61 protein-coding genes, 4 pseudogenes and 1 other annotated feature (1 of these 66 running past the window's edge) are annotated in these 57,671 nt (G+C 42.5%); of the genes and pseudogenes, 38 read left to right on the top strand and 27 right to left on the bottom strand.

Annotated elements, in window-relative coordinates; translation table 11 throughout:
* The 3 genes and pseudogenes from T487_RS16480 to T487_RS0111665 all read right to left on the bottom strand — a co-directional run.
* Positions 1-555: IS30 family transposase (locus T487_RS16480; protein ID WP_162178256.1), on the bottom strand; the 555-nt coding region annotated here is incomplete at its 3' end.
* Positions 449-1,252: pseudogene (locus tag T487_RS16715) on the bottom strand (VirB4-like conjugal transfer ATPase, CD1110 family); the annotation flags it as partial. The pseudogene T487_RS16715 and the gene T487_RS16480, both read right to left, overlap by 107 nt.
* A complete protein-coding gene (locus tag T487_RS0111665; protein WP_031577316.1) occupies positions 1,194-1,604 on the bottom strand; it encodes a PrgI family protein in 411 nt (136 codons plus the stop codon). The gene T487_RS0111665 and the pseudogene T487_RS16715, both read right to left, overlap by 59 nt.
* A gap of 190 nt (positions 1,605-1,794) precedes the next feature.
* On the opposite strand from T487_RS0111665, the gene T487_RS0111670 reads away from it, so the two are divergent.
* A complete protein-coding gene (locus tag T487_RS0111670) occupies positions 1,795-2,106 on the top strand; it encodes a hypothetical protein (RefSeq protein WP_031577317.1) in 312 nt (103 codons plus the stop codon).
* Between the two features lie 120 nt (positions 2,107-2,226).
* Here the strand turns inward: T487_RS0111670 and T487_RS16820 are convergent.
* Positions 2,227-2,355, bottom strand: a pseudogene (locus T487_RS16820) (VirB6/TrbL-like conjugal transfer protein, CD1112 family); the annotation flags it as partial.
* A gap of 257 nt (positions 2,356-2,612) precedes the next feature.
* Positions 2,613-2,860, top strand: a binding site (T-box leader).
* A gap of 60 nt (positions 2,861-2,920) precedes the next feature.
* Here T487_RS16820 and T487_RS0111680 point away from each other — a divergent pair.
* The 11 genes and pseudogenes from T487_RS0111680 to T487_RS16805 all read left to right on the top strand — a co-directional run bounded on the left by T487_RS0111680 (position 2,921) and on the right by T487_RS16805 (position 11,857).
* Positions 2,921-3,979 (top strand): methionine ABC transporter ATP-binding protein, encoded by a 1,059-nt coding sequence (locus T487_RS0111680; protein ID WP_031577318.1) that lies wholly within the window; start codon positions 2,921-2,923, stop codon positions 3,977-3,979.
* On the top strand, positions 3,948-4,628 hold the full coding sequence (locus T487_RS0111685; protein ID WP_031577319.1) for a methionine ABC transporter permease: 681 nt from the start codon (positions 3,948-3,950) through the stop codon (positions 4,626-4,628). Before T487_RS0111680 ends, T487_RS0111685 begins: the two co-directional genes overlap by 32 nt.
* 45 nt (positions 4,629-4,673) lie before the next feature.
* The gene (locus T487_RS0111690) at positions 4,674-5,492 is read left to right on the top strand and encodes a MetQ/NlpA family ABC transporter substrate-binding protein (RefSeq protein WP_031577320.1); all 819 of its coding nucleotides are present in this window, start codon (positions 4,674-4,676) and stop codon (positions 5,490-5,492) included.
* Between the two features lie 14 nt (positions 5,493-5,506).
* The gene (locus T487_RS0111695) at positions 5,507-6,670 is read left to right on the top strand and encodes an amidohydrolase (RefSeq protein ID WP_031577321.1); all 1,164 of its coding nucleotides are present in this window, start codon (positions 5,507-5,509) and stop codon (positions 6,668-6,670) included.
* Positions 6,671-6,915: 245 nt separating this feature from the next.
* Positions 6,916-8,519, top strand: a pseudogene (locus T487_RS15530) (mannitol dehydrogenase family protein).
* 234 nt (positions 8,520-8,753) lie between these two features.
* Positions 8,754-9,089 (top strand): GntR family transcriptional regulator, encoded by a 336-nt coding sequence (locus T487_RS16640; protein ID WP_207638313.1) that lies wholly within the window; start codon positions 8,754-8,756, stop codon positions 9,087-9,089.
* Entirely contained in the window at positions 9,086-9,469 is a 384-nt protein-coding gene (locus T487_RS15535; RefSeq protein WP_242848059.1) for an FCD domain-containing protein, read from the top strand. Before T487_RS16640 ends, T487_RS15535 begins: the two co-directional genes overlap by 4 nt.
* Positions 9,459-10,163, top strand: coding sequence for a triphosphoribosyl-dephospho-CoA synthase (locus T487_RS0111710; protein ID WP_051651694.1), 705 nt, complete (start codon positions 9,459-9,461; stop codon positions 10,161-10,163). The genes T487_RS15535 and T487_RS0111710 overlap by 11 nt, the downstream gene beginning before the upstream one ends.
* 275 nt (positions 10,164-10,438) lie before the next feature.
* A complete protein-coding gene (locus T487_RS0111715) occupies positions 10,439-11,032 on the top strand; it encodes a type IV toxin-antitoxin system AbiEi family antitoxin domain-containing protein (RefSeq protein WP_031577323.1) in 594 nt (197 codons plus the stop codon).
* A gap of 56 nt (positions 11,033-11,088) precedes the next feature.
* Positions 11,089-11,643, top strand: a complete 555-nt coding sequence (locus T487_RS15540; RefSeq protein WP_051651695.1) for a nucleotidyl transferase AbiEii/AbiGii toxin family protein — start codon at positions 11,089-11,091, stop codon at positions 11,641-11,643.
* Positions 11,579-11,857, top strand: a complete 279-nt coding sequence (locus T487_RS16805; protein WP_423219172.1) for a nucleotidyl transferase AbiEii/AbiGii toxin family protein — start codon at positions 11,579-11,581, stop codon at positions 11,855-11,857. Before T487_RS15540 ends, T487_RS16805 begins: the two co-directional genes overlap by 65 nt.
* Before the next feature lie 115 nt (positions 11,858-11,972).
* On the opposite strand, the gene T487_RS0111725 is transcribed toward T487_RS16805, so the two are convergent.
* The 7 genes and pseudogenes from T487_RS0111725 to T487_RS16290 all read right to left on the bottom strand — a co-directional run.
* Positions 11,973-12,377 carry a DUF3846 domain-containing protein gene (locus tag T487_RS0111725; protein ID WP_031577324.1) on the bottom strand — a complete coding sequence of 135 codons (405 nt, stop codon included), beginning with the start codon at positions 12,375-12,377 and terminating at the stop codon, positions 11,973-11,975.
* A gap of 279 nt (positions 12,378-12,656) precedes the next feature.
* Complete coding sequence (locus tag T487_RS0111730) at positions 12,657-13,283, bottom strand: hypothetical protein (protein WP_031577325.1); 627 nt, start codon at positions 13,281-13,283, stop codon at positions 12,657-12,659.
* A 292-nt stretch (positions 13,284-13,575) separates the two neighbouring features.
* Positions 13,576-14,238 carry a nucleotidyl transferase AbiEii/AbiGii toxin family protein gene (locus T487_RS15545; protein ID WP_162178257.1) on the bottom strand — a complete coding sequence of 221 codons (663 nt, stop codon included), beginning with the start codon at positions 14,236-14,238 and terminating at the stop codon, positions 13,576-13,578.
* Positions 14,228-14,368 (bottom strand): hypothetical protein, encoded by a 141-nt coding sequence (locus tag T487_RS16810; protein WP_143004650.1) that lies wholly within the window; start codon positions 14,366-14,368, stop codon positions 14,228-14,230. Before T487_RS16810 ends, T487_RS15545 begins: the two co-directional genes overlap by 11 nt.
* 172 nt (positions 14,369-14,540) lie before the next feature.
* The gene (locus tag T487_RS0111740) at positions 14,541-15,128 is read right to left on the bottom strand and encodes a helix-turn-helix domain-containing protein (RefSeq protein ID WP_051651697.1); all 588 of its coding nucleotides are present in this window, start codon (positions 15,126-15,128) and stop codon (positions 14,541-14,543) included.
* Positions 15,129-15,270: 142 nt separating this feature from the next.
* Complete coding sequence (locus T487_RS16570) at positions 15,271-15,840, bottom strand: DUF4825 domain-containing protein (RefSeq protein ID WP_051651698.1); 570 nt, start codon at positions 15,838-15,840, stop codon at positions 15,271-15,273.
* Positions 15,841-15,915: 75 nt separating this feature from the next.
* Positions 15,916-15,999 (bottom strand): annotated as a pseudogene (locus T487_RS16290) (IS200/IS605 family transposase); the annotation flags it as partial.
* Between the two features lie 413 nt (positions 16,000-16,412).
* Between T487_RS16290 and T487_RS0111750 the strand changes: the two are divergent.
* The 8 genes from T487_RS0111750 (at position 16,413) to T487_RS0111785 (ending at position 21,456) form a co-directional block, all read left to right on the top strand.
* Entirely contained in the window at positions 16,413-16,745 is a 333-nt protein-coding gene (locus T487_RS0111750) for a hypothetical protein (protein ID WP_031577328.1), read from the top strand.
* Between the two features lie 158 nt (positions 16,746-16,903).
* Positions 16,904-17,530, top strand: coding sequence for a hypothetical protein (locus T487_RS0111755; protein ID WP_155953266.1), 627 nt, complete (start codon positions 16,904-16,906; stop codon positions 17,528-17,530).
* Between the two features lie 213 nt (positions 17,531-17,743).
* Positions 17,744-17,992, top strand: a complete 249-nt coding sequence (locus T487_RS0111760; protein ID WP_031577330.1) for a DUF4282 domain-containing protein — start codon at positions 17,744-17,746, stop codon at positions 17,990-17,992.
* Positions 17,993-18,157: 165 nt separating this feature from the next.
* Positions 18,158-18,358, top strand: a complete 201-nt coding sequence (locus tag T487_RS0111765) for a hypothetical protein (protein WP_207638314.1) — start codon at positions 18,158-18,160, stop codon at positions 18,356-18,358.
* A gap of 38 nt (positions 18,359-18,396) precedes the next feature.
* Positions 18,397-18,678: a hypothetical protein gene (locus T487_RS0111770; protein ID WP_031577332.1), complete on the top strand. Its 282-nt coding sequence runs from the start codon at positions 18,397-18,399 to the stop codon at positions 18,676-18,678.
* A gap of 345 nt (positions 18,679-19,023) precedes the next feature.
* Positions 19,024-19,317, top strand: a complete 294-nt coding sequence (locus T487_RS0111775; protein ID WP_031577333.1) for a hypothetical protein — start codon at positions 19,024-19,026, stop codon at positions 19,315-19,317.
* A 141-nt stretch (positions 19,318-19,458) separates the two neighbouring features.
* Complete coding sequence (locus T487_RS0111780) at positions 19,459-19,842, top strand: hypothetical protein (protein ID WP_031577334.1); 384 nt, start codon at positions 19,459-19,461, stop codon at positions 19,840-19,842.
* Between the two features lie 489 nt (positions 19,843-20,331).
* Positions 20,332-21,456, top strand: a complete 1,125-nt coding sequence (locus T487_RS0111785) for a radical SAM protein (RefSeq protein ID WP_031577336.1) — start codon at positions 20,332-20,334, stop codon at positions 21,454-21,456.
* Positions 21,457-21,591: 135 nt separating this feature from the next.
* Here T487_RS0111785 and T487_RS0111790 read toward each other — a convergent pair whose 3' ends face one another.
* Complete coding sequence (locus T487_RS0111790) at positions 21,592-23,376, bottom strand: sigma-54-dependent Fis family transcriptional regulator (protein WP_031577337.1); 1,785 nt, start codon at positions 23,374-23,376, stop codon at positions 21,592-21,594.
* Positions 23,377-23,617: 241 nt separating this feature from the next.
* Here T487_RS0111790 and T487_RS0111795 point away from each other — a divergent pair, with 241 nt between their 5' ends.
* The 7 genes from T487_RS0111795 (at position 23,618) to T487_RS0111825 (ending at position 31,110) form a co-directional block, all read left to right on the top strand.
* Entirely contained in the window at positions 23,618-24,856 is a 1,239-nt protein-coding gene (locus tag T487_RS0111795) for a four-carbon acid sugar kinase family protein (protein ID WP_031577338.1), read from the top strand.
* 22 nt (positions 24,857-24,878) lie between these two features.
* A complete protein-coding gene (locus T487_RS0111800; protein ID WP_031577339.1) occupies positions 24,879-26,042 on the top strand; it encodes a sialidase family protein in 1,164 nt (387 codons plus the stop codon).
* Between the two features lie 58 nt (positions 26,043-26,100).
* Positions 26,101-27,264, top strand: a complete 1,164-nt coding sequence (locus tag T487_RS0111805) for an iron-containing alcohol dehydrogenase (RefSeq protein WP_031577340.1) — start codon at positions 26,101-26,103, stop codon at positions 27,262-27,264.
* 29 nt (positions 27,265-27,293) lie between these two features.
* The gene (gene dapA / locus T487_RS0111810; RefSeq protein WP_031577341.1) at positions 27,294-28,202 is read left to right on the top strand and encodes a 4-hydroxy-tetrahydrodipicolinate synthase; all 909 of its coding nucleotides are present in this window, start codon (positions 27,294-27,296) and stop codon (positions 28,200-28,202) included.
* 10 nt (positions 28,203-28,212) lie between these two features.
* A complete protein-coding gene (gene pdxA, locus T487_RS0111815) occupies positions 28,213-29,295 on the top strand; it encodes a 4-hydroxythreonine-4-phosphate dehydrogenase PdxA (protein WP_031577342.1) in 1,083 nt (360 codons plus the stop codon).
* An 81-nt stretch (positions 29,296-29,376) separates the two neighbouring features.
* Positions 29,377-30,657, top strand: a complete 1,281-nt coding sequence (locus T487_RS0111820; RefSeq protein ID WP_031577343.1) for an SLC13 family permease — start codon at positions 29,377-29,379, stop codon at positions 30,655-30,657.
* Between the two features lie 105 nt (positions 30,658-30,762).
* Positions 30,763-31,110 carry a VOC family protein gene (locus T487_RS0111825; protein ID WP_031577344.1) on the top strand — a complete coding sequence of 116 codons (348 nt, stop codon included), beginning with the start codon at positions 30,763-30,765 and terminating at the stop codon, positions 31,108-31,110.
* Between the two features lie 87 nt (positions 31,111-31,197).
* Here the strand turns inward: T487_RS0111825 and T487_RS16495 are convergent, their stop codons facing one another.
* Positions 31,198-31,347 (bottom strand): hypothetical protein, encoded by a 150-nt coding sequence (locus T487_RS16495; protein WP_155953267.1) that lies wholly within the window; start codon positions 31,345-31,347, stop codon positions 31,198-31,200.
* 259 nt (positions 31,348-31,606) lie between these two features.
* Between T487_RS16495 and T487_RS0111835 the strand changes: the two genes are divergently transcribed.
* Positions 31,607-33,277, top strand: coding sequence for a GGDEF domain-containing protein (locus T487_RS0111835; RefSeq protein ID WP_031577345.1), 1,671 nt, complete (start codon positions 31,607-31,609; stop codon positions 33,275-33,277).
* Positions 33,278-33,388: 111 nt separating this feature from the next.
* Here the strand turns inward: T487_RS0111835 and T487_RS16050 are convergent, their stop codons facing one another.
* The 3 genes from T487_RS16050 to T487_RS0111850 are packed head-to-tail and all read right to left on the bottom strand — an operon-like array spanning position 33,389 to position 35,093.
* Positions 33,389-34,285, bottom strand: a complete 897-nt coding sequence (locus T487_RS16050; RefSeq protein WP_051651699.1) for a zinc ribbon domain-containing protein — start codon at positions 34,283-34,285, stop codon at positions 33,389-33,391.
* A 27-nt stretch (positions 34,286-34,312) separates the two neighbouring features.
* A complete protein-coding gene (locus tag T487_RS0111845) occupies positions 34,313-34,618 on the bottom strand; it encodes a hypothetical protein (RefSeq protein WP_031577347.1) in 306 nt (101 codons plus the stop codon).
* Entirely contained in the window at positions 34,602-35,093 is a 492-nt protein-coding gene (locus T487_RS0111850; protein WP_031577348.1) for an RNA polymerase sigma factor, read from the bottom strand. The genes T487_RS0111845 and T487_RS0111850 overlap by 17 nt, the downstream gene beginning before the upstream one ends.
* Before the next feature lie 348 nt (positions 35,094-35,441).
* Here T487_RS0111850 and T487_RS0111855 point away from each other — a divergent pair, with 348 nt between their 5' ends.
* On the top strand, positions 35,442-36,596 hold the full coding sequence (locus T487_RS0111855) for a hypothetical protein (protein WP_031577349.1): 1,155 nt from the start codon (positions 35,442-35,444) through the stop codon (positions 36,594-36,596).
* 266 nt (positions 36,597-36,862) lie between these two features.
* On the opposite strand, the gene T487_RS0111860 is transcribed toward T487_RS0111855, so the two are convergent.
* Positions 36,863-37,459 carry a TetR/AcrR family transcriptional regulator gene (locus T487_RS0111860; RefSeq protein WP_031577350.1) on the bottom strand — a complete coding sequence of 199 codons (597 nt, stop codon included), beginning with the start codon at positions 37,457-37,459 and terminating at the stop codon, positions 36,863-36,865.
* A 252-nt stretch (positions 37,460-37,711) separates the two neighbouring features.
* Here T487_RS0111860 and T487_RS0111865 point away from each other — a divergent pair, with 252 nt between their 5' ends.
* Together T487_RS0111865 and T487_RS0111870 are read left to right on the top strand one after the other, a co-directional pair.
* The gene (locus T487_RS0111865; RefSeq protein ID WP_051651700.1) at positions 37,712-39,460 is read left to right on the top strand and encodes an FAD-dependent oxidoreductase; all 1,749 of its coding nucleotides are present in this window, start codon (positions 37,712-37,714) and stop codon (positions 39,458-39,460) included.
* 407 nt (positions 39,461-39,867) lie between these two features.
* Positions 39,868-40,455: a hypothetical protein gene (locus tag T487_RS0111870; RefSeq protein ID WP_031577352.1), complete on the top strand. Its 588-nt coding sequence runs from the start codon at positions 39,868-39,870 to the stop codon at positions 40,453-40,455.
* Between the two features lie 139 nt (positions 40,456-40,594).
* Here the strand turns inward: T487_RS0111870 and T487_RS0111875 are convergent, their stop codons facing one another.
* Both T487_RS0111875 and T487_RS0111880 read right to left on the bottom strand, forming a co-directional pair.
* Positions 40,595-40,864, bottom strand: a complete 270-nt coding sequence (locus T487_RS0111875; protein ID WP_051651701.1) for a type II toxin-antitoxin system RelE/ParE family toxin — start codon at positions 40,862-40,864, stop codon at positions 40,595-40,597.
* Positions 40,865-40,907: 43 nt separating this feature from the next.
* The gene (locus T487_RS0111880; protein WP_031577354.1) at positions 40,908-41,153 is read right to left on the bottom strand and encodes a type II toxin-antitoxin system prevent-host-death family antitoxin; all 246 of its coding nucleotides are present in this window, start codon (positions 41,151-41,153) and stop codon (positions 40,908-40,910) included.
* A 357-nt stretch (positions 41,154-41,510) separates the two neighbouring features.
* Here T487_RS0111880 and T487_RS0111885 point away from each other — a divergent pair, with 357 nt between their 5' ends.
* From T487_RS0111885 to T487_RS0111915, 7 genes are all read left to right on the top strand, one after another.
* Complete coding sequence (locus T487_RS0111885; RefSeq protein WP_031577355.1) at positions 41,511-41,879, top strand: BlaI/MecI/CopY family transcriptional regulator; 369 nt, start codon at positions 41,511-41,513, stop codon at positions 41,877-41,879.
* The gene (locus T487_RS0111890) at positions 41,876-42,883 is read left to right on the top strand and encodes a M56 family metallopeptidase (protein WP_051651702.1); all 1,008 of its coding nucleotides are present in this window, start codon (positions 41,876-41,878) and stop codon (positions 42,881-42,883) included. Before T487_RS0111885 ends, T487_RS0111890 begins: the two co-directional genes overlap by 4 nt.
* Before the next feature lie 98 nt (positions 42,884-42,981).
* Entirely contained in the window at positions 42,982-45,102 is a 2,121-nt protein-coding gene (locus T487_RS0111895; protein WP_031577357.1) for a DUF1430 domain-containing protein, read from the top strand.
* A gap of 3 nt (positions 45,103-45,105) precedes the next feature.
* The gene (locus T487_RS0111900; RefSeq protein WP_031577358.1) at positions 45,106-45,744 is read left to right on the top strand and encodes a putative bacteriocin export ABC transporter; all 639 of its coding nucleotides are present in this window, start codon (positions 45,106-45,108) and stop codon (positions 45,742-45,744) included.
* Between the two features lie 257 nt (positions 45,745-46,001).
* On the top strand, positions 46,002-47,099 hold the full coding sequence (gene tnpB / locus T487_RS0111905; protein WP_031577359.1) for an IS200/IS605 family element RNA-guided endonuclease TnpB: 1,098 nt from the start codon (positions 46,002-46,004) through the stop codon (positions 47,097-47,099).
* A gap of 839 nt (positions 47,100-47,938) precedes the next feature.
* On the top strand, positions 47,939-50,020 hold the full coding sequence (locus T487_RS0111910) for a hypothetical protein (RefSeq protein WP_031577360.1): 2,082 nt from the start codon (positions 47,939-47,941) through the stop codon (positions 50,018-50,020).
* 2 nt (positions 50,021-50,022) lie between these two features.
* The gene (locus tag T487_RS0111915; RefSeq protein WP_031577361.1) at positions 50,023-50,667 is read left to right on the top strand and encodes an ATP-binding cassette domain-containing protein; all 645 of its coding nucleotides are present in this window, start codon (positions 50,023-50,025) and stop codon (positions 50,665-50,667) included.
* 81 nt (positions 50,668-50,748) lie between these two features.
* Here T487_RS0111915 and T487_RS0111920 read toward each other — a convergent pair whose 3' ends face one another.
* From T487_RS0111920 to T487_RS0111955, 8 genes are all read right to left on the bottom strand, one after another.
* Positions 50,749-51,126, bottom strand: a complete 378-nt coding sequence (locus T487_RS0111920) for a hypothetical protein (protein WP_031577362.1) — start codon at positions 51,124-51,126, stop codon at positions 50,749-50,751.
* Positions 51,113-51,673, bottom strand: a complete 561-nt coding sequence (locus T487_RS0111925; protein WP_051651703.1) for a hypothetical protein — start codon at positions 51,671-51,673, stop codon at positions 51,113-51,115. The genes T487_RS0111920 and T487_RS0111925 overlap by 14 nt, the downstream gene beginning before the upstream one ends.
* A gap of 178 nt (positions 51,674-51,851) precedes the next feature.
* Positions 51,852-52,157 (bottom strand): hypothetical protein, encoded by a 306-nt coding sequence (locus tag T487_RS0111930; RefSeq protein WP_031577364.1) that lies wholly within the window; start codon positions 52,155-52,157, stop codon positions 51,852-51,854.
* Positions 52,158-52,574: 417 nt separating this feature from the next.
* Positions 52,575-52,775 carry a hypothetical protein gene (locus tag T487_RS0111935; protein WP_031577365.1) on the bottom strand — a complete coding sequence of 67 codons (201 nt, stop codon included), beginning with the start codon at positions 52,773-52,775 and terminating at the stop codon, positions 52,575-52,577.
* Between the two features lie 253 nt (positions 52,776-53,028).
* A complete protein-coding gene (locus T487_RS0111940) occupies positions 53,029-53,658 on the bottom strand; it encodes a hypothetical protein (protein ID WP_143004651.1) in 630 nt (209 codons plus the stop codon).
* A 74-nt stretch (positions 53,659-53,732) separates the two neighbouring features.
* On the bottom strand, positions 53,733-54,512 hold the full coding sequence (locus T487_RS16055; RefSeq protein ID WP_051651704.1) for a hypothetical protein: 780 nt from the start codon (positions 54,510-54,512) through the stop codon (positions 53,733-53,735).
* 52 nt (positions 54,513-54,564) lie between these two features.
* Positions 54,565-57,588, bottom strand: coding sequence for a type I restriction endonuclease subunit R (locus T487_RS0111950; RefSeq protein WP_031577368.1), 3,024 nt, complete (start codon positions 57,586-57,588; stop codon positions 54,565-54,567).
* Positions 57,585-57,671, bottom strand: the end of a protein-coding gene (locus T487_RS0111955; RefSeq protein WP_031577369.1) for a hypothetical protein. Its footprint extends 1,092 nt past the window's final position; only the last 87 of its 1,179 coding nucleotides appear in the window; its start codon lies off the right edge, out of view — the gene reads right to left on this strand; the stop codon is at positions 57,585-57,587. The genes T487_RS0111950 and T487_RS0111955 overlap by 4 nt, the downstream gene beginning before the upstream one ends.

Genomic DNA, 57,671 nt, shown 5'->3' on the forward strand with positions numbered 1-57,671 from the left:
TTCAGGGGTAACGGACTGAGGATCGATACCTTTAGGAATGAACCGTCTGATCATGCCGTTATTCTGCTCATTAGCGCCTCTCTCCCAGGAAGAGAAGGGATGGGCATAATAAACTTCGGTAGCGGTATGTTCAAGACAGGAAGTAAGATCTGCAAACTCTGAACCATTATCGGAAGTGATGCTCTGGAAAATAGTGTCAAAGGAGGTTCCGTATTCCTTCTGCAAGGCACGGATCGCCTGGCTCACGCAGGCGGCTGTCTTGCTTTCTATGAGACGGATGATGGAGTGTCTAGAGACTCTTTCTATCATAGTAAGAAGAACCTTTTCCTTCGTTTTTTTAAGCAGCACACAGTCGATTTCCCAGTGTCCAAAGACAGATCTGTTATTGATCTCTTCAGGACGTTCATCGATGCTCTTTCCGAGGATACGCTTGTTTGTTCTGGTGTGTGTATTCCGCCAGCATGCGATCGTTGAGCTCGGGGGCGAGGATCTGCAGGAAGGAAACAGAGCAATTCTTTTTGCCCATCCGAAAGTTCCTGCTCTCGGAAAAATCAAAGGATGCGGGTGCGATGTAGTCTTTGGTGGAAAGGCCCGATAGGGGCAGCCAGTCCCAGTCAAAGAGAAAGCGCTCCTGCCCGTCCAGGTGGTAAATACTGTGCAGGAGCTTCAGGCGGTCTTTGCCGCTCAAAGGATCTGCTGCGACGCCAAGACGCTTGAAGCTGTTCAGAAGATCATTCTCGATGCGCTCCAGCCGGGGCTTGGCTGTGCGAAGATTCTCTGCTTCGATGCCGAAGGTGATGAACTTGGTCTTGGACAGGCCGTTGTTGCCCTTGGCCAGCTGACCCCGGAGCATATTGGCATACTCTTCGCGAATGTCATCAAAGTCATCGTTCTGGTTCGGGATCAGGATGGACTGCTCGAATTCCTCGATGCTGGCACTCAGATTCAGAAAAGAGAACTGAAAGCGGATGGAGCTGTCAAAGTAGTTGAGAAAATCGCACCACCCGTCAAAGATGGCCGTCTTGTCCTCGTTCTGAGCCAGCTGATAGTTGATGTCCTGAAACTGGATAGTCTTGGTATATAAGGCATCCGTTGCCTGGCAGATGCCGTCGGGATGCATGCGCAGGTAAGGGATCGTCTGCTGGGCCGTGGCCGGAACCTTGCTGTCACGCTTGGCTCTGGCGATGGCGCTTTCAATGCGATTTCTTTCCTCGCGGCTGAGTTTTCGTTGGATGGTTTTCTGGGTGGACAATCGCTTTTACCTCCTTGTCCAGATTGGTTTGCCGCTCTACGGCGGCATAGAAGTTGTCGGTCTGGTAAGGCCGCTTCTTCGGTCGGATGAATCGGCTCTGAATGAGCTGATAAAGGATCTTTTCCAGGGGCTGACCGTTCCGTTCATACATGGCCAGCAGGAAAAAAGGCAGCATGGACAGCACCATGAGCAGCGCAGCCGTGCTGACACTCATGTGGGGTTTGGCAAGAAAAAACAGCGGGACTCCCAGAAGAGCACCGCTGCCAAATGAAATCAGTTGACGCTTGGTGAGGTTGAGCATCACCTTGGTCTTGATCTTGGTCAGATCCTTGGGTACAGGGACATAGGCCACAGGCTTTCCTCCTTTCGCTTAATGGGCATTGAAGATGGATTTGGTGAGTATACACTTCTGTCGAGTGATTTAGATTCGAGAAAAACTGCTCACGATGAGCAATGCGCAAATGATATAATTGATTTGATATCAATGAATTTTTCCGGGATTTTTATGCTGATATTTAAAATATGGTTGGGGGGGTGTGACATTGAGAAAAAAGACTGCATTCATAGTTGGTTTAGCTATCTTGGTTTTAATTTCAGCTTTTTATGTTTCTCGAGAGGGCCGGGTTATTGGTGAGATTACTGGCGCAGAGTGGGATGTCCTCACAATCGGAGAGACTGAATATCGGCAGATCAATGGCCTGGATTTTACAATTGCTGATAAGGGTAAGTATTTAGGCAAGGCAAAGTTCAATGAATCAACCGTTCGTCTCTATTCAGTAAAGGGCGATATAGAGGACAAGTACATCTATGCTTTTTGGGACTGGGAAGGTTTTTTCTACGTTCTCAATGAGTAAATCCCACAAGATTTTGTCCAAGCGTCCAAACGAAACTACACAAGCATTGCGGCCAAAGTACATTGGCCGTTTTTTCGTGTGCGCATTTCCAGATGGGATTATCAGCATTCGTCTTTTTGCTTAATGGGCATTGAAGATGGATTTGGCAAGACTCCCGGTCTTGAACAGGGTGAAACAGAGCAGAACGGTATAGCCCAGGGTTGTCCATACAGCCTTGATGATGTCGGTTTCCGTGGCGATGCTGTTTAGACTAAACTAGTTATATCTATTCTATCAGATATTCAGCAAGCTTTCCGGAATAGTCTTGTCATATTTCGAAGGTTTAAAGAGGGTTGAGGATGGAAAATACAGTTGGGGATTCAAAATATTTTTTGATTCTAAATTCCATTGATTACCAAGGAGTTTAGCCGTTGACCGCGATAAGTTGAAAAGGCTTACAATTCATTTTATTCAAAAAATTAGTCTTGACGGATATTTTGAACCGTGATAAAGTCTTAAAAAATACAACAAAGACGTTGAAGAGAAGAGTATGCCGGTGAATACCGATACAGAGAGTGCCGTGGGGTGAGAGGGCGCATGGGATAGCAGGCGGAAGATGGTCTCGGAGTTTCAGATCTGAGGGGAAACCCTAGGGTTTGACGTGAGCACACGTTACAGTGACAGAGTATCAAGGGGAATCCCGGCGTACTTGGAGAGGTATATCCTGCGAGGGATATATAAATTAGGGTGGTAACACGAAGCTTTCGTCCCTTTTGCATAGAAAAATATGCAAAAGGGAGGGAAGCTTTTTTATTTTACAAAGGAGGACAAAATGATGATCGAACTCATCGGTTTACGTAAAAACTTTGAAGGAAAAGAAGGGAGGGTGGAAGCCGTCCGGGATGTGGAGCTGAAGATTGAAGCCGGAGAAATCTACGGCATCATCGGCTACTCGGGAGCCGGGAAGAGCACCCTCATCCGCTGCATTAATCTCCTGGAAAGACCCACCGCAGGAAAAGTCATCCTCCAGGGAGAAGACCTGACGACACTCCCCGAAAAGGAGCTGCGAAATCGGCGGAAAAAGATTGGGATGATCTTCCAGCATTTCAATCTCCTCAACTCCCGCACCATCTACAGCAATGTAGCCTATCCCCTGAAAGGGTCAGGACTGACAAAATCCCAGGAGCAGGAAAAAGTGAGAAGGCTCCTCAATCTGGTGGGCATCGCTGACAAAGAGAACGCCTATCCCAATCAGCTCTCCGGCGGGCAAAAGCAGCGCGTGGCCATCGCCAGGGCACTCGCCAATGACCCGGAAGTGCTGCTCTGCGACGAAGCCACCTCCGCCCTGGACCCCAAAACCACCAGGTCCATCCTGAAGCTTCTGAAGGAGCTCAATCAGAATCTCGGGCTCACCATCGTCCTCATCACCCATGAAATGACCGTGATCAAGGAAATCTGCGACCGGGTCAGCATCATGGAAGACGGAAGGATCATCGAAAGCGGAAATGTGGCTCAGGTGTTCAGCAGTCCAAAAGCCCAAACCACCAAGGAGTTCATCGACACCGCCCAGAATCGTGACAAGATCTTCGACTTCCTCACGGAAGAAGCCAACATCTTCGACATCCGTCCCGAGGATGTGCTCACCCGGGTGAGCTACACCGGTCATGCGGTGGGGGCAGCCCTCATCTCGGAAGTCTCCCGGCGCTTTAGCCTGGATGCCAGCATCCTCTACGGAAATCTGGAGATCCTCAGCCATGTTCCCGTGGGGGAGCTCCTGGTCCTCTTCCGGGGAACCGCAGCCAACATCGAAAAAGGCATTGACTACTTTACCCAAAACAATCTGCAAGTGGAGGTGATCGACGTTGAATACATTACTCGAAAAGTATCTGCCTAATGTTCTCTTTAACCAGGAAGAGTTTGTCCAGGCCATCTTTGACACCTTGACCATGGTGTCCATCTCCGGCGCTATTTCCCTGGTGCTGGGCACTTTCGTGGGCATCCTTCTGGTGGTAACCCGGGAAGGAAACATCCTGGAGAATAAAGCAGTCCAGAAGATCCTCTCCCAGACCATCAATGTCTTTCGCAGCATTCCCTTTATCATCCTTTTGGCTGCCCTTCTTCCCCTGACCCGGGCCATTGTGGGCACGGGCATCGGGACTAAAGGCGCCATCGTCCCCTTAGTCTTTGGCACCGTCCCCTTTCTCGCCCGCCAGATGGACACGGCCCTCTCCGAAGTCAGTGACGGGGTCATCGAAGCGGCCCAGGCCATGGGCTCCAGTCCCTGGGAAATCATCTTCCGGGTCTATCTCCGGGAAGGACTACCCGGCATCATTCGCGGCATCACCATTACCGCCGTGAGCCTCATCGGCCTTTCCGCCATGGCCGGTTCCATCGGCGGCGGAGGACTGGGCGACTTTGCCATCCGCTACGGTTACCAGCGAAACCATAACGATGTGACCTACGTCACTGTAGCCGTGATCCTCGTCATGGTCACCATTCTCCAGAGCATCGGCTCCTATTTCGTCAAACGCACCACCCACTAACCCTGATCTTTACTAAAAAATAAACCGCATAAAGGAGTACAACCAATGAAAAATATTCAAAAACTCATCGCCGGATTCACCATCGCCATCACCGCCCTCACCTTCACCGCCTGCGGAAGCAAGGCAACTTCCGCAGAAACCACCACCATCAAGCTGGGGGTCACGGGCAGCGAGTCTGAAGTCTGGAAGCATATCCGAGAAGAACTGGCCAAGGAAGGTATCACTCTGGAAGTGGTAAGCTTCTCCGATTATACCCGGCCCAACCAGGCCCTGGCCGAAGGGGAAGTGGATGCCAATGCGTTTCAGCATTATGCGTTCTTCGACAAATTTGTGGCGGAACACAAACTGGATCTCACCGTCATCGGCGAGACCGTCATCGCCCCACTAGGGATTTACTCCAAGAAGATCACCAAGCTGGAAGAGCTGAAGTCCGGGGACTCCGTAGCCATCCCCAATGATGCCACCAACGGCGGCCGAGCCCTGATCCTTCTTCAATCCGCAGGACTTCTCAAAATCGATGAAGCCGCCGGAATTTTGCCCACGCTGAAGGACGTGGTGGAGAATCCCCTGGAACTGGAACTGGTGGAAGTGGATGCCAGCACCACTGCCCGGGTTCAGGAAGACGTGACTGTATCCGTCATCAACAGCGGCTTTGCCGTGGATGCCGGACTCAACCCAGCCAAGGATGCCATTTTCCTGGAGCCCGTGGACGATAAGTCCAAGCCCTACATCAATGTCATTGCTGTCCGCACCGAAGACAAAGACAATAAGGCCCTGAAGCGCATCGTGGAACTCTACCAGACGGAAGCCGTACGAGCCATCATCAACGAGCTCTACAAGGGCTCCCAGGTGACACCTTGGTAGGAAAGGGGAGAAGCATGGAAATTCGACGAGAGGTTCAAGAAACAGAAGACTATGTGGTGGGGCTTCGGCGGCATTTTCACCAGCATCCGGAATCCAGCCTAAAGGAATTCGAAACGGCTAGACGCATTGAAGAGGAGCTGGACAAACTCCTCATCCCCCATGAGCGGGTGGGGGAAACCGGGGTCATCGGCTATCTCAAAGGAAAAGAAGGAAAGGTCCTGGCCATGCGGGCGGATATCGATGCCCTGGAACTCCAGGAGCTCAATACCGCCGAGTATGCTTCTAAATATGAGGGACTTATGCATGCCTGCGGACATGATGCCCATACGGCAGCACTCCTGGGCGCAGCCAAGGTCCTGAAGACTAAAGAATCGGAACTTCCCGGATCGGTGCGGCTGTTCTTCCAGCAGGCGGAGGAAATCGGCCAAGGTGCCCGTCAGTTTGTAGCGGGCGGTCATCTCCAGGATGTGGATGGGGTCTTCGGCCTCCATGTGGCCTCCGGCTTGGATACGGGAAAAGTCACCGTCACGCCGGGACCCATTGCCGCTTCCTGCGACTACTTCAAAGTCACCATCCACGGGAAAAGCGGCCATGTGGGAAAGCCCCACGCCGCGGTGGATGCCCTCTACATTGCTTCACTAAGCGTGGTGTCCCTCCAGAGCATCGTGGCCAGACAGACGGATCCGGTGGATCCCGTGGTGGTGGGCATTGGCGTTCTATCCTCGGGGACCCGCTATAACATCATCGCCCAGGAAGCGGTCCTTGAAGGAACCTTCCGCACCTACAGCCAGGAAACCCGGGAAAAAACCCAGGCATCCATTGAACGGGTCCTGCGGGCCACAGCAGAGTCCCACGGGGCCACCGTGGACATCGAGTTCCAGGATTTTGCAAGCCCGGTCATCAATGATCAGGCTTCGGCAGAGCTTGCGGCATCGGTCTGCAGAAAAATCGTGGGTGAAGACAATGTGGACACCAATGCCCCGAAATCCCTGGGGGCCGATGATTTTGCAGAACTGCAGCGGGTGGTGCCCGGCGTCTATGTTAATGTGGGTACCCGAAATCCCCAGGATGAAAACAGCAGTTTTCCCCATCATCATGGCCACTTTGATATCGACGAAAAGGGACTTCTCATCGCCACGGAGCTCTATGTGGCCTATGCTGAGGCTTTTCTGGTTTAAAGAGCTTTCCTTAAATAAGCCCTGAGCGAAAAATGTGGGGAAAAAAGCGAATGCGATTTTGCTGATTTTCTCCATTTTTTCGGGGAAGCCCCCGATTTTTAGGCCAATGTATTGCAAATATTTCACTTTCATTGGGAATAAGTGCCGTTAATTTTAATCCATGGAATTTCGGTATGAAATGGAATACACTAAAGTCAAGAATCCTGGGAAACAGGATAATCGTGATTTTACATTGAGGTGTAAAAATGAAACTGAACCTACAAAACTTCAAGGCCATGGAAGAAAAGGGTATTAAGGTTCCCCACTTCGACTATGCAGCTGTGGCAGCTAAGACCAAGAAGAATCCTGTTTGGGTGCACTTTGGCGCAGGCAATATTTTCAGAGGCTTCATCGCAAATCTGCAGCATAAACTTCTGGAGGAAGGCAATGCCGACACCGGCATCATCGCCGCAGAAACCTTCGACTTTGATATCATCGAGAAGATTTACGATCCCTATGACAATCTGACCCTTCTCACCAGCCTCTATGCCGATGGATCCATGGTGCCCTCCGTGGTGGCCAGCATCACCGAGGGCGTCAAGGCTGATCTTTCCAAGGAAAAGAAAGCTGCCCGTCTTCGCGAGATCTTCGTGAACCCCAGCCTTCAGATGATCAGCTTCACCATCACCGAAAAGGGATACGCCCTGACCAACGTCAACGGCAAAGTTTTCCCCTTCGTGCAGAAGGACTTCGAGAACGACCCAAGAGCCCCAGCCATGCCGTGAGCGTTGTCACCTCCTTGGTGTATGACCGTTACCTGGCCGGCCAGTTCCCCTTCGCCATTGTGAGCATGGACAACTGCTCCCACAATGGCGAAAAGGTCGAAGTTTCCGTGAAGCGCATCGCCAAGGAATGGATCGAAAGAGGCTTTGTTGAAGCCGGATTCCTCAACTACCTCAGCGACGAGAGCAAGATCTCCTTCCCCTGGAGCATGATCGACAAGATCACCCCCAGACCTTCCGAAGAAGTGAAGGCCAAGCTGGATGAAATCAGCCTGGAAGATATGGCTCCTTTAGTCACCTCCAGAAACACCTTCATTGCTCACTATGTAAATGCAGAAGTTCCCCAGTACCTGGTGGTAGAGGATAAGTTCCCCAACGGACGTCCTGCCCTGGAAAAAGCTGGCGTATACTTCACCACAAGAGATACCGTAAACAATACGGAAACCATGAAAGTCACCACCTGCCTCAACCCCCTCCATACCGCTCTGGCTGTGTATGGCTGCGTTCTGGGTTATGAGAGCATTTCCGCCGAGATGAAGGACACCGAGCTGAAGGCTCTGGTGGAGAAGATCGGCTATACCGAAGGCATGCCCGTGGTTGTGGATCCCAAGATCATCAGCCCCATGAGCTTCATCAAGGAAGTCATCGAAGAAAGACTTCCCAACCCCTTCATCCCGGATACCCCACAGCGTATCGCCACAGATACTAGCCAGAAGGTGGCCATCCGCTTCGGCGAGACCATCAAGTCCTACATGAAGCGCGATGACCTGGATTCCTCCAAGCTCACCTTCATTCCCCTGGCTCTGGCCGGATGGCTCCGCTACCTCCTGGGCGTCAATGACAACCTGGAAGCCTTCAATGTCTCCAGCGATCCCATGATGGAAGAGCTGCAGAAGAAGCTGGCAGGCATCGAAGCTGGAAATCCCGCTTCCTACACCGGACAGCTGAAGGAAGTCCTGGCCAATGAAATCCTCTTTGGTGTGGATCTCAACAAAGCCGGACTGGCCGACAAAGTGGAAAGCATGTTCCTGGAACTCATCGCAGGCAAGGGCGCCGTTCGTGCAACCTTGAAAAAGTACCTGGCGTAAGAGAACCCTCCATACAACACAAAAGATGAAATCGGATGGGGCAGTGATCGTTGATCACTGCCCCATAATCCGCATAAAATTGCGAAACTTCAAGGGATTCAAGGGGAACAGCCATTGTATTTTAGAGGTTTTTATCGCGGAGAATTGGAAACGATACAAGAATCTCCTCTAATAGGTGTACAGAAGAATACTGTATACAGATAATCAAGAATTCTCAATGAAGGAGAGGTACCCATGGAAGACTACATTTCCGAAGTGGTCAAGCTTGCGGATTTGAGCCAGAACAAACCGCTGAACGAAATCGTATTTGAGTGGCTGCGCGACGCCATCATTAAAGGCATCATTCCCGTAGGCGAACGCATCAACGAAACGGTCTATGCGGACAAAATGAACATCAGTCGAACTCCCATCCGGGAAGCCCTGCGCCGGATCCAGGAAGAAGGCCTGGTGGAATACGTCCCCCATTACGGCATCGTGGTGAAGAAAATTACCATCGACGATGCCATGAAATCTACCAGATCCGTAAGGATCTGGATATTCTCGCCACCCTCAATGCCGCCAAGATCATGACCCCTGAACAGTTCGACGAAATGCGGGATCTTCTGGAACGTACGGACAAAGCCGACAACGTAGGCGATGTCAAACTGGTGGTGGAACTCTCCAAGGAATTCAACGACATGATTTACCGCTTTGCCAAGATGCCCCGGCTGGATGTCATCGTGAAAAAGCTTCGCCAATACCTGGTTCGTTTCCGGGATATTTCCCTCACGGAGGATAACCGGCGCCGCAAGGCCCTGGATGAGCATTGGCTCCTCTATAAATATATGAAGAAACAGGACAAGGACATGCTCACCCAGATCACCAGCGAGCATCTCGACTTCTCCGAGAAGTTCATTCTCATGGCCATGGAGAAGCTGGAAGCGGAGCAGCAGAAAGCGGATGAAGAGTAAACAGGAGGCTCTGGTCCGCGCCATGGCGGACCTGGCCACAGAATCCATACTCTTTGAAGTTATTCTCACCCCCAAGCCTGGTCTTGTGGATGCCAAGGATCCCGGTTCCCACCGGGACATGGACATCTTTACCTTTGTCCGCAGCGCCGTGAGCCTTAGCCACGGCTTCCGGGAGTTCTTCCTCGCTGGATTTACGGGGGAGGAGGATCTTCCCGCCCTGTTTGCCCAAATTCGTCCTTTAGGCATGGAGGTGGAAGAGAAGATGTTTGACGCCACGGGAAAGGTGAACACCCATAAGGGGATTATCTTCTCCATGGGGATCATCCTGGCGGCCCTGGGGCGCTATGCCCGCATCCGAGAGGGCGAAGGGCCCTACATCCCGGAAGAAACGGAAGCGGTGCTTCAGCTGGTCACCCAAATGACCCAGGGGCTGGTCTCCAAGGATTTTCAAAGCCTGGCCCACCGGCCACCGGCCACCCATGGCGAACGGCTCTATGTGGACGCAATCGAAGAAACTGAATATCGGCAGATCAATGGCCTGGACTTCACAATTGCTGATAAGGGTAAGTATTTAGGCAAGGCAAAGTACAATGAATCAGCCGTTCGTCTCTATTCAGTAAAGGGTGATACAGAGGACAAGTACATCTATGCCTTTTGGGACTGGGAAGGATTTTTCTACGTTCTCAATGAGTAAATCCCACAAAATTCTTGGCCAGGCGTCCAAATGAAACTACAAAAGCATTGCGGTCAAAGTATCTTGACCGTATTTTCATGTGCGCATTTTCAAATAAGATTATCAGCTTTCCTTTACAAGTACTGATTATGGAAAAGTTCTGTTTCTAATAACTGAACTTAGAGTGTCAGCGAGAAAGTAGTTTTTGATCGTTATGCAGTGTCTTGATAAATTTGTTTACAAATATACTTAAACGGACTGCAATATAAGTATATTTGCAAAAAGGGGTGATGATGATGAATTACCTGGAAAAACTTGAAAAGCTCATTCAGAAGCAACACGGCACAGTTTTAAGTGCTGACCTGGATATATATGAAATTCCTAGAACCTATCTTCAAATGATGGTAGCCGAAGGGAAACTGGAAAGAGTGGATCGTGGTGTTTATGTTTCAATTGATGCCATTGAAGATGAAATGTATGCCATGCAAACGAAATATCCAAAATTGATTTATTCTCATGAGACTGCGCTCTATTTGCATGGTCTTTCTGACAGGACGCCTTTTGAGTATTCAGCCTCTGTTCCAAGTGGTTACAAAGTGGTGGGATCAGTCGCAGATCGATTCAAAATCTACTACATCAAAAAAGAGCTGCACGAACTTGGTTTAGAAACGATGAAGAGTTCACATGGCAATCCAATCAGAGCTTACGATGTCGAGAGAACTGTCTGTGATTTGATCAGAAGCAGAAGTCGGATTGATGTCCAGATTCTAAATGATGCGTTGAAACGATTTGTGAAATTGAAATCTGCGGATCATTCAATTCTCTTGGAATATGCCAGGAAACTGAAAGTTGAAGCAGTACTAAAAAGCTATCTGGAGGTGCTGATATGAGAGGGAAAGCCATGAGCTTAAAAGCGAAAATCTGAAACTTGGCCAGGAAGAAAGATATGTCCGCCCAAGTCGTGCTTCAAAACTACATGTTTGAACGGTTCCTGGAAAGGCTTTCTCAATCAAAGTATCAGGATAAATTCATCCTGAAAGGAGGAATGCTGATTGCGGCACTTGTCGGCATCGATAACAGATCGACAATGGATATGGACGCAACGATTAAGAATTATCCTATCAACGTTGAAGCCCTGACCAAAGCGATCAATGACATCTGCAGCGTTGTCATTGATGATGATGTGTCCTTCTCATTTTCCGGGATCGATGCCATACGGGACGATGATGCGTATGGCGGTTATCGAGTGAGCATTACGGCTGAATATGATACCATCACGACTCCCTTGCAGATTGATATCACAACTGGTGACGCCATCACACCAAAGGAAGTCCTCTATTTGTTCAAAATGATTTTTGAAGAAGGCAGCTTCGGAATTTGGGCTTATAACATTGAAACCGTCTTGGCTGAAAAAATGGAAACTATTCTGAGAAGAGGTGAGCTGTATACGCCCAAGGGATTTTTACGATGTTTATATCTTGGCGAAGACCCAGCGTTTTGAACATTCGTTATTTGTAGACGCCCTGAAATCAACGGCTACACATAGGGAAACGACTCATATCTTTACGAACATCAGCAGTCGACTGGATAAAATCAGTGGAAGCGACACATTGAGATCCAGATGGAGTAAGTACACAAAAGATTATCGGTACGCGGATGGGATCACATATGAGGATGTCATGGAGGCCATTAGGGGATTGGTTCAGACTCTCTGATTAATTTGACGTATTTACAAAAATACGTATCAGTCGAGTGAAGTAAGTATACTTGTAATTGAAAGTCGCCTTCTCAATAACAATCTGTTGAGAAGGCTTCTTCATTTCAAGTTTGCTAAAGCTCAGGTTCCGTGGACTTCTGCTTCGGTTTGGCCATATGCAGCTCGTCCTTGGGCTTGATAGGAATGGCAACGATGCGGCTGCCCATCTTCATAAAGATCTCAGGATCAGCAAATTTCTCGCGGTACTTCTCGGCCAGCTCAGGCGTCAAGGAATCAAAATCCTCTTCGCCAAGTCCGCAGACGATGAAGGTTCCGGCGATGATGTCGTAGTCCTCAAGTTTTCGGTTAAGAGGGAGGCCGATGAGCTTGCCTTCTTCATGACAGACAATGGCAACCGGGTCATCATATGGATAGACGGCTTCGATGTAGCCGCCGACAACCTGCTGTAGAGAGTTCAGGTCACCGGTGATACTGGCCATACGGGGTGCTTTTTCAGGTTCAACAATCAATACGTCCATAGATTTCTTCTCCTTTTCTGTTTTTGAAATTGCACGAAACATTCCTTTTTTCCAATGTTTTGTGCATAATCAGGAATTATGCTATTTAGAGGTCTACTGTCCGTGGTTTTTAACGGTCCGGATGCCATTTAATTAAAAAAAACCACCTTTTCAGGTGGTTTGGAATATCAATCATGTTTCTTATAGCTGTGTTCACTATGTCAGGATAAAAAAGAACTGCCGGCATCGTTACGGCAGTTCATTAAGATGCATTCGCCCTTCCGTCCTACTCATTAATGATTACCTTAGATCAACCTCAGTGATATAGTAATCTTTTCCGTCATACACTCCAGCGCGGATCTTAAGCCCGCCAATGGATGTATCCAGACGCGCCGAGATCCGTTGCGTCATATCATTAAAAATGGTATCAACCTGCAAAGTATCAAGGACAGGCGGATCCCATGATAAATCAACAACATATTGGTTCTGGCTTAGGCGAGTGGTCACGTCACGCTCGAGAAGACCCGGTGAATTGTACTCCTCAAAGATGTTGACTTTGTATTGCAGATCATCAAAGTCTTTACCAAATGCTTCAGATATGACTTTACGAAGATAATCAGTACAGCGGGCAGCCGCATATCGATCGATACGGTCCGCTTCATCCAGAGTCGAAGTGAACACTATTTCAGGCTCACTCTTTGAAGATATCTTGAATGAAAATTCCTTGCGTTTATAACCATAGCTTGAACTTACAATCTCAAAATCTTCATCATATCTTGTTTCATATGCCTTAATGATTGCTCTTTGCTGGCTGAATCGCTCAATGATATTACCTGAAAAAGTCATATAGAAATAGAACACGAAGGCAAGTGCAGTAAGGAGAAGAAATCCTATAACACCAACAAGTCGCTTCGTTCTCTTTTTCATTTTTCAGTTCTCCTTTCTAAATTATTTTTCTCATAGCAACATATTCTTCTGTATTTATAAGTATTATATTACACCCATTAAGGTATAGGTTAATATAGTTACAAATAGACTCATGACAGGCAAGCTGGAGATGTCACAAAGACTAAACGCAGAGCTATTTTGCGGCATTTTGACCGTGTCTCTTAACGGTAAGAATGCCGCTTAGGGTGGTTGCCGGGATGCGATGGCAATGTCATTCTTCACAGCAACTTCGAATGAAGATGCTTCAATATTTGAATTCCTGAGTCAGTAATTATTTTTGTGAGCACTTCCAGAGTGCCATAGGGTGGTTTCGAATACGTTCTACGATTTCGGTTGATTCAAAAAGCAGCTCCGGCTGATATGTCTTATTCCTAAAGGCATCCAGGAATTCCTGTTCGTTGTCCTCAAGCTTTAGAAGCGATTCAAGCCAGGCCTTGACTTGCATCTGAGCAGTCTTAAGATCAAATTTGTCCTTGTTTCGTAATACAGGATAAAGGTCTGTCTTGATACGATTCTGAGTGACTTGATCGATCGTGTTAAATTGGAACTCAAAAGGTGGAGATTCCGCGCCTATCGCGCTGTAAAAAACAACACACTTCCTGAGCAGGGGCTCCTCTGATTCATCAATCAACCCAAATTTCACCAGGTTATAAATGTCATAAAGATCTCGTGGTGCCGTTCGATTGATCAAAGCAACGATTTTACTTGCAAATATTTCGATGGGAGCCACACTAAGAACAGAAACTCCAATTGGTTCCCAGGAAGATTCAAAATGTCTTTGTTCAGTTTCAAGAACATGACAGCGAAGCATATAGTTGATTTCAACCTTAATGTTATCCTTCATGCCTCCTGAATTTGAGTATTCATAAACAAAAGAATCAAGAGCATGATATTGCTTCGATTTGGGACTTAACAAATAGCCGTTAGCTTTCATAAATTTCGATTCGGTCATTGATGATTGATCTTGTCGCCATCATTTCATCCCGAGTGACGTTTTTTGAAAAATCCAGATCAATATCAACAGACAACCTTGGCAAATTGAAAATTGTCAGGTTGATGGCCATTCCGCCCTATAGATCAAGTTTGGGGATGCTCCTAGCATAGCGCAATTTAAATAACTCCTTATCTGATTCCAATGTCCTATTCATGAATTGGTTTTGTCCGTAAACAGCTTCCTGCCAGGTGTGTGCATTTACCTGGCAGGAAACCTCATTCTATTTGAGTGTGTTATAACACCTACTTCTTTTCAACGAGGTCAGCATATAGTGCTTTGGTGAAGTAGTTGTTTCCGATCGTCTGTCCTCGGCCTGTGAAGTGGCGGGCAAGCTCTCTGCTTTCGATAAAGTCCTTAGTGACATTGACCAGGTATTGCTTGCTGCCTTTTTCAACCAGATAGTATGCAGACATGTCATTGATCGAGTCTGCAACATGATAAATACCAGGCTGAATCAGGAAATCCAGAGCCTTTTCGACAGTGCTCAACTTCTTCTTTCTGATCAATGGCATGATTGAATGTGCATCAGGATATTTGGCCTTTACCACAGCATCATACTTTGATTTGAACTTGCCTTCCTTCGGATAGTCCTCCAGATTGATGCTTTCCTTAATGATACCTGATGGGAATGCTTCACTATCATCCAGCAGGGAGTCGATGCTGACACCAAACAGTTTGCTTATATTCTGAAGATTTTCCACATCGGGGATTCCTTTACCCGATTCCCACTTGGTGATGGCCTGTCTGGAGACACACAGCTTTTCTGCCAGTTGCTCCTGGGATAACCCGGCGTTCTTTCTTGCGTCCTTCAGTTTTTGTCCAATATTCATTTTTTTATTCCTCCTCATTTGGTTTATAGGAGAATCATAATCCCTTCCTCCCTTTGCCAAAAGAAATCAGTGCTGACATCACTGCTACGAATCGTGGCATTTGCTGATTTTTTGAATTTTCCCCCATAATCAGAGTATTTCTTCAATCGTTCGTATATTTTTCATAGAGCGATTTCAAATAATCTTCCAGCTTAGATGGATCTGTTCCAAACTCTTTGACATCATGACCAAGTGCTTTTGAAGCTTCCGCTGCTGTTAGTCTATGGGTGCTTTTTCCGTCTGTGATCTCCACATAGTCCAGATTCTTGATTAAGCCCAGTAACTCCGTAGAATATTGAGAGAAGTCGATTATCTCGAATTTATCGTTAACTCTAGAGTAATTGAGTTTCAAACCATAGGGCTTTTCCGATGTTTTAAGTTCAAGGGTATAGTCTCCCGCGAATTCAAGTCCGGTTGCCTGGACCAGCCGACTGACTCCGGAATTGTCACCCACATAATCCAAACGAAGTTTATACAAATTCGCTGCTTCGTTTCTCCACGGGATTGACTCCATGAACATAAGGGGCTCAGTGGACCTCGTCAATTTATAATCCGCCTTCTTGCCATCCACAAGGACATCAAGCTGAACCTTGGCTGTGGTGGAATAGTCTACCTGATAGATATGGTAGTCGGTCACTCCTGGTGTTTCCGCATCTGTGTACTCGATTCTCAACGCCTCTTTAAAGAAATTTTGGTATCCCTCGTTTTTTGTTCTTCGACATACCGCCTTATCGTTTCGCTCGATACGTTTCCTGCGGTATCTAGGGAAGAATACAAAATGATACTTGATTAGCGATACAGTTGTTTGAGCTCTTCTATATATTTGGCTCATAAACACATTGTATCGGTATGAGATTCAAACTGCAATATGTTTTGCCACGCAAGCGCCATTCATCCCACGGCTGAAGCCAGGCAAGCTCGGTATGGGCTTTCTGACGCAATTCCTGTAATAAAAACTACAAAAGTGTAAAATTAAGCTATGATAAGGACCGCCTCACCTCTGGTACAAATGTGCAACGTGGAAAATGGCGGTTTCCGTTTATAAAAAAATAAGAGGGAAGAATCAATGGAAAAGAAAGACAATAAAGCAAAATTTATACTTGGCTTGATCTTTATTCTTATACTCGCATCCTATTGTTTTTAACCTTTTGTTCAAAGAAGGCAGAGCCTGAAGGACCTTCAGACAAGAATAATCCTCCTGCCGAAACCCCCACTGGTTCTAAATCTCCAGAATCTTCAGGATTCATGGAGGTAAATAAACCAGCGCTGCTGGAAGGCATGACCGCCATCAAATGGGAGAACAATGATTGGGTGGACGTGAAAGACCCTGATAAAGACACCAATTGGTATGATTATTCGAAAAAGACAGGAGAAGAAGCAGCGAAATGGGCAAACTCTAGAACTGCAGACGGTTCTTACTGGGTATGGATTCCAAGGTTTGCCTATAAGATCAGTCAGGAAAAAGTGGATATCATTTTTCTGCAGAATAAAACGACTCTAGATAAGAACTCAGAAGAAATATCAAATGATTACATCGTTCACCCAGCTTTTTCAAGTAATGTGGAGCAAGGTGGATAGAATGAGGAGATAACAGGATTCTGGGTCTCCAAGTTTGAAGCGGTAAAGAATGAAAATGGTCTGGTATTTCTTCCTAATGCATATTCCTATTAAACATAACCATTGGAGAAGCGTATACTCTTTCAAAGAGCCTGCCTTACGAAAATGCATTCCTGCACTTGATCAAAAACAGTGAATGGGGGGCAGTGGCATATCTTGCAACGAGCCCATATGGTAGAGATGGGGTGGAAGTATCAGCGAATCTCACCAAGACCACACTTGCAGATGGGACCACCACTTCCGTGACAGCAGGAGGAAATGGAACAGATGGTTTAGCATCCACGCCACAAGATGCGTTAGAAAACAACAAAGATCAAAGCACCACGGGGAATGTCTATGGTGTGTATGATATGGCTGGTGGGTTATGGGAAAGAGTCGCAGCCTATATTCATAACGGAAATGATAACTTGCTCTTAAATGGTAAATCCATGGTAGAAGAGGGTGACCCCAAGAGCAGCAATGCATTCAAAACGGTCTATGCATATAATGCTGCAGAGGATACCAGGGAGGCTAACTATAACGTGAATAAATCCAAAAAAGGCGACGCTATGTTTGAAACCTCCAGTGGAGATGGATACTTGTCATGGTATGGGGATGAGTCCAGCTTCATGTTTGGCAATGCGGTATTTCTTCATCGTGGTGGTACTACTCTAGATAATCCCGGGGTTGGAATCTTCACCTTCAGCAATACACCTGGAATGGCAGGAAATCCTTTGGGATTCCGGAGCACAATTATCGTTAAGTAGCTCAAAATCCTAGGGAACTAGGATAAGAATTATGAGCTATTCCGAAAATAATATAAAAAACAAACAAATGAGTGTAACAAAAACACACCTCTCATCGTTATAGATAATGAGAGGTGTGTTTTTATCTTACATAAGGTAAGAAGACATCAAAGAATATAGAAAGAAGGGATTCTTATGTACGATGAAAGAAGAAATCAAAGCTTTTTGAGCAGAATGCTGAATTTTGACACCATGATCACGCCCACCATCATTAAGATCATCTATGTCATTGTAACAGGTATAGGAATGCTCTTTGGAGTGACGGTCTTTCTGATGGGACTGAGTGGCGGTGGAAGTGGGTTTGAAACTTTAGGCGGACTCCTCATCATCGTAGCATCTCCCTTTGTGAACCGGATCTGGTGTGAGGGGATGATTGTAATCTTTAAGATTCATGAAAATCTCAATAAGATCGCTAACAGATGAATCTGAAACAGGATGATGGAACTCTTCGTTCACATGACCCATCACCTTGCACGGATCCATGCCGATGTTCCAAGAAAAGTGAAGGGCCATTGGATCGGTAGGTTTTTGAAAAGATCAGTAGATAACGAGAGGAAGCATAACATGAAAGAAAAGAAAACACTTCAAATGAAACAGATTTTTTATAGCCTCATCTGGTTCATCATAGGAGGAATGGCTGTTTACACTTCATTGGTAGAAAAAATGTATCAGAGTGGAGTCACCATGATGATTGCTCTTTTCGGAGCGGCTCTTCTTATGATGAGCCTGTCCATTATGAAAGACCTATGCAAAGAAGTCAGTAATGAGAAGAGCATCCATGCAGAATAGTAGTATCCTTCATATAAGACAAAGAAAGGAAGACTTAAATGAACAAAGAAGAAGACATCTTGGCCCGAATTCTAGAAATCATCATGTATTCACTGATGTTGTGGATATTTGTATCAGGGAGCTTAACCAATGATCTGTCACTGTTGCAGCCGCTGTTTTTCTTCCTGACCACCTATCTTTTTGTGGATTATTCAGGAAAACTACGGAAAGCCAAGGTGAATCGCGGGGGGAAGATTCTTTGTGCGCTGCTATTGTTCGCTTTAAGCTTTGGATATTACTTTCTATTTGGGTATTTTCAGTTGACTCTAGTTCATCTATAGAGTACTGGGAAGCCAGACAGGGTAATTGATATAGAGAGGTAGGATACTATTTCTTTGATGTACAGATTCTGTCAGTATTCTGCACTTATAAAATAGATGTTGACCAGGCTATTCCATCATTCTTACCGTCATGGATCCCTATCTTCAGAAGAGCAGTTTATCCATAGCGAAAAGCTATAATGAAACGTATTAGATCAGTGGATAACAAGTATAATTATATAGATAGCATCTACTTATTCTGTTATACTGAATCTAACAGCACAGTAGTGGCGAAAGATATGGAGAGTATTTGAAGGACAGACTGTTATCTAGCATATAATAGAGGAAAAAATAGAGGAGGATGGAATGAAAAAATGGGATGAGATTTTTGAACAGATTTTTGATACGATATTTTACTCCTTGCTTCTATGGATACTTTTCTCGGGAAGCATCACTAATAGGCCGACTCTTTTGGGGTTTCTCTTTTTTTACCTGAACATGGTAGTATTCATGAAATATCAGATGAAATATCTAGGGAAGGAAAAGAAGAAGAACAGTTTTGTGTATTTCTGCAGCTTTATGCTGTTTTTACTGCCAATATTTTATGCTTTAATTTGGGGATACTTTGATATCAATCTGATGCGATTTGAGTCGCTATAAAAGGCAAATAGCTTTTCATATATATACACTCATCGAACTGCAATATCATAATTAAAGATTTTCAAGAAAGAAGGCCAGCATTTAGATAAAACGAAATAACTCTAAATAACAATCATGAAACATGATATATCTGGAGGTAAAATGAAGAAGTATGTAGCCGTACTCCTAACAATTCTCACCCTTCAAATATTGGCTGGATGTGAGAAAGAACAAGAGACACTGGAAAGAATCGTAGAACATATCAACATACTTGAGAAAGAACTACCTAATGAAGATCAGGAGTATCTTGCGAACAATCTGCTTGCTGTAAAAACTGGAGAGCTTCCTTCGAGCCCGACGGGCGTAGCATCATGGTACAACCATGATGGTAAGCTTGATGAATCATATGCATTTACTTTGGATGAGTATTTTTATCTATCCAGAGAGCTGGTGATGAAGCACACTGATGGGAAACTCATTGGACAGTATTATGTAGACGAAAATTTTGATGTGTATTATTTTGGTGGAAGAGATGAAAGCAACTAATCGCTTGATCTTATTTTGAAATAGGGATTCTTTTGAATCCTTATTTTTTTGCTTTATTTTCATCATAGTTCACAAACAGAGGCATTTTCTAAGACCGGAGTTTTTGCTGAAGAACGGCAAGGGCTCTTTTATTATTCAACGGGATTTTCCAAAATACAAGAGAATTCTTAAGGTGACCCTTGGAGCAAATTTTGTGGAGCGAACTTAGATATCGTAAATGAGTTCCCGTAAAAATGCATTAAGAGACAATCCAGCTGCTACATAGAAGTGATTTACAGTCATGCAGAACGATCCGTAGGGATCAACTGCATGACTTTTTCTTTCCTCGATGAAGAACTACGAGAAAGGAATGCACCTTGAAAGGCGATGGGGATCCCCATGAAGAAAAATGAAGATTTTTTTCATGAAACAGGGTATGATAAAGAAATGAAATGTTAGGGGACCATGGAGTGAAGATGAATCTGATCTCTATGAGAAATAGGAGGAACTATGAAAATATCAAAAAAAGATGCACTGCAGTGGTTTGAGTTTTTTGCCATGCTGCCAGAAGAGGAAGAGCTCATGGTCAAGCAGCAGGAGATCGTCTACGCCACCTTTGCGCAGATTGAAGAGGCCATAGACCATCGTAATGAGAAGCTTATGGAAGACATCGGAGGACTGAAAACCCTTGAAAAAAGAACGCTCTATGTGGGGAATGATGAGAAGTTTCCAAGGGGCTGCAAATCCTGCCTTCTGGGCACGGGACTCAATGCCATCCGTAAAACCAACAAGTGCAATATCGAGTGCAAGTTCTGCTACAACTACGGAGAACTGAATCAGATTCCGCCGGTGGGGGAAGGCATGTGGGAAATCGGGGGAACCAAGTTCTACGAAAAAGACATTGATCTTCTACTATCGGTTTACAGAAAGCCTACCGGCGTATCGTATGTGTATTTGGAGCCCTTTATGGAGATCGAGAAATACTACTCCATCATCAGAAGATTCAAGGAGGCAAAAGTGTATCAGCACCTCTACACCAACGGGCTCCTGGCCACGGAAGAGACCTTGAAGGCTTTGGGAGAAGCGGGCCTTGATGAGATCCGGTTTAATCTTGGTGCAGCGAACTGCGCAGACCAGGTCATCAGAAACATCAAGATCGCCAAGAAGTATATCAGGACTGTTGGAATCGAGACGCCCATGACACCAGAGTTCTTCGATGCGTTCACAAAGAAAAAAGAGATGATTCTCGATACAGGACTTGATTTTATCAACTGTGCAGAGCTTCACCTCAATGAGAACAACATCGGGAACTATGAAGGCGAGAATATGTATATTGCAAGACATGGCTATATTTCTCCCATCTGGAGCAGAGAGCTCACGCTGAAATTCATGAAAATGGCGCATGAGGAGAAGTGGGATATTGCTGTTCATGACTGCTCCAATCAGACGAAGTTTGCAAGGAATCTGAATCTCAGCAGCAAGGAAGGAAAGTGGTTTGGGGCCAGCAATTATTCCAGTGAGTTCACCAGAATTCCTTACGAAGCCTTTTTGCCGATCCTTCGGGATGACAGCTTCCAGTTCCTGACAGAAGAAGAGCTGCCCATGGGATATAAGGCGGGAGAACTGTTTTTCTAAAAGAATGTAATATCTTAGAAAAAGCAAGAAAGAGAATAGGAAAAGAATCCCCTTCATCAGGTTTTTTGATGAAGGGGATTCTTTCGTATAGTACATGGATTCCGAGGAGTTTTATCAATCAATACTGGATGATTCTTATTTTTGAAGAAGTCTCCAAAGGGTAGTTCTGCTGATACCAAGGCGTTTTGCAGTTTCGGTATGATTGCCATTATTTTCTTCAAGAACAAGAAGAGCAATCACTTGGCTGATCTCCGCTAACGTAAGGTTGAGATCCAGTGGAGAAGCCGCATTCTCTGTCTGTGTGCTGAAAGTGCCTACATGCCGTTCTCTTTTTAGAACTTGAGAAACCTGATCTTCAGTGATGATCTGATTGGTGACGGTCATGGTAAGCTCATCTAAAACTCTTTTAAACTGCGTATAGTTGTGAGGCCATTCATAGTTTTTCAGGAGAAGCAGTGATTTTTCATCAGCACCTAGAATTTGTCTTGGCAACGTAAGATTCATACGGCTGAGACAAAGATTGAGCAGTGTAGGAATTTCGCTGGACAGCTGCCTCAGTGGCGGCAGATAAAGAGAAAGGCACGATAATTTCTCTCGAAAAAGAGCACCTACTTTTGAGATGTATTCACCGCTTTGACAGACACAAGAAATCATCAGGCGATTTCTTACAAAGACTTCCATTTCTTCCAGAACAGAGATGAGCTGGTACTGCCGTTCAAGAGGCAGTACATCTACATTCTGGATGTAGATGGTATTACCTTCTTCAGATAGTGGAGAATTATGATGCTCCATAAGAAAGGTCCAGCTTTTGTCATTAAGAAGTCCGCAGTTGATGGTGATGAGCGGGCTGTTGCTTAAGGGGCTTTTTGCATAAACCATTGTAGCAACCGCTTCTTTTCCGGTACCGTCCTCTCCGGTAAAAACAACAGGTAATGGGCTCTCAGCGATCTGATCCATTTCCTCGTGAAGTCCGTTGAGGTTGCCAGAAAAGCTGAAAATGCTGCTGTAGTAGGCTTCTTCAGCATCAGTCTTTGTGGAATAACTGATCCCCATTTGACTGGCAGAAACAGGAAGTTTCCGTTCTTCGATGAAAAAAGCGGTATAAGAGAGTGAACCGCTTCTAATGGGACGGATCCTTATGGCGTAGCGCATTCCTTTGAAAGAACGGATGACCCTGCGGTGTTCTGCTTCTGCTTCCTGGAAGAGTTCCTGACGGAGAATTTCAAGAAGCTCCGGTTTAGGATCTTCCAGAGTAGACAGGTACAAGGTGCCTTTTTGATCAAATACCATGGTTTGTCCTACTTGACCTCGAATGAGTTCACGGAAAAAGATATTCTCCTCGCGTAAATGTTTTTGGCTTTCACAAAGAAGAAGAACCTGTTCAAAAGCATTTCGAATGCTCTCAATACCCGAAGTGATGAGGAATGAATTGATTCCAAGTCTTTGAGCGGTTGTATTGACAATCACATCGCAAAGAATGGTGTCGCACTTTTGCTCCTGAAGTTTTTTCAGGAGAGGTTCAACCTGAGAAATAGAATCTACAATATGGACATCGGCGTTACAGCCGATCAGATCACATAGAGGCAGCATCTGATTTCGGATGTCTGCGAAAGAAATCATAGCGATGTCTTTTTCTAATCCGTTTGCCAATTTGATGGCACAGAGAATGTCATACATGGAGATGTCAATCTCTATGACAGGGATAGAGAGCTGCTGGCGCAGCATCCTTGCAGTTGCACCTCGAGACACGACCACATCGTAATCTCCGTGAAAATTATTTTTTGCAATCTGAAGACCTTGCTCCATATCTCCTACAAAAACGGTGAGGTCCAAGTCCGGGTACTCTTTAGCAAGAGCAATCAGCTGGCTTTTCATTCCTTCATAAGGGGCGATGCCTAGTACTCGTATCTGGTTTTTCATAAATACCTCTCAGATGGTTTCATATTTGAACACATTATAGCATCAGAGGAGAAAAACAACAACAATATCCGTAATGTTTCAAAATTAAACGGATATACTGTGATATTTCATTGACGATTGTTTCGATGTTTGTGTATTATGAGTATAAATTCAATTGTTAAACGTTACCAATGGAGTTTGATACAAAAGAAAAATAAATTCTTCAAAATTGTTTCAAAATGAAACAGTGTGAGGTGGGTACATGATAAAGCTATTAATAATTGCAGACGACTTCACCGGTGCACTGGATACAGGAGTACAGTTTGCAGGGCGTGGTGCCAATACTCTTGTGGTCACAGACCTTCAGTATGATTTTCATGATATAGAAGAAAATGTGGATGTCCTCGTCATGGTTACTGAATCCAGACATATAGACCCAGAGGAAGCATACAAAGTTGTCTATGATATTTCGAAAAGAGCGATCCTTGCGGGGATCTCGAATATCTACAAAAAAACAGACTCTGCCCTAAGAGGCAATATAGGCGCTGAACTGAAGGGGCTCATGGATGGTGCGGGGATAAAAACACTCCCCTTTATCCCTGCTTTCCCAGCACTTCAGAGAATTACAAAAGATGGTGTGCATTATATAGAGGGAGTACCAGTGGCAGAGAGTATTTTTGGAAAAGATCCCTTTGAACCGATCCGATACTCTTCTGTTGAGGAGATCATTTCAGGGCAGATAAAGGTTCCTGTGGTGATTCAGAGAAATGGGAAACCGATAGAGAATCAAGAAGGAATTCATGTTTTTGATGCCGAAACAGAGGAAGATCTTCAGAGAATCGGAGAAATTCTGAACATAGACGGTATAAGATTTTCAGCAGGATGTGCAGGTTTTGCAGCAACGCTGGCGGATCTTCTGAATATCAGAGGAACGGCTTTTAAAGGAGAAAGACTGGAAGAGAACCTATTTATCGCCTGTGGAAGTGTCAATCCAGTAACCATCCGACAGATGAGAAAAGCCAAAGCGGAGGGCTTCCCTCAGGTACATCTCACACCGGAACAGAAGCTTGAAAAAGAATGGCTACAAAAAGATACATCTAGAAAAGAGATAGAAGAATGGCTACGAAGAGCAGGTGCTGAGAAAAGATTCATACTGGATGTCAATGATCCAGATGGACAAGAGGATACAAATCGGTACAAAGAAGCCCACGGACTGACCACAGAGGATCTGCGCGTTTCTATTTCGGAGAATTTTGCAGCCATCATGAAAAGACTGCTTGATGATGGTCTTCGGGCTACGGTGCTCTGTACAGGAGGAGACACATTGATGGCTCTCATGCAGGTTCTTGGTATTTATGAACTGATCCCTCTTTATGAACTGTCACCTGGTGTAGTAGCCACGAAATTCCACTATCAGGGAAGAACCTACAATATGATTTCAAAGTCTGGTGGGATTGGCGAGGAAGATCTTCTTTTAAAAATTGCGGAAATGATATTTTAATCTATATAACAGGAGGAATGAAATGAATTATGTTACTTTACCAGGGTTGACCTCTGACGGAAAACTCTACTTCAATGAGGATATGAACACAGTGGAGGCAAAGATTCCAGCAGGAAGTTATCTCACCTGCCATTCTCCAGCCATGCTGGAGCTGCCAAACGGAGATCTTCTGTGCTGCTGGTTTGCAGGAAGCTATGAAGGAGAGCCTGATGTGAGTATTGTCTGCGCACGTCTTCCCAAGGGAGCGGACAGATGGACTGATCCGGTTCTTGTGTCTGGAGATCCAGAAAGAAGCGAGCAGAATCCATCTTTATTCAACGGTCCCGATGGGGCTGTATGGTGTATGTACACCGCTCAGCTTGCAAGAGAAAACGGCAAGGACAATATGCAGTTCACCTCTCAGATCCGTTGTCAGAAGAGCTTTGATGGAGGTCTTACTTGGGAGGCCTATGAGACAGTTTTCCCAAGAGAAGGAAGCTTCTGCAGACAGCCCATCCAAGTGCTTGAAAATGGCAGATGGATTTTTGGCAACTGGCTTTGCACAGATTCAGAAGAAGGACTGGCAGGAGATCCTAGTGTGTTCCAGATTTCAGAAGATGAAGGAAAGTCCTGGAGAATGGTAGAAATGCCAAACAGCCGGGGAAGGGTTCATCCAACGGTGGTGGAGCTTGGTGGTGGACATCTGGCAGCGTTCATGAGAAGCCGGGAGGCAGACTTTATCTACAGAAGCGAGTCCTTTGACTATGGCGACACCTGGTCAGAACCAAAACCAACACCGCTTCCTAACAATAATTCCTCCATCAGTGCCATCAGAACAAAGAGCGGCAGGGTGGCAGTGGCTTATAACCCGACTTCCACACCAGTGCCTGTAAAAGGAAAAGCAGCATGGCCAGGACTGAGAAATCCTGTGGCGGTGGCGCTTTCAGAAGATGGTGGTCTGACTTTCCCTATGATCCGATGGATGGAACGAGGAGAAGGATTCATTGGAGAGGAGAATAAAACAAACAACAGACAGTATGAGTATCCCTACATCATGCAAGGTGCTGATGGAAGAATTCACCTCACCTACGCTGCTTTCACCCGTCAGTGCGTGAAGTATGTCTCCTTCTTTGAGGAAGATGTCATGGGCAAAAAGCGTGAATATATGGGCGTTTATAACCCAACTTCCGGGGAAGGCACCAAGTAAGAAGTTCGTGAAGAAATAAAATCCAAACAAAAGAAATGAAAATGAGGAGTGATGCCAAGTGCTTCAAACATATACCTTGAAAATGCCCCAGGCCGTCTTTGGCGGGGAGAACTCACTAGACCAGATCACAACCGTGCTGAAACAGAGAAATGTGAAACGCGCTGCTATTTTTACGGATAAAGGGATTCTTGCTACAGGTCTTTTTAGTTTGCCGGAGGAAGCTGTAAAAGCGGCAGGTGCGGATTATTACATTCTCTCGGACATTCCTGCGGAGCCATCCTACGAAGCGGTACAAAACATTGTGGATGAATATAAGAAAAGCGGAGCAGACATCATCATCGCCGTAGGCGGCGGAAGTGTTCTAGATGCGGCAAAGCTTGCCAGCGTACTGGTCACAGATGAGTATGGCGTAAAGGAACTTCTGGATAATCCGCTTCTTGCGAAAAAGTGTGTACCGACCATTCTGATTCCAACCACAGCGGGTACTGGAGCTGAAGTGACGCCAAACGCCATCGTGGCAGTTCCGGAGAAGGAGCTGAAAGTAGGTATTGTCAATGATCATATGATTGCAGACTATGTGGTTCTTGATGCAAGAATGGTGAAGAACCTGCCTATGAAGATTGCTGCTGCCACTGGAGTTGATGCTCTAGCTCATGCCATTGAGTGTTATACCAGCAACAAAGCAAATCCTTTCTCGGATACCTTTGCTCTGGAAGCTCTGGATCTGATCTTCCAGCACATTGTTGCTGCTTGCACAGACCCATCTGCCATGGAAGCAAAAAACAAGATGCAGATTGCTGCGTTCTATGCCGGATTTGCCATCACTGCTTCAGGTACTACAGCGGTTCATGCGCTGAGCTACCCCCTGGGCGGAAAGTATCATATTGCCCACGGTGTATCCAATGCCATCCTTTTAGCTCCAGTGATGCGCTTTAATGCACCATACTGTGAAGACAGACTGGCGATAGCCTATGACAGATGCTGTCACGAAGAAAAGAAAGAAGCAATCACTGACAAGGAAAAGGCTGAATGGATCATAAAGAAAATTGAAGACATAGTCAAAGAACTCGAAATCCCTACAAGCCTCAAGGAATTCGGTGTCCCGAAGGAAGACCTGGAGGGTCTTGTGGAAGCAGGGATGCAGGTGACAAGACTACTTGTGAACAATAGAAGACCTGTGACGCCGGAAGATGCTAGAAACCTGTATTTAGAAATTCTGTAACAAAATGCGAAGGATAAAGGAGAAATAAGATGAAACATGTAGATCTCAAAGGAATCATACCACCAATTCTTACCCCAATGAACGAGGATGAAACCATAAACCTTCAGGAGCTGCGCAACCAGATTGAAAGAATGATCGAGGGCGGAGTCCATGGAATTTTCCCTTTCGGTACCAATGGAGAAGGTTATATCCTCAATGAAGAGGAGAAGATCGAAGTCCTGAAGGCGACCATCGAGCAGGTGAACGGAAGAGTTCCGGTCTATGCTGGCACTGGCTGCATTTCAACAAGAGATACCATCCGTATGAGTAAGAAAGCAGAAGAACTGGGCGCGGATGTCCTTTCTATCATCACGCCAAGCTTTGCACTGGCTTCCCAGAAGGAGCTGTATGACCATTATGTGGAAGTGGCAAAGAATGTGGATCTTCCCATCGTTCTTTATAATATTCCAGCTAGAACTGGAAACAAGCTTCTGCCTGAAACAGTGGCAAAACTTGCCAAAGATGTGCCAAACATCATGGGAGCCAAAGATTCCAGCGGAGATTGGGACAATCTTCTTGCCTACATCAATCTCACCAAGGATCTCGACAAGGACTTCCGTGTTCTTTCTGGAAATGACTCTTTGATCCTTCCATGTCTGGAAGCAGGCGGAGCAGGCGGGATTGCAGGATGTGCCAATGTATATCCTCATGTGCTTGCGTCCATCTATGATTACTTCAAGGAAGGAAAGCTGGAGGAAGCAAAGGTATCCCAGGACTCCATCGCTTCTTTCAGAGCGGTATTCAAATATGGAAATCCAAACACCGTGGTGAAAAAAGCAGTAAAGCTTCTTGGCTACCCTGTAGGCGACTGCAGAAGACCTTTCAACTATCTTTGTGAGGAAGGTGTGGATGAACTGAAAAAGGTTCTCGAAGAGAACAAAGAAAAAGGAATGAAATAAGATGGAAAATATGTTAAAGCCTCTGGTTGGGATCACCATGGGAGATCCCTTCGGCAACGGTCCAGAGATTACAGTAAAGGCACTCTCTGATGAGAAGCTTTATGAAAGGTGCAGACCCCTCGTGGTGGGGGATGCATCTTCCATGAAGTATGCGCTGAAAGTTGCAAAGAAAGTAGATGGAGTGGATCTTCACCTGAATGTGGTGGATAAGCCTGAAGAAGGAAAATATACCTTCGGCACCATTGATCTTCTGGATCTTTCCCTGGTGCCTGAGACAGAAATTCCAGATACATCCGATTTGGAAAGTCCAAAACCTTTTAAGATCGGTGCATGTGCCCTTGGGGGAGAAGCAGCCTTCCAATACGTGGTGAAAGTCATCGACCTTGCTATGAAAGGGGAGATTGATGCCACAGTGACCAATGCGCTCAGCAAGGAAGCCATCAATATGGCAGGACATCACTTTGCGGGTCATACAGAAATATACGCCTCCTATACAGGAACAAAGAAATATACCATGATGCTGGCTCATGGAGATCTGAGAGTGGTTCATGTATCCACCCATGTTTCTTTAAGAGAAGCTTGTGACAGAGTGAAAAAAGACAGAGTGCTGGATGTCATAAGAATTGCCAACGAGGGCTGTAAAGCTCTGGGTATCAAAGAACCCAAAATCGGTGTGGCAGGGCTTAATCCACATAGCGGAGAGAACGGCATGTTCGGCTGGGAAGAAGTGGAAGAGATTCATCCGGCCATCGAGGAAGCCATGAAAGAAGGAATCCTCATTCCGGACAAACGATCCACACCTCCAGACACCATTTTTTCCAAAGCAGCTGGCGGCTGGTATGACATTGTTGTGGCCATGTACCATGATCAAGGACATATACCGCTGAAATTGAAAGGCTTTGTCTACAATAGAGAAGAGCAGCGCTGGGAAGCAGTGGAAGGGGTGAACGTCACCTTAGGGCTTCCAATCATCCGAGCCAGTGTAGACCACGGAACAGGAATTGATCTTGCCGGCAGCGGTCGCTCCAGTGAGGTAAGCCTGGTAAACGCCATCGATTATGCAGTTCAGATGGTGCGCTCCAAGAACAAATAGTAAAAGATCAAGTTAGGAACGGTTATTTTAGCAATCATAGAGACTCAAAAATAATACTTAAAAAAGAGAGGAGTTCAAAAAATGACGACCCCAATGATCATTGCCATCATCATCACCGTATTTATGATTTTTCTTATCATGACAGAAAAGCTGCCTTTTGGTGCGCCACCACTCCTAGCCTGTCTTCTCATGGTCCTTTTTGGTATCGTGGATATCAAGACGGCCTTCGGAGGATTCTCCAATCCTACTATTGTCATGCTGGCATCGTTTATGGCCATCATCGTCGCACTGCAGAAAACCAGTTTCATTGAAACCTTCAAGAAGGCTATGTTCAACATGGCTAGTAGAGGCGGCTTCAAAGCATATGTGCTTCTGGTTATTATCGTTATGCTGGGTACAAGTCTGTTCGGAACAGGATCCACAGCCTACTATGTGCTGACACTTGGAATTCTGTCCACCATTCCCTTCAACGAAAAGCTTCCTGGTTCTAAAATCATCATGTCTTCAGGCTTTGCGGCAAACCATCCGCTGATTCCAGTGAATGTTGCCCTGCAGTATGGTATCGTGGTTGCGGTTCTTGAAGCAGCTGGTGCTGCTGTTGGAAAGATCTCCTTGGTTAGGTTTTCCATTGTGAACCTGGTATTGTCCCTGGCGTTTCTTGCCTGGACCATCCTTGCTTACAAGAGACTGCCAAGTCATGCCATCGACACCGTGGAAGAAAAAGAAGATGCACAGAGCGCAAGAGTATCTACTCTTCCCAAGTGGAAGGAAACACTTACCTATTTCGCATTTGCCTTCGCTGTTGTCGGTATGATTCTTCAGAGCAGAATCGGAGATGCCGGTTATGTAATGCCTGGACTGTCCGTAGCGCTTCTTCTTGCCATCAATGTCATGGACTTTAAAGAGATCCGTGATGCCATCTGTTCCCCAATCATCCTGATGTCTGCAGGTGTCATCGGTATCGCAGACGCACTTGGCAGCACTGGACTCACAGCACTTGTGGGAGAGACTGTTGCCAATATGCTGGGATCCAACATCAATCCATTTATACTTGTTTTTGCCTTCTGTATTCTCACCAGTGTTCTTGCCACATTAACTGGCTCCACCTTGGGTACAGTGTATGTATTTGCTCCTCTAGCTATATCCACCTGTATCAGTCTTGGTCTCAATCCTACAGCAGCAGCTGCTGCCATCGTCATTTCCGGATGGAATGGACATTTCCTGCCCATTGACGGAATGCCGGCGATGATTATGGGACTTGGAAAATACAAGCTCATTGATTTCTGGAAGTTTACCGTACCTATGTATTTCATCAGACTTCTTGCATTGACAGCTGGTGCGCTTCTGATGTTCCCAATGTAATAGATACGGAACATCCACTTTGATCGTATGTTGTGTCCCTATAGAAGAGAAGAGGGTTCATTCGAGCCCCTTCTCTAAAAAGGATGATAGAAGGAGAGAGAAAGAATGAATTGCACATTTGAACTGGAACATATCGGAATCAATACCCCCAATCCGGAAGAGGCTGAAAAGCTTGCAAAGCTCTTAAGCTTCATCTTTAATCTGGAGCCTCGCCATGGTCAGAAGTCTGAGTTTGGCGGTCCTTATTTTGAATGTATGAAAGCGCCTTTTCTTGGTGAAAATGGTCACATCGCTATGCGTACACCGGACCTTGACGCAGCCATGGAAGAACTGAAGGGGAAGGGATTCTCTTTCAATATGGATACTGCTGCGTATTTTGAAGACGGAAAGATGAAAAATATTTATCTCGACGGCGAATTTGGCGGATTTGCCATCCATATCATGCACAAATAACAAGCCTAGAGCAGGAAAGTTTTCCCGGGATCATCACCCTAATACAACTGTAGAAAAACTGCTGCAGGATGAAACCGGCTAGAACAATCAAGCTCGAATCTGTTTTTTGATATCTCTTTGAATGAAGTTCATGCAAGACAGCTCCCGCAGAGCAAGGAGGGAAAGAAGGGTAGGTTGCTTCTTTTCTGACAGGTACTGCACCTCATCATTCTTAGAAAAAAGGATCTTCAGCATCATCCGGTCATGGGATGATGCTGAGGATTCTTTTTTTTCGTATCTCAGAATATATTCTCAGGCATACGCTCAAGAAGAAATCCCTGTGCACTTGCGTATTTGGATTTTGAAGTTTCATTCTCTCTTTTCTCTTTTATTGCAATGGAAAAGCTTTCTCATTGATATGTCATCTCATGTCCTCTATAATGAAACTAGCGGTACTTTGAGCCGCTAGAAATGATTGCGCAGTTTCATTGTGAGAAGCTAAAGGCAGGTGCTTTCCATGAGTAAAGCAAGAAGAAACCGAAGAATCCTATTTTTCCTCCTACTGACATTTATAGTGGGAGTTGTTTATCTTGCCCTGACCATGCCATCGGAAGACTATGGACTTGTGAAGAGAAGTCTCATAGATCTCAATGAGGGATGGACAGTCGAATATGAAGATACCATCCTTCAAGAAGTGACTTTTCCACGGGAGCTTCATTTGGCGGGAAATACCACATATACAGCAACCAGAACACTGCCTGAAGTATCCTCTGACTCTGCGATGCTTCGGGTCAGGTCCTCCATGCAGGACATCATTGTGTATATTGATGGAGTAGAGATTTTCAGAGATGTCAAAGGAAACGATGGGAGGCTCACGGTTCCAGATGCAAGCCTGTGGCACTTTTTGAGTATTCCTGAAGGAAGCAGCGGAAAAGAAATCACTCTGGAAATGGTGTCACCGACCAGAGCGTTCTCAGGAACGCTGAATGAACTATATGCCGGAGAGGGAATCGACCTGATCTCACAGGTGGTGAGAGAGAATGCGCTGAAGATTATTCTGAGTATACTATTTCTCATTCTAGGCGTCTTCATGCTCATTTTATCGGCTTTTGTGAATAATCTTGAAGACAATCGGCTGATTTACCTTGGCAGTTTTGCTGTGCTTTTTTCGGTCTGGCTGTTTGGGGAGTCCAAGGTGATGCAGCTTTTCATCGGGAACCGCTTCATCATTGGAGGAATCAGTTACATGGCGATTCCTCTCATTGCCATATCCTATGTTTTATTTCTGAAAGAGTCTGTGTTCCAGAAGTATCAATCAGTGATGGTGGGAGCGGCACTTGTGTTTTTTGTGAATCTCGTGGGGAATGTTCTCCTGCAGGTTTTTGGAATCCAAAATTTTATATCCAGCATGGATCTGACTGTGGTGCTGGTAAGTTTTATGATTGTAGGTTCCATGGTCCTTATGGTCATAGAGTGGAAGATGGATGGAAATCTTCAGGCAAAGACCATGATTATGAGCTCCTTTATCCCAGCCGGTTTTCTTCTTGCTGAAGTCAGCATATTCCTTTTGGGCAGATATGAGATGACGGGTTCTCTCACGGGAATCGGCATTCTGCTGTTCTTCCTTCAGATCTCTTATTTCACGTTCCGGTCTGTGGATAAAGCCATCCAAAGTGAGAGAGAATCAGAGTTTCTGAAGAAAATGGCCTATGTGGATATCCTCACTGGCATGGGGAATCGGGCTGCTTTTGAAAAATATGTGGATGGACTGAGAAAAAAGCACAGTGGGAAACAGTTCCGGCTTGCCATGATGGATATTAATAATCTGAAGTACATCAATGACCATTTTGGACATAAGGAGGGAGATGCGGCCATAAGGAAATGTGCTGAAGCCATGAAGAAGTATCTCCTGCCTTACGGCGACTGCTTCCGATTAGGAGGAGATGAGTTTGCCGCTGTATTATATGATCTGGATGAGGAAACCTATGAGCATCTCATCCGATGTATGAGAGAAGAAGTTCATGCTGCAAAGAACAACCACCCTTACCGTGTGGATATTGCGGTGGGATCCAATGTATATCTGGAGGAGAGATTTTCTGATTTCAGCAGTTTTATTCATGAAACAGATCTTCGAATGTATGAGAATAAGAGGAAGGTCAAGGAAAACCAGCTGGAAGTCATGGGTTGAGGGAATATAAGCGTACAGAAGAAGAGCCTGAGAGGCATCCATAGAAAGGATGCCTCTCAGGCTCTTCTTTACGATTACTTAACGGGAGGGCGTATTATGGATGGTTATTGTCTAGTAGCCCATATCTATGGAAAGAGGAATCTGGGATTCAACGTGTTGATAATCCACTTCCTTTCCATCCACATAAACTCTAAGTGGCAGGTCCTTTTTGGTGGTAATTTCAGTATGAAAGAGCACATAGGAATTTGGGCTATACCCTTCATTACTCGTGAACTCCACCTTGTAGAACTCATCGAAGAACCATTTTGATTCCGAGCCCATGGAGAGATCTGCGTCTTCAGTGGCTCCATTATAGAGTATGAGATAGTTATTATAATAGGAGCCATCTTTAGAAGAAGGTGCTTTCTTATAGGACATCACATAAATACCGTCTTCGGACTCCTGAGAGGTCTTTAGCCAATGGTAGACTTCAGGGTAATTCTCATAGTTTTCAATACTGATTCCTGATACGCTGCCCACACTGGTGGTACTTGCGCTGAAAGTCATGACCCCCATGAAGAGGAGAATGACCATGAGGATCGGAATGATAATGACGGCGATGAGGATTTTACCAAGGCCGGTCTCTTTTCTTTTAGTGGATAGTGGCATTTTTGCCTCTTGGGGTACGGTTTCTCCACATTGAGGGCAGTGGTCCCAGGAAGCATTTAGGGGATAGTCGCATCTTTGGCATCTGCCCTTCAGCTGAGTGCCACAGGAGGGGCATACTGCATAGCTTTCACTGACAGATGCTCTGCAGCTGGGACATTCCAGTGCTCTTTCTTCTGAACGCACGATGAGATAGATGATGAGTCCGATGAGGGCAGGGGAGAGAATCGCGATGAGGGTCCATAAAGGAGCGTTCATACCGCGGCTTGTAGCGTCCCGATAAACGTAGACACCGATGAGGATGGGAAGGACCAAAAATAGTCCTAGAACTATGAGGAGATTGGCTGTTATTACAAATGACATAATCATCTTCCTTTCATACTATATTTCTTATGACAGGAGATTAAAGAGAGCATTTGCTTCTCTTTTCTCCAGCTGTTTTTTGGTGAAGACCACGGCAATGACCCCAGTTCCTGCAAGCCACAGGGCAAGCACTGAAAGGAATAACACACTGAGTGCCATGGAATAGGGGGCAGCCAAGAAAGCTGCGAGTCCTAGGGCGATAAACAGAAGATGAGAGGAGACTGTAAGAAGCAACAGCTGTCTTACTTCTCTTCGTCTCTCGGCAAGGAGCGTCAGCTTTTCTTCGGTTATTTTTGGTGGGGTATACTTTTCAAAATCAAAATTCAAGTTCATGAAGCATCTTCTCCTTTAGTAGCGCTCTGGCTTTACTGAGGCGGGATTTTACGGTTCCTTCTGGAATATCCAGCACCTTTGTGGTTTCTGTGAGGCTCAGGTCCTGGAAGTAGAATAAAATGACTGTCATTTTCAGCTTGTCTGGGAGAGCATGGACTGCTGCATGGAGATCACTGAAGTCTTCTTTCTTTTCTTCTTGGGCACTGTTTAGAATCAGGTCTTTCTCTTCTTGTGAACTGAAATAATCAAAGAGGAGGCTAATCTTCTTTTTTCTGTACTGGTCTTTATAAGTATTGACGCAGATCTTTGTGAGCCATCCTTGAAACTCAAATTCCTGATTGTACTGATGAAGTTTTCGATGGACTTTGAGCCAGGTTTCCTGATAAAGATCCTCTGCATCGTCCTTGTTGGTGCAGAGTGTTCTGCAAAGTCCATAGAGTCGTTTTCCATATTTTTCTATATAGGCATCGAGCACTTCTGCACCTCCCTTTACTCTTCTATACGAAGTGTACCATTCTTTGGTTCATTTTAAGAGGAATTTTATTTTTCAGTAGAAGATGATTCGAGAAGGAGGATAAGCTGGATGATTAAGATAATAGTAATAAAGCATTATCAAATAGATATTTAATGTGGAAAAACAGTTGGGAAAACAGTTTGTCTTCTATGATGAAAAGAAAAAATCACAAAGATGAATTGATATGTATAAAGCAAGCATCTATAATAAATAGTGAGAATATTCAAAGATTTCTATACCTGCTTCTGAGGGTACCTCATTGTTGCTTGCTGTTTGCTCATCCATTATTTTTCAAGAGGAGAGATCGTAATGGAAGAAGATTCCAAGAAGAATGAACTGCTTAAGTCGATGGTGTCTGCGGATTTCGAGCCAGTATTAATGAATGACAGGAAGGATTTAGCAACCTATCATAGTGTAAGGTTTTCAAAGATCAGTAGTCTAGGAGTTGGATTCGAACCCATTGTTGGCGCTTTCCAGCAAATTATGAATCAGGGGAAGGGAGGAAGTGGTCTATATCGTGTCACTGTTGAAAAGGGAGCGTCCATGGCGAAAAGGAAGGATGGGTCCGCTTTCATTGGGGCAGCTTTCAAAGATGGGAAAATTCATAGTCAGGCAAATATCAATCCTGTGATGATCAATCCAACCATGCTCTTTATGGCGGCGGCTCTAGCAAATATTGATAAAAAACTTGATGATATTAAAGAACTCCAGATAGAGATGTTAAGTTTTCTTGTACAGAAAGAGAAATCAGCGCTTAGAGGTGATTTGCATTTTCTAAGTGATGTTTTCAATAACTATAAATACAATTGGAATAATGAAAAATACAAAAATGCTAATCATATCAAGGTATTGGACATTCGTCAGAATGCTGGGAAAGCAATGGATTTTTATCAGGAGCAAATAAAATCGAAGATTGGCAAAAGAAAGCTGCTGCATAGCGACAAAGATGCTCGTAAAGATCTGCAGAAAATTATGGCTGAACTGAAGGAATTTCAGTTATCGCTCTATCTGTTCGGATTTGCTTACTTCTTGGAGATCCTTCTCCAAGAGAATTTTGATGAGTCTTATCTTCAGGCAGTGATAAATAAGATAGAAGCTCATGCATCAAATTACGGTGCATTATATTCTGAAGTGTACATGAACACTGAGAACTCGTTTAAAACATCTGTGCAGTCCAGACTCTTCAGTGGTATTTCTGCTGTGAATAAAATGGCTGGAGAGAAACTTTCCAAAGTACCTGGTGTAAGCAAGTCTCAGCTAGATGAGACACTTTTAGATGTAGGAGAGAAACTTGGTAGATATGGAGAGAAAAGAGTAGAAATAACAATGGAGCAGCTTTCAGAAGAACAGTTCAGTTGTGTAGAGCCTTTTGTAGAAAACATTATGATGATTAATAGGATGTATAATAGTCCACTGGCTTTTATGTTTGATGAAGAGAGTTTATATTTGGAGGTTGTAGAATAATCAGGACAGGATAATGAAGGAGCATAGTGCAATTGACAGTTCGTAGAGGTACTGCTGTTTATGGAAAGGGAGCAGAATTAGTGTAAGACCTAATGGTGATTGTTTTTTTGAAGAGACTTAGATTATTTATAAGAGCACAATACAAAAAGAGTTCTATCTGCAACGAGGATAGAACTCTTTTCTTATGCTCTAAAGGAGAGATTGCAAAAATTTAACGTATTGCCTGCCTATAGGCTAAAGGAGGGGAAACAGAGGTCTTTCTCATTCTACAGATGCTTTGGAAGAACACCGATCATTTTAAGAACTACATCAATGTAAGCTTTTCTTTTTTGATCATCCAAGAGAAAATGATCTTTTTTGTCCTCTGCCAGAATTCTTTCCAAAGGGTGCACAATACTTGCATAAAGGATGGTCATGGGGACTTCCACCTCGGAAGAACGAAGTGTATAAGCTCTCAATAGGACATTTCGAAGCTGCTCATTCATTTCGTCAGTGACACGGATGATCTCTAAAAACAGAGAATCTGGGTCTTCAGCGATACGGGCTTCTTTAGAGAGGATGGTGATTCCTGGGAAGCGGATACAGTAGTCCATTACACTTTCACAGAAACCATGGAGCTTTTCGTGATCTGAGAGTGTTTCGTCTTGAAGTGGTTTTATGGTGGATTCCACATTCTCAATGTAGAATTCTTTAGTTTTATTGATTAGTTCTTCTTTGGATCGGAAATAATAATTGATCGAAGCCACATTTACGCCCGCTTCCTTTGCAATGGCCCGAATGGGAACGTTCAATGACCCCATTTTTCCAATGAGGTATAAGGTTCTATCCAAGATCTTTTCTTCCACACTGTTTAGTTCTCTCATAGCCGCTCCTTCATCCATCTGTCGTTTTGTATTAGTATACCACAATTTCCCATAGTTCATGGATAGCTTCAAGTGATGAAATCATGACTGGAGTGTATAGAAATTTGGGGTATAAGGTGAATAAAATACCAGATGGAAGAACTTCAATTCAATGAATGATGAAATAATTTAAACAAAACGTTTAAAACATATTGATTAAAATGGTGAAATAGATTACAATTTGTTTGTGAAATAACGAACTAGGAGGAAACCATGAAAAAACTAATTGTACTGCTTTTGGCCATGATGATGCTTGTGAGTGCGGGCTGTGGAGCGAAGAAGGATGCACCAGAGGAAAAGCCAGGAGAATCTGTGGAAAGTCTCTTTACAGAAGGAACCTTTGAAGGAACTGGAAAAGGACACAATGGAGAAATCAAAGTTGCTGTTACATTCAGCAAAGACCGCATAGAAAAGATTGAAGTGCTGGATCATAAGGAATCCCTGGGCATCTTTGAAGCACCTGTAGATAAGATCCCAAAAGAAATCATAGAAGAGCAGAGCTTGACTGCGGATCTCATCGCTGGGGCGACTGTGACATCCAAAGGCCTTCTGGAAGCCATTGAGAATGCCTGTATTGCAGCAGGAGCCAATGTGGAAGCTCTAAAGAAAGCGGAAGAAAACAAAGAAACTGAAGGTGAGGCTGTCACCCATGAAACAGATATAGTTGTTGTGGGCGGAGGTATTGCGGGATTATCCGCTGCCATGGAGGCATTGGAGCTGGGGGCAAAAGTGATTCTGGTAGAAAAAATGCCCATCGTAGGCGGCAGCACCACAAGATCCGGTGGAAAGATCCTAGCTGCTGGTACCGACATTCAGAAAGAACACGGTATTGAAGACAGTGCGGAAGCCTTTGGAGATTTTCTTTTAGAAGTGGGAGAGAATCAGGTAGATGAAGAGTATGTCAGACTTGTGGCTGAAAAGTCCAATGAGAACTTTGAATGGCTCATGGAGCATGGGGTAGAGTTTGCGGATGACATTGAGCCGCTTCACTCCACCATCAGTCCTGCCAGAGGACATTATACAGCGAATCTTTCTGGAGCAGGCATGATCACACCTTTAGAGAAGGCATTTCTTGCAGCGGGAGGAACCATCCTTTATGAGACTCCTGCCGTGGAGCTTCTGAAAGAAGGAGACAAAGTAGTTGGCATCAAAGCCACCAATCCAAATAAGGATGACATAACCATCAAAGCCACATCGGTCATTCTTGCCACGGGTGGATTCAATCACAATGAAGAAATGATGAAAACCTATATTCCATTCCTGAAGAAGTATACAAGCAACGTCGGCCTTGGAAACTCAGGAGATGGGATTACCATGGCACAGGCAGTTGGTGCAAGACTTCTCATGAGAGAAGCGGGCATCAATCTGACAGTCAATGGCGGCACATACTATGGATATGGAGAAGAGTTCAAAGGTCTTTTTGTGAATCCCGATGGAGAGCGTTTCATGGATGAATCGATTTTTCATTTCACAAGAACAAGAGTCCTGATGGACCTTGGCATCAATGAGATGTATGCCATTACCACAGAGTATAATGACCGCATTGGAAAGGCCATGGAAATGGGGGTTGCTTTTGAGGCGGATTCTGTGGAAGCTCTTGGAGAACTAATCAAGGCGAAGAACCTTGCCGAGACGGTCTCAAGATACAATGAACTTGCTGAGAAGGGAAAGGATGAGGACTTTAATAAGGATGCTTCCTTTATGAAAGCTGTGGAAGGTGAGAAGTACTATGCGCTCTACATGGGAATGAGCAGTTCAGGTACTATTGGCGGGATCGACACGGATCTTCAGGGAAGAGTGTACAGCGAAGATGGAGCGATTATAGAGGGGCTCTATGCAGCAGGAGAAACTGCGTCCGGTCGTGTTTTTTACAAAGAATATCCCGGATCAGGGGCTGCCATCATGTGTTTCCTGACCTTTGGCCGTGAGGCTGGACGTCACGCAGCGGAAAATTTGAAATAAGAAAGTAGATGAAAGAGGAGTATCGCTAGGATGCTCCTCTTTTGACAGTTCAGTAATAATGGATCATTGGAGAGAAAAAATAAAGTGATCATCTGGGAGGTTACCGCGTCTTTTTTTGTCAGATAAAGAGGAGCATCTTCTTTTTAGGTGTTTAGCAAGATACTATCCTATCTTAATTGAGAAACTCCTCATATAGTTTGTCAATTAGTATATTTATTAAGGTTTGTCAAATATTGCGTTATATAGAAAACTGTGTTATATTTAAGCTATATAAAAAAAGTATTGATGTAATGGGGCATTGTATTGTCATTCTGATAGGTCATCGCATCAAGATTACATCCAAGGACCCGGATGAAGCCGCAGCTGAACTTATAGCTTTTTCAATTTCAATAAAAGGAAGGGTGGTAATGATGACCAAAAACACAAAAATAGTGATCGGTATAATAATCGTATGTATTTCATTGTTTGCAACTCAGTTTCTAGTGAACCCCCAAAAAGAGGTGCCAGTTCAATACATAAGCGGCATGAATGTTATAAATATTGAAGATCCTAAGGAAGTAGTGGGGTTTGGAGATTATGTATTTGTTGCACGCGTTGATGAAGAAATCAGAAACGTGGATAGCAGCGCTGAAGACCTTGATCCTGGTATTCCGATGACTACATACTCTATTACAGTTCTTGATAATTTAAAAGGGAAAATAAAGAAAAATACACCTATAGAATTCAGTAAGATTGGTGGAATATCGTCCTCAAGTAATATGCTGACTCTGCTCGAAGGGGATATAATGCTTGAAGAAGATCAGTATTATATTCTAGTTGCTGCAGGAAATGATGATGGCTCAATGGTACAGGCGGCTGCAACAGGAGCGGTCAAGTTAGATGTTACAAGTGAAGAAGAAATATTGTCATCACAAGCATACAAGGATTATGAAAAATACATTGATGAAGAAGTGGAATACCAAAGACCAAGATATAAATCGATGTATGAAGAATAACTTGCTTCACTAGGATAGATGCCCTTTTGCCTATGTATGTGACTTGAAGTCCAGGGAGTTTATACTTAAAAAGCCTGAAATCCATTGTGAACGTTGGATTTCAGGCTTTATTTGATAAGATCATTAATTTTAGTGTTTTTTATCCATTGCCAAATAGAATGTTGATAAAATTCTGTCTTGTATCTATGATGCGGATGATCTTCACTGTTTCTTTTTCTAAACGATAGAACACATAATTTTTCTCTAGGACAAAATACATATAATCTGTGGGTATATCTATGACGCTCATCAGTGGTCTACCCATGAATGGAAACTGTTCAAATTGTTTGATGCTATTAAGCATCTCATTTATCTTTTCAGCAGCCAATTCTACATTAAATTCTTGTTCCAAATAGACTTTGATTTTCATTAAATCTTCTTTGCCACAGGTGAGAACTGAATGGTATACGCTGTTATAATCCGAAGGTTGACTCAATATCTTCCATTGATATCCACCCATCCTCTCTGGCGGATTTTTCGCCTTCTTCAATATGTGCCATTAGCTTCAAGGTAGCTTTTATTTTTTCATAATCTTCAATATCCACTAGGACATATTTGCCGCGTCCTTTTTTTGTCAGATAAACAGGAGCATCTTCTCTATAGGCGTTCAACATGTCATTATAATTTCTCAAGTCAGAAACTGGCCTTATATTTGACATTTTTATCAACTCCTTATGTTTATATTGTATATTGTAAGGCCGATTGTAAAAATAAATGCAGTAAAATACAATGTAGATTTTACGGCTTTGTGAATCTTAGAGTGACATCACATAATAATTAATGTTGGTAGAATGTTTGATGGATGAATAGAGCGGATAGAATCTTACTGACATTCTACTCAGTTTACCGAAGTGTTATGAGTGAACAGACACCGTTATTTATGGTACAGTTCACCGTACACTACATACCAGCGTCAGAGAAGAAATTCAGTATATCATATCAGAGTATTGACATATTAGTCTATTTCCAATAGACTAAAGTAAATGATCTATTGGAAATAGACTGAGGTGAAGAAATTGGACTTATATAAATTGGGAGACATAGAGGAAAAATTTGCAGAGTTGATATGGAAACATGAACCTATCAGTTCTGGAGAACTGGTAAAGTTATGTGAAAATGAGCTGAATTGGAAAAAATCAACAACATATACAGTGTTAAAAAAGCTGTCAGAGAAAGGTATATTCCAAAATATCAAATCAGAAGTAACCTCTCTCATAACCAGAGATGAATATTATTCCATGCAAAGCAGATATTTTGTGGAGGACACCTTTGGTGGTTCATTACCGAAATTTCTTAGCGCGTTCTTTAATGGAAAGAAAATCAGTGAAAAGAAGATGAAGGAACTGGAGAGGCTTATTGAAGAGTATGATGAGGTGGAGAAATGAGCAGCATATTTTCAACCGTCCTACAAATGAGTCTAACAGGATCCTATGTAATCATTATGGTTCTATTGATAAGATTGCTTTTACGAAATTTCCCGAAGACTTTGATTTTTCCAATTTGGAGTGTAGTTGCATTTAGACTGATGGGCCCTATTACGCTAAAAGGAAAGTTCAGTTTAATGCCATCAGCAGAAGGCCTTGATGGAGGATTTACGATACTTGAGAAGGCTGCAGCACAAAGTTCCCTGGCTTTACTTAGCGGGTATGATTCTATCAGAATAGGATCCTACATCTGGGCTATGGGTTTTGTATCTCTAATAATATACACTTCAGTTTCTATGCTTCTTTTAAAAGGAAAACTGAAAAATGCGCGTCAGTATCATGATAATATATATGAGGCTTCTCATCTTAAAACTCCATTTGTTATAGGGTTCATTAGACCAAAGGTTTATATTCCTGCTGGAATCGCGCATGATGAAAAAAACATCATCATACTTCATGAAAGATCACATATAAAAAGAAAAGATCATATAATAAAGACTTTGGCATTTTTCGTTTTAGCCGTTCACTGGTTCAATCCTATAGTTTGGTTTGCATTTAAAAAAATGACAGATGATATGGAGATTTCATGTGACGAGACTGCTTTAAGTCACTGTAAAACAGACATGAGGAAAACCTATGCGAATACTTTGGTTCGATTTGCCTACAAAATGCATCCAGTTAACGAGAGAATAATAGCTTTCGGTGAAGGAAATCTGGAAGTACGGGTTCAGCACATTTTACGATTTCGAAAACCCAAGCTATCTAAGACAATCTCAGCACTAATCATCATCATCGCAGCAAGTCTTGGCCTGATGACGGATCCTATAGATATTTTGAGTAATGAAGATTTATCCCCCTATATGGCTGAGTCAAAAAAACAGGACTCCGAAATAAACGAAGTGAAATTAGAGGTGCAAAAGCAAGTGCGACTACAGAGTGAGCATTTTGATAAGATATTTGAATAGAAAAAACCATGGAATCTGCATAAGAAAGTGAACAGAGCGTCATAAACTCATCGATATGTCCATTTGACTTATATGCAGATTTTTTCATAGGAGGATATATGAAACGGGTTGCTTATTTATTGACTATATTTACGGCGGTTTTTATTTTTCTTTATTTATATCAGAATATTTCGCTAAATCATTTCAATGCAATGAATAGCCTGGAAAGCAGTTTTTCTCAAGCAACGGGTAAAGACCATGAAACGATTGAATTAAGTTTACTTAATGATCATGGTTCCCCGGTTTTGTCTGAACTTACGGATTTTCTCGAATCTAAAAACTACGATGCGATAACTTTCGTGCAGACAAGGAGACATGACTTCATAATTGATACTACAGCTTACTTGTATTCAGATCTAAAATTGAATGAGTTGGCATTTTTCAAAACTGTCCAAGGCAAAAACTTAGACTTTACAATAGAAGAGAATACGTACTATTCTTCCTATTTGGATGATACAAAAGCATATGATGTCATTGATTATGTAAACTCGAGCTATCAAAAAGACTATCAGCCTAGACTTCTTATAAAGCCATTAACACTTCTTTCCAGTGAACATCCTGAAAAGAAGACGGCATTGGTTTTCATCTATGGTGAAGATAGAGTGCAGATCAAAAATGACATTATAGATAGTGAGATAAATAAGCACGTCGTATCTAATGAATCTTCACTCACCTTCGAATTTTCGACTCCAGATGATCTTCAAGTCGAATCAATTCATATCCTTCTTATTTTGACGATTGCATCCTTGGTGGTGATCACCATTTGTGAATCAATCGCTTTAAAAAAAGAAATTACAATACGGAAACTCTTCGGAGAAAGCGATACTAGTATTTACTGGGACCTCTTTGCAAAAAGGTACTTGATCAACATGGTCTTATACATTTTCTCCCAGATAACTCTATATTTTCTCATTGTGAAAAATTTCAGACCCATTCACCTTCTGCTGCTGAAGCCTCTTTTAGTGGCTTTTGGGCTGTATTTACTTTTTTGGATTGCAGCAAATGCATTGAGTTATATAATGCTGACAGTGACTGGAAGGCCGTCGAATATCAAAAATAATAATACGCTGAAATTTTCAGGGGGTGTCGCTGTAGTACTGAAGCTATTGCTGTTAATTCTAATCGTTACACCATTTATTGTTTTGATTAAGACTGCCCCTTTAATGATGGAAGAAAATAGTATTCTTAGAAAGAATAAATTGCTTATGCAAAACAACCTGGTAATTGAAGGGATACTTCTTGACAATACCGTGACGAGTCTCGAAAGTTGGGAGCCGCTTCAACAAACGTTAAAAGTTGTAGAGTCCCAGGAATGGATGTACCATGATTTTTCCAGCAATTTTCTCCCTGATGAAATAAAAGAAACGATACCTGAAGAAGTCTATAAACGTCAGTTTGTACAACATCCATATATTGTTGCAAATGAGAGGTATCTGAAAAACTATAATATCAGGGACTTAAACAATAATCTGATAGATTTCCGAAGTATCGAGCAGAATACCTTGCTTGTGCCTGAAAGATATAAGGATGAAAAGTTTACTGATGTTTATTTTGGTGGCGGAGATGGAGAAATTCTTTATATAAAAAATCCAGGAACGCTCTATAATCTAGCACCGTTGTCTCCGGATTTATCACTTAAGAAACAGAAAGACCCGGTGATTCTTTTAAAAAAAGGATTAGATGCGAGTATGCAATGGAATGGAAGCTCGCTTACCATAAAGGATAGTGAAAGTGCTCGGACAGTGATTACAGATTTTTTAGCAACCAATGGTTTAAACAATCGGATATTTATATCAAATACGAATCAAGAATATGATACTGCGCTTTCTAGAAGCAATGATCAAGTAAGAGCATTTATTCTTGTACTTGGTCTATACATTCTGATGATTTATATTTTTCAGTATCAGTCTGTGTTTATTTACTTCTATGAGAACAAGGAAAAAGTGGCAGTAAATTATCTTTTTGGGAAATCCTATTTTCAGCGCTATGGCTATATGTTTATAAGCAGTTTGGCTGTATATTTTCTCTCTCTTGTTCTGGGCATGGAGTTCATGGAGCTGGACAGAAAGTATCTTATTGTATTCATACTCCTTGGCATATTTTTTGACTTTATGATTGCCGGGATAATGATTAAGTCCTTTGAAAAAAAGAGAACACTGTCAGTGCTAAAGGGGGAATAGCTTGTGGAAGAGGTTATAGTAAATATTAAGAATATTAAGAAGAAGTATGATGAACAAGTAGTTTTCAATAATTTCAGTATGGAAGTTAAAAAAGGAGAATTTGTTTCTGTCATTGGTGAATCTGGAAGCGGAAAATCTACACTGTTGAATATGATAGGTCTGCTGGATACTTATGATGGGGGCGAGATCAGTCTTTTTGGGGAGAAAAATATCAGACCCTTTTCCTCCAAAGCCAATAGAATTTTGAGAGATAAAATCGGATATCTGTTTCAGAATTTTGCGCTCATCAGCAATGAAAGTGTATATTACAATATGCATATTGCCATAAAACATCATAGACTACCTGATGAAGACAAGTTGATTCGAAATGCTCTGGAAGAGGTTGGATTAAAGGGTGAAGAAAATAAAAAAGTATATAAATGCTCCGGTGGGGAACAACAGAGAATTGCCATTGCAAGGCTTTTAATTAAACCTTGTGAACTGATCCTTGCTGATGAACCTACAGGAAGTCTAGATGAGAAGAATAAAGAGGAGATTTTTAGTTTGCTGCTTTCAATGAAAAGAAAAGGAAAGACGCTGCTTGTTGTTACTCATGATCCCTCGCTTGTTTCACTTTCTGATCGACATGTCAGAATCAAGTAAAACCTATCTTAGAAGGACTGAAGATATTCATGTTAAAAAAGAGTTTGATGGTATTTCTAATATTACTGATGACCTCTAGTGTTGTCGTTGTTCTCGCAGATACACTCTATCCGAATCACAATAGCAACTTTAATTTAACTTAAATTAATGAGAATTCCCCCATCCTCTATAGGTGGGGGATGAATCGCTTTTTATTTTGCCTGAGAATGAATATTTTTATCTATATGGAATATAATATATAAAAAGGAGATGATGTGATGAGTGTAAATAAAACATATCGATATCGAATTTATCCAACTGACGCACAAAAAGTGTTTTTTGCAAAAACCTTTGGTTGTGTCCGTTTTATTTACAACGTCATGCTCCATGACAAAATAAAGCATTATGAGGAATCAGGTCAAATGCTTAAAAATACACCCGCACAATATAAGAAAGAGCATGAGTTTCTAAGAGAAGTGGATTCGCTGGCGTTAGCCAATGCTCAACTGAACCTGGAGAAAGCCTATAAAAATTTCTTTCGGGAACAAAAGAAAGGAAATAACAAGCAAGGCTTTCCAAAATACAAGAAGAAAACCTATGGTCAAAGCTATACCACCAACAATCAAAAAGGAACCATTGAAGTCATAGATAATAAATATCTAAAAATTCCAAAGCTGAAGTCGATGATTTGTATAAAATATCATCGACACATCCCTGATGAGGCATCCCTGAAATCAGCGACCATCATTAGGACTTCAAGCGGGAAATTCTTTGTCTCTATTTTGACCGAAGAATACATTCAGCCAAAAGCTGAAGTGCAAAAGAAGGTTGCTATTGACCTTGGACTCATGACTTACGCCTCACTTTCCGATGAAACAGTCATCCTTAATCCGAAATTTCTCTCTCAAAGTGAAGCAAATATCAAAAAACTTCAACGGGATTTATCCCGCAAAGTAAAGGGTTCTAATAACTATTACAAGAACAAGAAAAAACTGGCTATTGCCCATGAAAAAGTGGCTAACCAGCGACTAGCCTATCTCCATAAGGTATCTTCTCGATTGATAGACGAAAACCAAGTCATCAATATTGAAACCTTGAGAGTTGAAAACATGCTGAAGAACCATAAGCTCGCAAAAGCCATCTCCGACGCATCCTGGTCCACTTTCGTGAGCATGCTTTGTTATAAGGCAGCATGGTACGGAAGAACCATTCATAAGGCTGATGCTTTCTTTGCATCGAGCCAGCTTTGTAATGTTTGTGGATACAAAAACAGCGAGGTCAAAAACCTCGCCGTAAGAGAGTGGACCTGTCCAAATTGCAATACTATGCATGACCGAGACATTAATGCAGCTAAAAACCTGCTAAAAATAGGTTGATATAATTTCTCAGGGTGGGGACCACCCATTGAGCTTGGAGATACTTATCTCATGAGAGATATTGACCAAGAAGCTCCCACTTCAAAATGATGTCAATCATTTAAGTGGCGAGTAGTTCACATTATGGTTCAGGTAGCACCCTATGTTCTGATACAAGTACTGCTCACAGCTACTTTACTTATGGTGATGCAATTAATACATCGAATGCTCGATTATCCGTATACATTTTAAATTCTTCAGGCACAGTGGTTGCATCTGATACAAGTAATAGTTCAACTACATATGCAAGTGCTTGGTGGACCAGATCCTCCACCACATCGCATGGACATAGAGCTACGAGTACATTGATCGGTAGATAAGAATTCTATTGACGGTTTGAAAGAGTGTATAGAATCTCCTCATCTATCTACACTGTTTATTATACTGTTTGTACAACCTGACGCCGTTATTTATGGTACGGTTCACCGTAACATATCCATCGGCGTAGTTTTAAAAAAACTTGAATGATTATATTAAGAAAATATAGATTCACAGAAAAGGTTAATAATATTTCAAATTTTCTAATATATATTTGAACTCATAATACGTTTATACTATAATGTATATAAATAATTTTAGGAGGCACAAAAATGAAAAAAGTTACAGGTATTTTTTTTGGCTTCTGCACTCGCAGCCATTCATGTTCCCGGTCTTGGATGGAAGTATAAAAGTATATATGGAAGTTCATGATCCGTATATTATGATCATGTTTTTTATGGGTTTGACATAACAGGTGTACATACGCATGGGTATGAAGAAGCGATGATAAACTAAACTTGAGTTTGTAATGAGGAGTTTTTATGAAGAAAATCAGCTATTTTCTGATCATTCAGTTGGCAATTGCGACTACCTATCTGATTGTCACATCATTCAATATCAGATATACTTTTAACCTGGAAAATTTCTTGCATCCCGATTTTAAAGACGAGAGCACATATAGTTTCATGTTTGATGAGAGTATATTCACGTCAGTTTCTTCGGAAGAGTTTATGGAAACGTTGAAAAATGCTTCAGATGAAAATGAAGTGACCTTTCGTGTGATTGTAGGGTATTCTGACGAGATGAACAGAAATGTCATGGAGAACTATATCTATTCTTCTTCAGTGCAGATAGAGGATCTCTTTTACACTCAAAACGGCGATAGAATTTCCTGGAGCGACAGAAGTGAGTCTTCATATTATTCAACTAATAGAGAGGATTCTTCTGCAGTGACGATACAGATGCTTGATGAAAGCTACGCATCTGGGCGTCTCTATCCGCTTCTTTATTTCCGTCCACTACATCAGCTTTATGAACGTCCCCAAAAAGATTCTTATTACGTGGTTTATTTCTATGGGGAAGGAAGCAATATCAGAAAGGTCCGAGACGAAGTAGTAAATACCTATGGACAGATTCAGTCTTCACAATTTCTCAAGGTGGACGCTAAGACGTTTATGCCGGACGACTCTATTCGTCAAGGTGCTTTCCTCTCCGTAGGGATTGCACTGATTCTTCTCATCATTCTTATAGGCATCATCAATCAGCACCTCAAGGAAGTAAGCGTCAGAAAAATGATGGGACATTCCGATGTGCGGATACAGTGGCGTCTTTTAGGGAGATTTTTCCTGTCACTTCTACTTGTTTATATATTTACACTAGGAATAGCGTATTGGTTTTTTGTGCGCGATGCAGGAAACATCGGTACGGCTATTTACAAAGGTCAGCTCAAGATTTTAGGATACTTTGCTGCAGGTCTTCTAGCTGTGTTTATAGGTTCCTACGTCTATATCAGATATACTTCCTCTGCCATGTATCTCAAGAAAAAATCTACATATAAGATGCTACTCTATGGGAACCTTGTTGTGAAGATTCTAATATTTATTCTGGTAATCACCCCACTTCTTACGAAGCTGGAAGTCGGATATCGGTCCTTCAGAGATGTGATTTACAGAGAGAGAAAACACGATGCTGATCTCTATAGATACAATGTGAGTCTTGACATTCCAATGTCGGATTTTGATCGAATCATGAAAATGTTTGGTGATGCATTTGAGATATCAGAAAAAGAGAATGCAGTGCTCGCGGATTTCACTGATGCAGACTTGAGTCTGTTTGAAGAATTCGATGTGGAACTTGAACCGAATACGATATCCTCCATCGTGGTCAATACAGAGTATCTTAAGGACTATAAGATTCTTCGTGAAGATGGAACAGTTCTTGATCTGGAGACCTTACAGGGTAATACTATGCTGGTTCCACTTGAATTAAAGGGAAAACCTTTTACGACCATATCTCAGAAGGAATATCCAAAAGTTTATGTAGAGTTTCAGGATGCTTTCTATAATCCGGATATCAGTAAAAGAGATCACTTTAAGGTGAAAGATCCTATTGTCTTCTACACGAAGGAGTATGATGCTTCCGGTATGCAGACGCTTTATGGAGCTGTCTATTATAGTGATCTGGAAGGGCTGAGAGAGTCCTTTGAAGCAGCTGGGTATGGAGACGCTCTGCGGGTAACGGATCTTCGTCCGGTATATGATTTCTATATGGGTGAGTATAAGCAGGAAGCACTTGAAAGTCTGTACATTTTCGTGCTGTATCTCTCAGTGGTCCTGATACTTCTGTATGAGATCATATATCTTCATCTGGAAGAGAAAAGGCAGCTGATTTCGATTCAGTATCTGCTTGGAAAGTCTTATGGTGAGCGTTACAGGAATCTCTACCTGATGAGTCTTGTGTCCTATGCAGTATTGATCCCATACAGTCTGATCTTTCTGAAGGTATCGACTGTCAGTTTGCTGGTGCTATTCAGTATCCTGATTCTTCTGGAAATGATTCTAGTTTCAGGTCTGATCACACGATTTGAATCAACGGATATGGTGAAGACCATAAAAGGGGCGTAGTTATGGAAAATGTAATTTCAATTCAGGGACTAGAAAAGAATTTCGGTAAAAAGACGGTCTTTTCCGGGTTCAGCCTAGAAATTCCAGAAGGCAGTTTTACGGTGATTTCTGGCGCTTCAGGATCTGGAAAGTCCACGCTACTCAATATCATCGGGTTACTGGAAAAGAAAGGCAAAGGCGAAACGGTGCACTTTGGACAGAAGAATATCAAGCCCTTTTCAACAAAAGCGACGAATCTTCTGAAGGATAAAATCGGATATCTTTTTCAGAACTATGCTTTAGTCGATAATGCCACCGTAGAGTATAACCTGAAGCTTGCCATGGAAGGTCATGACACGAGCAAAGAAAATAACCGGGTAAAGGAAGTTCTGGAGGCAGTGGGACTCGCAGGGTTTGAAAAGAAGAAAGTATATCAGTGCTCTGGGGGAGAGCAGCAGAGAGTGGCCATTGCAAGGCTGATGCTGAAGCCCTGCGAACTGATCCTGGCCGATGAACCTACAGGAAGCCTGGATCATGAGAATAAAATGAAAGTTGTAGATCTCTTGAAGGGATTCCAAAGAGCAGGGAAGACAGTGGTTCTTGTCACTCATGATGAGGATTTGATGCATCTGGGAGAACCTCTCATACGGATTGATCAAGTACCATAAAATAAGGCTAAAATAAGGCGAAATAAAAATCCATCTTTAAAGCTATAAAATGTCTTAAAGATGGATTTTTCGTTACAATATTTAAATTCTACCGATACCCGTTAAATCAAAATACACATTTCTCGCTCTAAAGGGACCGGGATTAGTCATTTGCAGTTTGAATTTTTCAAAATCGCTGATTCTTTTTGAATGATAGTAGGGGACTTCGAACCGAAGTATATTACTTCTAAGCCATTCAGGAACGGCTATCTTGTGAATCTGAAGATTGTAGTCGATAAGGGCTGCGACTTTTGTCAAAAAGTTCAGTTCATCTTTACTGCATAGTGATAAGTCCACAGGAATGAAAAGACTGTCTATGAAGTCTTTGTTTTTGTATTTAAGTAGTTCAAGAAGCTGATTTAAACTTGCATCAATATCCGGGTAATCAAATAACTGCTGTAAATATTTATTTCCAATCATAACCCAAATCCTTTCCTAAATACCTTATAAAGTTTTGTTGTCTCTCACCAATGAGTGTCAAGGGGATATACTCTTCACATAAACGAAGTAATTCTTCTTTTGTCTTGATAGACAGGTCCTTGCATAGTAGATAGGCGTCGATGAAATCCTTTGCTGGCTCTGGCCTTGCTGCCAAGATTTTCATAGCAAGAAGCTGTTTAGCAGAAGGTTTGAGAATTTTTAAGTTTGAGTAAACCTTATAGGTTTCTTTGTCTTCTTTTAGGATGGACTTTAGAGGTTCCTTAATTTCTTCGTTGATCCATCCTTCTGATAAACTGAATGCGAATTTAGTCATATCAAGTATATGATTAAATAGCGTTTGATTTACTTCTGAAAATACACAGCCAATGTCTCTTGTAGCAGGTCTATTGTCATAGACAATTGTCATTATTGAACCACCATAAACCGTAATCTCCAGTTGGAGCTGGTTTTCTTTTAACCGTTCATTCATGTATTCGAAAATATCAAGCAGTTTCTTTTTATCCATCATCTCTATGCTGTCCATCATCAGTGTAAATCCTCCTTTCTAATAGAGTTATTTATATTTTTATTATATCATATCCGAAAAGAGTAGAGTATTAATGTCCTTTATTTATGGTGCGATTCACCGTACCATATCCATCGGCGTAAAAAAAACAAGCGGAGTTGAAATTAGAATTCATGCCGCTTGTTTTTTTAATGGAAAGCTAAGTATCTTCTTTATGAACTTCAATTTTTCGTGGATCTTCAAAGCTATAGACATAAGAATCATATGAATCATTGTCAATTCTAATTAAGATATCGACACTAAAGTAATACCTTTCTAAAAGAAGTGTATTGAATTCAAAATATAATTCTAAGTAATTATCTCCTTCATCAAACTTCAAATTTGCAAAAATAATATTAGCAATTTCTCCAGACATAATATCTGTAGATGAATATTGTAAATGGTAAAGTAAAAATACAAGAAATGGCAATCGGAAATACAAAAAAGTAATTGCCAGTACAACCACAATCAAATATCCTTTTAGGTAGGCTAATACTTAGAAGGAGTGAATAGCTTTTTCTTATTCATATTTTAATACTCCTTACACTTTATTTTTTTTTCCAAATGACAATGGTAAGAGTGATTAAACAAACTAGTATAGCCAACATTATAATATTCTGGAATATTATAATTAACCCTAAATTGTCAATTGAGCCAGATAATAATACATCCTCTATTTTAGTCACCTCCTTATATTCATATAAATCAAAACCCTCCTATAATGGTATTATACTATATTTTTAAGAGCTACAACCCCGAACTTCTTCGGGGTTGTAGCTCTTTTTATCAATCTTGAAAATTAAAAATTCTATCTAAAAGGAACTTGCCTTCGTTACGCCTGAATATTATAACGTAACAAAGCGTCTGTACCACATTCAGGAGACTAATCCCCTATCTCAAAGGCTCTTGAAAGTACATTTGTCTTAGCTTTAAATTCAGCTTGATCAGATCTCTCTGTCAGGTGCGCTCTTTTCAGATCATCCATGAAATCCCTGATTCCTTCAAAATCCTTAAAGTTCTCCGGAGATGGATCTGTTTCTAAAAGTTTTCCTTTCTTCGTGTAGATTTCTTTCAGCTCTTGCATACTGTTAGGTTTTCCTCTGTCCTTGTTCAGCTTGTAAAGAAACTCAATAGAATCTGCGTGGAGATGTTTTACAGCCGGCAGATGTTTCTGATATTGCCTTGTGAGATAGGATTTCTTTTCAGCAGCAGTAGTAGGTTCTACACTACTCCAATCTCGTCATTTTTGACAGAGACAGTTGGAGAAAAGAGAGAGCTCTTATGAAATAATCAGGTTGTACTGATAATTGCATTTTTCATTGCCAAAACTTGTATTTTTAACTTGCCAAACACAAATATAGTATATAATTGGGGGATGTTCCGTTAAGTGTGATTTTACGGCAAGTGAAGTTGCGAATCGGCTTTTCGCCAATATTACGAATGGTAAAGGCAAAAGTGCTATACTTTTCCATTAGTTCTTCTAAAGGCATTAATGGATTATCTTCAAAAATATTAATACGATTAATTTGATATGCACAACTATCAGAGTTATCATCCAATGTTTCTTTACGTACGTTGTGGTAATAGTGAAGTATCTCCTGAATTGCTGGTGTATAGACTGCTACTTCAATATTCTCTAAAGTCTCAATTGCATCAACAATTCTCTTATTCAAATTTTTTAGTTCGCCTTGAATTTCCATAACTTCTTTTGAAGAATCATCTGATAGTTCTTTATATCTTTTATTCTGCCAGATTGCAACAGCCCCTAATATTACCGTTCCGACTGCACCGAGGTAAGATCCAATGAAACCAAACCAAACTTCTTTCGGCAACACAAATTTCAGGGTAAAAGTAGAACCTGAAATAGCTGATACAAGTTTTTCAACAAGATAAGGGACTAAAAAAAGGATTAAGACTATGATGGGAATCCACAATGCTTTTCGCGATTTCAATTTTTTTTTCATCACATAATGCACCACCAATTTAAAGTATAATAGTTATTATTGAATTTCAGGTAAAAATAATTCTCTTATTTCATTAGTTAGCTATGATTATTTATATTTGTACATTCTGTATCATGGATTGTTTTAATAAGGGATGCAATGGATATAACAGAAATAAGACAGATAGAAGCCTCCCGTTTTGATGCACCTCTGTCATGAGTTAACTGATTTGCCAGGTCTACCGAGACTCTTGCATATTTTCGAACCTTTTCCGAAGCGCCTGCGAGTTCGCATTGGATATATGCTTCCAACATTCTTTTCGCATCGGCTGTACTTGCTTCGACTCCATCAAGAGTAGGATGTTTCTGTGGATCAAAAACCTGTTGAGCAATTGTGATAAGCGTTTCACGTCCAATCATTCCAATCGCTTGGAATTTTTCTTCAGTGTCTGCAGGTTCTAATCTTGCTCTCATTTCTTGGATTGAACGATCAACTCTTTCCCAACCAGTTAGTTGATAGGCATCAAGGTATATTGGGCTTAGAGAATATTGTGAATAACGCTCAAATAGTCGTTTTTTTACTTCTTGTACACTTTCATTATTTTCAAATTGTGTTAATTCACACAGATCTTTAATAATTACGAACTGTTGTTGAGCGTTAAATTCGCGAAGGTTTAAGTATAGTGCTGTACGTTTATTAGGGACTACTTTGCCAAAACTACCAAAATCAGAACTTGTAATTGGAATCTCAACGTCAAAATCAACGGCATACGAGTTGCAATATTTTACAATTTGAGTTCCACTTAAACCGTGAGTTGTTTCTCCTAATATATCTGAAGCATATGATATAAATGTATCATCTATTTTACCGACTGCCATAGTTTTCCTCCTAGATAATGATAAAATTGGGTATAAGTGAATTTAGTTTGTACTATACTATGCCAAAGTATTTCTCAAAGAAATCCATTAGCTTTTCAATAACACTCTGCTTCTTTGCAGTCCTGTTTCCACCGCCGAAACGGGAAACAGGGGGCATGATCTTGTCAATATCTGTTCCAGTAGTCTTCAGAAGTCCATCTCGGAAAGAGTTATCCATCAATCTTTTTGTCTCTTCCTGCTTGAGTTTTTCTTCAGTAATCAGCTGATTCAAATCTGTTTCTTTTTGCTCGGAAACAAACTTACGCCAGTCTTCATCTACATTTGTAGCAGCGTTGACTGTATCGATGAAGTGCTCAATGAGTTCCTTCTTGCTTCTCAGCTGCATACTAGAACTGATAGCCTTGTCGATGGATACAAGAATGCTCTTGTCCTCACAGTTGGTCTGATGGTACTTAGCAACCAGCATCAGGATGTAGTCGATGTTGATTTCAACTTGCCTGATCAGCTCAAGTTCAAACTCGATATCTTCATTGATCTTTTCTTTCTCAGAAGTTTTGTCCTTTGTCAGTTCCTGGTAAATATCAATATAGACACTCTGGTAGTCCTGGTAGTCTCTCAGGGTCAGGATTTCATTGTTCTCGAAATCATCAAATGCAGTAAGGATATTTTTCAGTCTTAAGATAGCACCAAAGAGCTTAATGAAGTCTTTCTGGTTCTGCTCTCCATAAATCTGCTCTCCAAGAGGAAACTTCAGGCATAACTCATCAATAAGTTCTTCATATCCAGGCTGATGCTTGCCATTCTCATCATACCCTTCATAGTAATCCGTATAGCTTTTCAGAAGAACAATACTCTCAGCATCCTTGTCTCCAAATAGAGCGATTGCTTCATCGGTTGCATCCTGTAAATTCCGGAAACAGACGATATTACCAAAGGTTTTGACGGAGTTCAGGATTCTATTGGTGCGGGAGAACGCCTGAATGAGTCCATGCTGCTTGAGATTCTTATCTACCCATAGAGTATTGAGGGTAGTTGCATCAAAACCAGTGAGGAACATGTTTACCACAATGAGGAGATCCACTTCACGATTCTTCATCCTTAGGGAGAGATCCTTGTAGTAATTCTGGAATTTGTCTGAAGAAGTACCAAAGCTGGTATTGAAATCTTCGTTGTAATCTCTAATTGCCGATTCCAGAAACTCTCTTGAGGTCTGGTCTAGGCTCTCTGTATCAAAATCCTCATCAGGGAACACATCATCAGGATCAGCCTCATTGGCACTAAAACTAAAGATGGTTGCGATGTTAAGTCTTTGTCCACGAAGAGCAGTTTCTTTCTTCAGCTCAGTATAATACTTCTTCGCTACTTCAATGGAACTGACAGCCAATATGGAATTGAATCCGGATACACGCTGTCCCTGTAAGGAGTAGAACATATTACGCTTCGTTTTCTGGTCGAAGTGGTCAAGAATGTAACCAACGATTTCACGGATACGAGCTGGGTCTGCCATGGCTTTTTCTGTATCTATGGATGATACATCTTTGTCCTTCACATTAGCCTTCATCTTCACGGTATTGACGTAGTCGATTCTGAAAGGTAAAACATTTCCGTCATTGATGGCATCCACAATGGTATAGGTATGAAGTTTTTCTCCAAAGGCTTGCGGTGTGGTTCTCATCAGTGGATTTCCACCACTACCAGCATTGGCAGCAAAGATTGGAGTTCCAGTGAATCCAAACAAGTGATATTTCTTGAACGCTTTTACAATCTTTGTGTGCATTTCACCGAACTGAGATCTATGGCACTCATCAAAGATGATGACGAAATGCTTCTTGAAGAGGTCATGTCCTTTGTTCTTGGATATGAATACATCCAGCTTTTGAATGGTTGTGATGATGATATGAGAGGTGGAGTCTTCGAGCTGCTTTTGGAGAATCCTGGTAGAAGTATTGCTGTTGGCTGCTCCCTTCTGGAAACGGTCATACTCTCTCATGGTCTGATAGTCCAGATCTTTTCGGTCCACGACAAAGAGAACCTTATCCACATAAGGTAGAGCAGAAGCTAATTGTGCAGTCTTGAATGAGGTCAGAGTCTTTCCGCTACCTGTTGTATGCCAGACATATCCTCCTGCATCGAGGGTTCCAGTCTTCTTGTAGTTGGTGGAAATCTCAATCCTTGAAAGAATACGCTCTGTGGCCATAATCTGATAGGGACGCATCACAAGTAGCAGATCTTCTGAGGTGAAAACACAGTACTTTGTAAGGACATTCAGTAAGGTGTGTTTGGCTAGGAAAGTCTTGGTGAAGTCCATAAGATCTGCAATGGCTTTGTTGTTGCCATCTGCCCAGAAAGAAGTGAACTCAAAACTGTTGCTGGTCTTCTTGCTTTTTCTACGTTCACCTTCACCGGATTCTTTGATATGGCTCGCTCTTGTAGTATTGGAATAGTATTTAGTATGAGTGCCATTGGAGATTATAAAGATTTGGACGTATTCAAAAAGCCCACTGGCAGCCCAGAAGCTGTCTCTTTGGTAACGCTTAATCTGATTGAAGGCTTCCCTGATGGCAACACCTCTGCGCTTTAGTTCCACATGAACAAGTGGAAGACCATTGACAAGGATCGTAACATCGTAACGGGTATCATGGGTTCCTTCTGCTTCCTCATACTGATTGATGACTTGCAGACGGTTGTTATGAATGTTCTTCTTGTCCAACAGATAGATATTCTTGGTAGAACCATCGTCTCTTTTGAGGATTTGTACATGGTCCATCTGAATTTTCTTAGTCTTCTCCACAATACCTTCATTGCTGCTGGCAATACATTCAGAGAAGAATCTCTTCCACTCATTATCAGAAAAGGTATAGCTGTTCAGAAGTTCCATCTGCTTTCTGAGATTGGAAACAAGTGCTTCTTCACCATGAATTCTCAGATACTCATACCCTTGGGTCTGAAGTACACGAATAAATTCATTCTCTAGTGCTGCCTCACTCTGATAGGAGCCTGAATGGTCATATCTTGCAGTGTATTCAGCAACGACTGTGCTTTCGGTTGATGAAACTATGACGTTGTATAAACTCATAAACTCAGCTCCTTTTCCTGATTCTCTTTTTCAAGATAACATGCTGCTGAAACAAGCAGTTGTATTTCTTTATAACTCATTTC

It is taken from the genome of Proteiniclasticum ruminis DSM 24773, from assembly GCF_000701905.1.
GTDB lineage: Bacteria > Bacillota > Clostridia > Clostridiales > Clostridiaceae > Proteiniclasticum > Proteiniclasticum ruminis.

Coding starts and splice junctions, on each gene's coding strand:
- T487_RS0111680 (WP_031577318.1), top strand. CDS start 2,921: ATGATCGAACTCATCGGTTTACGTAAAAACTTTGAAGGAAAAGAAGGG.
- T487_RS0111690 (WP_031577320.1), top strand. CDS start 4,674: ATGAAAAATATTCAAAAACTCATCGCCGGATTCACCATCGCCATCACC.
- T487_RS0111695 (WP_031577321.1), top strand. CDS start 5,507: ATGGAAATTCGACGAGAGGTTCAAGAAACAGAAGACTATGTGGTGGGG.
- T487_RS16640 (WP_207638313.1), top strand. CDS start 8,754: ATGGAAGACTACATTTCCGAAGTGGTCAAGCTTGCGGATTTGAGCCAG.
- T487_RS15535 (WP_242848059.1), top strand. CDS start 9,086: ATGACCCCTGAACAGTTCGACGAAATGCGGGATCTTCTGGAACGTACG.
- T487_RS0111710 (WP_051651694.1), top strand. CDS start 9,459: ATGAAGAGTAAACAGGAGGCTCTGGTCCGCGCCATGGCGGACCTGGCC.
- T487_RS0111715 (WP_031577323.1), top strand. CDS start 10,439: ATGAATTACCTGGAAAAACTTGAAAAGCTCATTCAGAAGCAACACGGC.
- T487_RS15540 (WP_051651695.1), top strand. CDS start 11,089: ATGTCCGCCCAAGTCGTGCTTCAAAACTACATGTTTGAACGGTTCCTG.
- T487_RS0111725 (WP_031577324.1), bottom strand. CDS start 12,377: ATGGACGTATTGATTGTTGAACCTGAAAAAGCACCCCGTATGGCCAGT.
- T487_RS0111730 (WP_031577325.1), bottom strand. CDS start 13,283: ATGAAAAAGAGAACGAAGCGACTTGTTGGTGTTATAGGATTTCTTCTC.
- T487_RS15545 (WP_162178257.1), bottom strand. CDS start 14,238: ATGAAAGCTAACGGCTATTTGTTAAGTCCCAAATCGAAGCAATATCAT.
- T487_RS16810 (WP_143004650.1), bottom strand. CDS start 14,368: ATGGCCATCAACCTGACAATTTTCAATTTGCCAAGGTTGTCTGTTGAT.
- T487_RS0111740 (WP_051651697.1), bottom strand. CDS start 15,128: ATGAATATTGGACAAAAACTGAAGGACGCAAGAAAGAACGCCGGGTTA.
- T487_RS0111750 (WP_031577328.1), top strand. CDS start 16,413: ATGGAGGTAAATAAACCAGCGCTGCTGGAAGGCATGACCGCCATCAAA.
- T487_RS0111760 (WP_031577330.1), top strand. CDS start 17,744: ATGCTGAATTTTGACACCATGATCACGCCCACCATCATTAAGATCATC.
- T487_RS0111765 (WP_207638314.1), top strand. CDS start 18,158: ATGAAACAGATTTTTTATAGCCTCATCTGGTTCATCATAGGAGGAATG.
- T487_RS0111770 (WP_031577332.1), top strand. CDS start 18,397: ATGAACAAAGAAGAAGACATCTTGGCCCGAATTCTAGAAATCATCATG.
- T487_RS0111775 (WP_031577333.1), top strand. CDS start 19,024: ATGAAAAAATGGGATGAGATTTTTGAACAGATTTTTGATACGATATTT.
- T487_RS0111780 (WP_031577334.1), top strand. CDS start 19,459: ATGAAGAAGTATGTAGCCGTACTCCTAACAATTCTCACCCTTCAAATA.
- T487_RS0111785 (WP_031577336.1), top strand. CDS start 20,332: ATGAAAATATCAAAAAAAGATGCACTGCAGTGGTTTGAGTTTTTTGCC.
- T487_RS0111790 (WP_031577337.1), bottom strand. CDS start 23,376: ATGAAAAACCAGATACGAGTACTAGGCATCGCCCCTTATGAAGGAATG.
- T487_RS0111795 (WP_031577338.1), top strand. CDS start 23,618: ATGATAAAGCTATTAATAATTGCAGACGACTTCACCGGTGCACTGGAT.
- T487_RS0111800 (WP_031577339.1), top strand. CDS start 24,879: ATGAATTATGTTACTTTACCAGGGTTGACCTCTGACGGAAAACTCTAC.
- dapA (WP_031577341.1), top strand. CDS start 27,294: ATGAAACATGTAGATCTCAAAGGAATCATACCACCAATTCTTACCCCA.
- pdxA (WP_031577342.1), top strand. CDS start 28,213: ATGTTAAAGCCTCTGGTTGGGATCACCATGGGAGATCCCTTCGGCAAC.
- T487_RS0111820 (WP_031577343.1), top strand. CDS start 29,377: ATGACGACCCCAATGATCATTGCCATCATCATCACCGTATTTATGATT.
- T487_RS0111825 (WP_031577344.1), top strand. CDS start 30,763: ATGAATTGCACATTTGAACTGGAACATATCGGAATCAATACCCCCAAT.
- T487_RS16495 (WP_155953267.1), bottom strand. CDS start 31,347: ATGATGCTGAAGATCCTTTTTTCTAAGAATGATGAGGTGCAGTACCTG.
- T487_RS0111835 (WP_031577345.1), top strand. CDS start 31,607: ATGAGTAAAGCAAGAAGAAACCGAAGAATCCTATTTTTCCTCCTACTG.
- T487_RS16050 (WP_051651699.1), bottom strand. CDS start 34,285: ATGTCATTTGTAATAACAGCCAATCTCCTCATAGTTCTAGGACTATTT.
- T487_RS0111845 (WP_031577347.1), bottom strand. CDS start 34,618: ATGAACTTGAATTTTGATTTTGAAAAGTATACCCCACCAAAAATAACC.
- T487_RS0111855 (WP_031577349.1), top strand. CDS start 35,442: ATGGAAGAAGATTCCAAGAAGAATGAACTGCTTAAGTCGATGGTGTCT.
- T487_RS0111860 (WP_031577350.1), bottom strand. CDS start 37,459: ATGAGAGAACTAAACAGTGTGGAAGAAAAGATCTTGGATAGAACCTTA.
- T487_RS0111865 (WP_051651700.1), top strand. CDS start 37,712: ATGAAAAAACTAATTGTACTGCTTTTGGCCATGATGATGCTTGTGAGT.
- T487_RS0111870 (WP_031577352.1), top strand. CDS start 39,868: ATGATGACCAAAAACACAAAAATAGTGATCGGTATAATAATCGTATGT.
- T487_RS0111875 (WP_051651701.1), bottom strand. CDS start 40,864: ATGAAAATCAAAGTCTATTTGGAACAAGAATTTAATGTAGAATTGGCT.
- T487_RS0111880 (WP_031577354.1), bottom strand. CDS start 41,153: ATGTCAAATATAAGGCCAGTTTCTGACTTGAGAAATTATAATGACATG.
- T487_RS0111890 (WP_051651702.1), top strand. CDS start 41,876: ATGAGCAGCATATTTTCAACCGTCCTACAAATGAGTCTAACAGGATCC.
- T487_RS0111895 (WP_031577357.1), top strand. CDS start 42,982: ATGAAACGGGTTGCTTATTTATTGACTATATTTACGGCGGTTTTTATT.
- tnpB (WP_031577359.1), top strand. CDS start 46,002: ATGAGTGTAAATAAAACATATCGATATCGAATTTATCCAACTGACGCA.
- T487_RS0111910 (WP_031577360.1), top strand. CDS start 47,939: ATGAAGAAAATCAGCTATTTTCTGATCATTCAGTTGGCAATTGCGACT.
- T487_RS0111915 (WP_031577361.1), top strand. CDS start 50,023: ATGGAAAATGTAATTTCAATTCAGGGACTAGAAAAGAATTTCGGTAAA.
- T487_RS0111920 (WP_031577362.1), bottom strand. CDS start 51,126: ATGATTGGAAATAAATATTTACAGCAGTTATTTGATTACCCGGATATT.
- T487_RS0111925 (WP_051651703.1), bottom strand. CDS start 51,673: ATGATGGACAGCATAGAGATGATGGATAAAAAGAAACTGCTTGATATT.
- T487_RS0111935 (WP_031577365.1), bottom strand. CDS start 52,775: ATGCAAGAGCTGAAAGAAATCTACACGAAGAAAGGAAAACTTTTAGAA.
- T487_RS16055 (WP_051651704.1), bottom strand. CDS start 54,512: ATGGCAGTCGGTAAAATAGATGATACATTTATATCATATGCTTCAGAT.
- T487_RS0111950 (WP_031577368.1), bottom strand. CDS start 57,588: ATGAGTTTATACAACGTCATAGTTTCATCAACCGAAAGCACAGTCGTT.